The organism is Paraburkholderia sp. AV2, assembly GCF_054968425.1.
The window spans coordinates 1-57465 of the sequence record NZ_JBANLK010000038.1 but is presented as its reverse complement, the minus strand read 5'-3'; the positions used below and the strand labels follow the sequence as shown (position 1 = coordinate 57465).

50 protein-coding genes and 1 tRNA gene (1 of these 51 only partly in view) are annotated in these 57465 nt (G+C 66.7%); 32 read left to right on the top strand and 19 right to left on the bottom strand.

What is annotated here, in order from left to right:
• Together V8683_RS23030 and V8683_RS23025 are read left to right on the top strand one after the other, a co-directional pair.
• Positions 1-804: the 3' portion of an alpha/beta fold hydrolase gene (locus V8683_RS23030; protein ID WP_411190020.1), read on the top strand. It extends 15 nt beyond the left edge of the window; 804 of the gene's 819 nt are visible here — the last part of the coding sequence; the start codon falls outside the window, past its left edge; the stop codon is at positions 802-804.
• A 163-nt stretch (positions 805-967) separates the two neighbouring features.
• Positions 968-1288 (top strand): Mpo1-like protein, encoded by a 321-nt coding sequence (locus V8683_RS23025; protein ID WP_411190021.1) that lies wholly within the window; start codon positions 968-970, stop codon positions 1286-1288.
• A gap of 52 nt (positions 1289-1340) precedes the next feature.
• On the opposite strand, the gene V8683_RS23020 is transcribed toward V8683_RS23025, so the two are convergent.
• Positions 1341-2663 (bottom strand): YihY family inner membrane protein, encoded by a 1323-nt coding sequence (locus V8683_RS23020; protein ID WP_411190023.1) that lies wholly within the window; start codon positions 2661-2663, stop codon positions 1341-1343.
• Between the two features lie 102 nt (positions 2664-2765).
• Here V8683_RS23020 and wrbA point away from each other — a divergent pair, with 102 nt between their 5' ends.
• The 4 genes from wrbA to V8683_RS23000 all read left to right on the top strand — a co-directional run bounded on the left by wrbA (position 2766) and on the right by V8683_RS23000 (position 6208).
• Positions 2766-3374 carry an NAD(P)H:quinone oxidoreductase gene (wrbA, locus tag V8683_RS23015; protein ID WP_411190024.1) on the top strand — a complete coding sequence of 203 codons (609 nt, stop codon included), beginning with the start codon at positions 2766-2768 and terminating at the stop codon, positions 3372-3374.
• Positions 3371-3769, top strand: a complete 399-nt coding sequence (locus tag V8683_RS23010) for a DUF2069 domain-containing protein (RefSeq protein ID WP_411190025.1) — start codon at positions 3371-3373, stop codon at positions 3767-3769. The genes wrbA and V8683_RS23010 overlap by 4 nt, the downstream gene beginning before the upstream one ends.
• Before the next feature lie 163 nt (positions 3770-3932).
• Positions 3933-5399 (top strand): FAD-binding oxidoreductase, encoded by a 1467-nt coding sequence (locus V8683_RS23005; RefSeq protein ID WP_411190026.1) that lies wholly within the window; start codon positions 3933-3935, stop codon positions 5397-5399.
• Complete coding sequence (locus V8683_RS23000) at positions 5396-6208, top strand: metallophosphoesterase (protein WP_411190027.1); 813 nt, start codon at positions 5396-5398, stop codon at positions 6206-6208. The genes V8683_RS23005 and V8683_RS23000 overlap by 4 nt, the downstream gene beginning before the upstream one ends.
• A gap of 53 nt (positions 6209-6261) precedes the next feature.
• Here the strand turns inward: V8683_RS23000 and V8683_RS22995 are convergent, their stop codons facing one another.
• A complete protein-coding gene (locus V8683_RS22995) occupies positions 6262-6426 on the bottom strand; it encodes a hypothetical protein (protein WP_411190028.1) in 165 nt (54 codons plus the stop codon).
• 177 nt (positions 6427-6603) lie between these two features.
• Positions 6604-7545, bottom strand: a complete 942-nt coding sequence (locus V8683_RS22990) for a LysR family transcriptional regulator (protein WP_411190029.1) — start codon at positions 7543-7545, stop codon at positions 6604-6606.
• A 156-nt stretch (positions 7546-7701) separates the two neighbouring features.
• Here V8683_RS22990 and V8683_RS22985 point away from each other — a divergent pair, with 156 nt between their 5' ends.
• The 5 genes from V8683_RS22985 (at position 7702) to V8683_RS22965 (ending at position 14794) form a co-directional block, all read left to right on the top strand.
• Positions 7702-9324, top strand: a complete 1623-nt coding sequence (locus V8683_RS22985) for an efflux transporter outer membrane subunit (RefSeq protein WP_411190030.1) — start codon at positions 7702-7704, stop codon at positions 9322-9324.
• An 11-nt stretch (positions 9325-9335) separates the two neighbouring features.
• A complete protein-coding gene (locus V8683_RS22980; RefSeq protein WP_411190031.1) occupies positions 9336-11582 on the top strand; it encodes an FUSC family protein in 2247 nt (748 codons plus the stop codon).
• The gene (locus V8683_RS22975) at positions 11572-11772 is read left to right on the top strand and encodes a DUF1656 domain-containing protein (protein WP_027793410.1); all 201 of its coding nucleotides are present in this window, start codon (positions 11572-11574) and stop codon (positions 11770-11772) included. Before V8683_RS22980 ends, V8683_RS22975 begins: the two co-directional genes overlap by 11 nt.
• Before the next feature lie 17 nt (positions 11773-11789).
• Entirely contained in the window at positions 11790-12656 is an 867-nt protein-coding gene (locus tag V8683_RS22970; protein WP_411190032.1) for an efflux RND transporter periplasmic adaptor subunit, read from the top strand.
• 221 nt (positions 12657-12877) lie between these two features.
• Positions 12878-14794 (top strand): propionate--CoA ligase, encoded by a 1917-nt coding sequence (locus tag V8683_RS22965; protein WP_411190033.1) that lies wholly within the window; start codon positions 12878-12880, stop codon positions 14792-14794.
• A gap of 18 nt (positions 14795-14812) precedes the next feature.
• Here V8683_RS22965 and V8683_RS22960 read toward each other — a convergent pair whose 3' ends face one another.
• Both V8683_RS22960 and V8683_RS22955 read right to left on the bottom strand, forming a co-directional pair.
• Complete coding sequence (locus tag V8683_RS22960) at positions 14813-15601, bottom strand: 5'-methylthioadenosine/adenosylhomocysteine nucleosidase (RefSeq protein WP_411190034.1); 789 nt, start codon at positions 15599-15601, stop codon at positions 14813-14815.
• Positions 15602-15644: 43 nt separating this feature from the next.
• Entirely contained in the window at positions 15645-17999 is a 2355-nt protein-coding gene (locus tag V8683_RS22955) for a UvrD-helicase domain-containing protein (protein WP_411190035.1), read from the bottom strand.
• Between the two features lie 171 nt (positions 18000-18170).
• On the opposite strand from V8683_RS22955, the gene V8683_RS22950 reads away from it, so the two are divergent.
• Together V8683_RS22950 and galU are read left to right on the top strand one after the other, a co-directional pair.
• Positions 18171-21038, top strand: a complete 2868-nt coding sequence (locus V8683_RS22950) for a valine--tRNA ligase (protein WP_411190036.1) — start codon at positions 18171-18173, stop codon at positions 21036-21038.
• Between the two features lie 100 nt (positions 21039-21138).
• Positions 21139-22020, top strand: a complete 882-nt coding sequence (gene galU / locus V8683_RS22945) for a UTP--glucose-1-phosphate uridylyltransferase GalU (protein WP_411190037.1) — start codon at positions 21139-21141, stop codon at positions 22018-22020.
• A gap of 123 nt (positions 22021-22143) precedes the next feature.
• On the opposite strand, the gene V8683_RS22940 is transcribed toward galU, so the two are convergent.
• From V8683_RS22940 to V8683_RS22925, 4 genes are all read right to left on the bottom strand, one after another.
• Positions 22144-22371: a sulfurtransferase TusA family protein gene (locus V8683_RS22940; protein ID WP_027793404.1), complete on the bottom strand. Its 228-nt coding sequence runs from the start codon at positions 22369-22371 to the stop codon at positions 22144-22146.
• Between the two features lie 104 nt (positions 22372-22475).
• Positions 22476-23537, bottom strand: a complete 1062-nt coding sequence (locus V8683_RS22935) for a Gfo/Idh/MocA family oxidoreductase (protein ID WP_411190038.1) — start codon at positions 23535-23537, stop codon at positions 22476-22478.
• Between the two features lie 25 nt (positions 23538-23562).
• Positions 23563-24576: an inositol 2-dehydrogenase gene (iolG, locus tag V8683_RS22930; protein WP_411190039.1), complete on the bottom strand. Its 1014-nt coding sequence runs from the start codon at positions 24574-24576 to the stop codon at positions 23563-23565.
• Positions 24569-25459 carry a MurR/RpiR family transcriptional regulator gene (locus V8683_RS22925; protein WP_411190040.1) on the bottom strand — a complete coding sequence of 297 codons (891 nt, stop codon included), beginning with the start codon at positions 25457-25459 and terminating at the stop codon, positions 24569-24571. The genes iolG and V8683_RS22925 overlap by 8 nt, the downstream gene beginning before the upstream one ends.
• A gap of 252 nt (positions 25460-25711) precedes the next feature.
• On the opposite strand from V8683_RS22925, the gene V8683_RS22920 reads away from it, so the two are divergent.
• The 7 genes from V8683_RS22920 (at position 25712) to iolB (ending at position 34881) form a co-directional block, all read left to right on the top strand.
• Positions 25712-26764: a sugar ABC transporter substrate-binding protein gene (locus tag V8683_RS22920; RefSeq protein WP_411190041.1), complete on the top strand. Its 1053-nt coding sequence runs from the start codon at positions 25712-25714 to the stop codon at positions 26762-26764.
• Positions 26765-27001: 237 nt separating this feature from the next.
• Positions 27002-28183, top strand: a complete 1182-nt coding sequence (locus tag V8683_RS22915) for an ABC transporter permease (RefSeq protein ID WP_411190042.1) — start codon at positions 27002-27004, stop codon at positions 28181-28183.
• 13 nt (positions 28184-28196) lie between these two features.
• Positions 28197-29018, top strand: coding sequence for an ATP-binding cassette domain-containing protein (locus V8683_RS22910; protein ID WP_411190043.1), 822 nt, complete (start codon positions 28197-28199; stop codon positions 29016-29018).
• A 39-nt stretch (positions 29019-29057) separates the two neighbouring features.
• Positions 29058-31097, top strand: coding sequence for a bifunctional 5-dehydro-2-deoxygluconokinase/5-dehydro-2-deoxyphosphogluconate aldolase (locus tag V8683_RS22905; RefSeq protein ID WP_411190044.1), 2040 nt, complete (start codon positions 29058-29060; stop codon positions 31095-31097).
• Positions 31094-33133 carry a 3D-(3,5/4)-trihydroxycyclohexane-1,2-dione acylhydrolase (decyclizing) gene (gene iolD, locus V8683_RS22900; RefSeq protein WP_411190045.1) on the top strand — a complete coding sequence of 680 codons (2040 nt, stop codon included), beginning with the start codon at positions 31094-31096 and terminating at the stop codon, positions 33131-33133. Before V8683_RS22905 ends, iolD begins: the two co-directional genes overlap by 4 nt.
• Positions 33134-33142: 9 nt before the next feature.
• On the top strand, positions 33143-34081 hold the full coding sequence (gene iolE, locus V8683_RS22895) for a myo-inosose-2 dehydratase (protein WP_411190046.1): 939 nt from the start codon (positions 33143-33145) through the stop codon (positions 34079-34081).
• Entirely contained in the window at positions 34078-34881 is an 804-nt protein-coding gene (gene iolB, locus V8683_RS22890; RefSeq protein ID WP_411190047.1) for a 5-deoxy-glucuronate isomerase, read from the top strand. The genes iolE and iolB overlap by 4 nt, the downstream gene beginning before the upstream one ends.
• A gap of 85 nt (positions 34882-34966) precedes the next feature.
• On the opposite strand, the gene V8683_RS22885 is transcribed toward iolB, so the two are convergent.
• The gene (locus V8683_RS22885) at positions 34967-36640 is read right to left on the bottom strand and encodes a methyl-accepting chemotaxis protein (protein WP_411190048.1); all 1674 of its coding nucleotides are present in this window, start codon (positions 36638-36640) and stop codon (positions 34967-34969) included.
• A gap of 366 nt (positions 36641-37006) precedes the next feature.
• Here V8683_RS22885 and V8683_RS22880 point away from each other — a divergent pair, with 366 nt between their 5' ends.
• From V8683_RS22880 to V8683_RS22870, 3 genes are all read left to right on the top strand, one after another.
• Positions 37007-38257: an MFS transporter gene (locus tag V8683_RS22880; RefSeq protein WP_411190049.1), complete on the top strand. Its 1251-nt coding sequence runs from the start codon at positions 37007-37009 to the stop codon at positions 38255-38257.
• A 255-nt stretch (positions 38258-38512) separates the two neighbouring features.
• Positions 38513-38998, top strand: a complete 486-nt coding sequence (locus V8683_RS22875; protein WP_411190050.1) for an adenosine-specific kinase — start codon at positions 38513-38515, stop codon at positions 38996-38998.
• Between the two features lie 6 nt (positions 38999-39004).
• Positions 39005-39898: an ATP adenylyltransferase family protein gene (locus V8683_RS22870; RefSeq protein ID WP_411190051.1), complete on the top strand. Its 894-nt coding sequence runs from the start codon at positions 39005-39007 to the stop codon at positions 39896-39898.
• An 81-nt stretch (positions 39899-39979) separates the two neighbouring features.
• Here the strand turns inward: V8683_RS22870 and V8683_RS22865 are convergent, their stop codons facing one another.
• The 3 genes from V8683_RS22865 to V8683_RS22855 all read right to left on the bottom strand — a co-directional run bounded on the left by V8683_RS22865 (position 39980) and on the right by V8683_RS22855 (position 42370).
• Positions 39980-40447, bottom strand: coding sequence for an acyl-CoA thioesterase (locus tag V8683_RS22865; RefSeq protein WP_411190052.1), 468 nt, complete (start codon positions 40445-40447; stop codon positions 39980-39982).
• A gap of 61 nt (positions 40448-40508) precedes the next feature.
• A complete protein-coding gene (locus V8683_RS22860) occupies positions 40509-41039 on the bottom strand; it encodes an NUDIX domain-containing protein (RefSeq protein ID WP_411190053.1) in 531 nt (176 codons plus the stop codon).
• 83 nt (positions 41040-41122) lie between these two features.
• Entirely contained in the window at positions 41123-42370 is a 1248-nt protein-coding gene (locus V8683_RS22855; protein WP_411190054.1) for a YbfB/YjiJ family MFS transporter, read from the bottom strand.
• 108 nt (positions 42371-42478) lie between these two features.
• Here V8683_RS22855 and V8683_RS22850 point away from each other — a divergent pair, with 108 nt between their 5' ends.
• Entirely contained in the window at positions 42479-43420 is a 942-nt protein-coding gene (locus V8683_RS22850; RefSeq protein WP_411190055.1) for a LysR substrate-binding domain-containing protein, read from the top strand.
• Between the two features lie 43 nt (positions 43421-43463).
• Here the strand turns inward: V8683_RS22850 and alaS are convergent, their stop codons facing one another.
• Positions 43464-46088, bottom strand: coding sequence for an alanine--tRNA ligase (alaS, locus tag V8683_RS22845; RefSeq protein ID WP_411190056.1), 2625 nt, complete (start codon positions 46086-46088; stop codon positions 43464-43466).
• 421 nt (positions 46089-46509) lie between these two features.
• On the opposite strand from alaS, the gene V8683_RS22840 reads away from it, so the two are divergent.
• Positions 46510-47730: a CaiB/BaiF CoA transferase family protein gene (locus V8683_RS22840; RefSeq protein WP_411190057.1), complete on the top strand. Its 1221-nt coding sequence runs from the start codon at positions 46510-46512 to the stop codon at positions 47728-47730.
• A gap of 216 nt (positions 47731-47946) precedes the next feature.
• Positions 47947-49665, top strand: coding sequence for a glutamine--tRNA ligase/YqeY domain fusion protein (locus V8683_RS22835; RefSeq protein WP_411190058.1), 1719 nt, complete (start codon positions 47947-47949; stop codon positions 49663-49665).
• An 88-nt stretch (positions 49666-49753) separates the two neighbouring features.
• Here V8683_RS22835 and V8683_RS22830 read toward each other — a convergent pair whose 3' ends face one another.
• Both V8683_RS22830 and V8683_RS22825 read right to left on the bottom strand, forming a co-directional pair.
• A complete protein-coding gene (locus tag V8683_RS22830; protein WP_411190059.1) occupies positions 49754-50203 on the bottom strand; it encodes an NUDIX hydrolase in 450 nt (149 codons plus the stop codon).
• A 10-nt stretch (positions 50204-50213) separates the two neighbouring features.
• The gene (locus V8683_RS22825; protein WP_411190060.1) at positions 50214-50603 is read right to left on the bottom strand and encodes a hypothetical protein; all 390 of its coding nucleotides are present in this window, start codon (positions 50601-50603) and stop codon (positions 50214-50216) included.
• Between the two features lie 186 nt (positions 50604-50789).
• On the opposite strand from V8683_RS22825, the gene V8683_RS22820 reads away from it, so the two are divergent.
• On the top strand, positions 50790-51026 hold the full coding sequence (locus V8683_RS22820) for a hypothetical protein (RefSeq protein ID WP_411190061.1): 237 nt from the start codon (positions 50790-50792) through the stop codon (positions 51024-51026).
• A gap of 81 nt (positions 51027-51107) precedes the next feature.
• Here V8683_RS22820 and V8683_RS22815 read toward each other — a convergent pair.
• Both V8683_RS22815 and V8683_RS22810 read right to left on the bottom strand, forming a co-directional pair.
• Positions 51108-51184: transfer RNA gene (locus tag V8683_RS22815), tRNA-Arg, on the bottom strand.
• Between the two features lie 111 nt (positions 51185-51295).
• Positions 51296-52126 (bottom strand): undecaprenyl-diphosphate phosphatase, encoded by an 831-nt coding sequence (locus V8683_RS22810; RefSeq protein ID WP_411190062.1) that lies wholly within the window; start codon positions 52124-52126, stop codon positions 51296-51298.
• A 568-nt stretch (positions 52127-52694) separates the two neighbouring features.
• Between V8683_RS22810 and V8683_RS22805 the strand changes: the two genes are divergently transcribed.
• From V8683_RS22805 to V8683_RS22790, 4 genes are all read left to right on the top strand, one after another.
• A complete protein-coding gene (locus tag V8683_RS22805; RefSeq protein ID WP_411190064.1) occupies positions 52695-53606 on the top strand; it encodes an aldose epimerase family protein in 912 nt (303 codons plus the stop codon).
• 157 nt (positions 53607-53763) lie between these two features.
• Positions 53764-54462: a peptidoglycan DD-metalloendopeptidase family protein gene (locus V8683_RS22800; protein WP_411190065.1), complete on the top strand. Its 699-nt coding sequence runs from the start codon at positions 53764-53766 to the stop codon at positions 54460-54462.
• Between the two features lie 609 nt (positions 54463-55071).
• Positions 55072-55386: a DUF2288 domain-containing protein gene (locus V8683_RS22795; RefSeq protein ID WP_411190066.1), complete on the top strand. Its 315-nt coding sequence runs from the start codon at positions 55072-55074 to the stop codon at positions 55384-55386.
• Positions 55383-56732 (top strand): MATE family efflux transporter, encoded by a 1350-nt coding sequence (locus tag V8683_RS22790; protein WP_411190578.1) that lies wholly within the window; start codon positions 55383-55385, stop codon positions 56730-56732. Before V8683_RS22795 ends, V8683_RS22790 begins: the two co-directional genes overlap by 4 nt.
• A gap of 21 nt (positions 56733-56753) precedes the next feature.
• On the opposite strand, the gene V8683_RS22785 is transcribed toward V8683_RS22790, so the two are convergent.
• Positions 56754-57062 (bottom strand): hypothetical protein, encoded by a 309-nt coding sequence (locus V8683_RS22785; protein WP_411190601.1) that lies wholly within the window; start codon positions 57060-57062, stop codon positions 56754-56756.
• Between V8683_RS22785 and V8683_RS22780 the strand changes: the two genes are divergently transcribed.
• Positions 57061-57234 (top strand): hypothetical protein, encoded by a 174-nt coding sequence (locus V8683_RS22780; protein ID WP_411190067.1) that lies wholly within the window; start codon positions 57061-57063, stop codon positions 57232-57234. The genes V8683_RS22785 and V8683_RS22780 overlap by 2 nt on opposite strands.
• Positions 57235-57465 lie beyond the last annotated feature (231 nt).

Below are 57465 nucleotides of genomic sequence, written 5' to 3'. Positions count from 1 at the left end.
CAGGGCAAGCCGGCCTACGCCTACACGGGCGGCCGCCCGTTCGACCCGGCGCGGCCGGTGGCCGTGTTCGTGCACGGCGCCCAGCACGACCATAGCGTCTGGGCTCTGCAGTCGCGCTACTTCGCCCATCACGGCTTCAGCGTGCTCGCGGTCGACCTGCCCGGCCACCTGCGCAGCGCGGGCCCGGCCCTCACGAGCATCGGCGCGCTCACGGACTGGCTGGCCGCGCTGCTCGACGCGCTCGGCGTGCGGCAGGCGTTCGTGGCCGGGCACAGCATGGGCTCGCTCGTCGCGCTCGAATTCGCGGCGCGCCACCCGGAGCGCGCGCGACGCGTCGCGCTGCTGGCCACGGCCTTTCCCATGACGGTGTCGCCCGCGCTGCTCGAAGCCGCGCGCGAACGCGAAGCCGAGGCGATCGCGCTCGTGAACCAGTGGTCGCATTCGACGCTCGCGCCGAAACCCGCAAGCCCCGGCCCCGGCTTCTGGCTGCGCGGCACGAACCGGCGGCTGATGGAACGCGTCTCCGCGCGCGGCGAGCCGCAGCTTTTCCACACCGACTTCGCGGCCTGCAACGCGTACGCCGACGGCCTCGCGAGCGCGGCGAAGGTGCGCTGTCCCGTGCGGCTCGTGGTGGGGCGGCGCGACGCGATGACGCCGCCGCGCGCGGCCCGTGCGGTTGCCGAGGCACTGGGGCAGGCAGGCGTGCCCGTCGACACGGTGACGCTCGACGCGGGCCACGCCCTGATGACCGAGCAGCCCGACGCCACGCTCGACGCGCTGTACGCGTTCGCATCAGGGCGCTAGCGCGGCTTGCTCCGCTTCGCGGCGGGGCTCCGCGAGGCCTCGCGCCGCCGGGTTGCAGCGTCTTGCGGAACGCCGGAAAATGGAAGCGTCCACGGAGCCGAGGCGCGGCGTCCGGACGGTGCGCGAGGCGGGCCATCGAGGCCCTCGCGCGTAGGGGGAGACCATGAGCCATACCGCCCACACCGAACACTTCGCGAATTTCGCGGAGTTCTATCCGTTCTATCTGAGCGAGCACCAGAATCTCACGTCGCGGCGGCTGCATTTCATCGGATCGCTCGGCGTGATCGGCTGCGTCGCCATGGCCATCGCCACCGGCAACTGGCTCTGGCTGCCTTTGGCCATCGTCTGCGGCTACGGTTTCGCCTGGGTCGGCCACTTCGCGTTCGAAAAGAACCGCCCCGCCACCTTCCGCCATCCCGTCTACAGCCTGATGGGCGACTGGGTCATGTTCTCGGACATCTGCCGCGGAAGAATCTCGCTGTAGCCGCCTGAAACGCGGCCAGCAGCGTTGCCGGCACGCGCTCGCGGTGCCGCCGCTACGCCGGCTGGTGCGGCATTGGCGCGTGCGCCTGCCCTTGCCCGGCTTCCTCGCCGGCGTCCGCATGGGCGCGCCGCGCCGCCAGCAACGTGGCCAGCGAGACCGCGAGCTTGTCGTTGTCGAGCGCCCCCAGCAACATCGCCGCATCGACGGCGCTGGACTTCAGATTGAGCTGATAGGCCAGCTCCTTGCGGTCGATCACGAAGCGCCCGAACAGGCTCGCCACGCTGATCCGCGCCGGGTTCGCGATCAGCAGGAAATGCGGCTTGGCGCCATCGCTTTCGAGGCGCGCCACGAGTTCGTCCTCTTCCATGCCGCCCAGAAGCCGCGTCACGGTCGAGAGGTCGCGCCGCAACACCTGCGCGAGCTGGTCCGCCGTGCGGCCGGGCTCGCCGGCGTCGCGCGCTTCGGCGAGGCGCGCGAGCAATTCGAGCGCGTCGAGCAGATCGCTGCCCGGAAAGCGCGGCCGGTCGAAGCGCCCGCTGCGGATTTCCGGCAAGGCCGACGTGATCATCGCGCCCACGAGCGTGATGAACCAGCTCAGATACATCCAGAGCAGGAACATCGGCGCGGCCGCGAACGCGCCGTACACGGCCGTGTAGGTGGGAATGCGCCGCACGTAGTAGCCGAAGCCGCGCTTGGCCAGCTCGAAGGCGATCGCGGCGGCAAGGCCGCCCACCACGGCGTCGCGCCACTCCACGCGGCAGTTCGGCAAATAGACGTAGAGCATCGTGAACGCGAGCGCGGTGAGCGGCAGCGACGCGCCCATGAGCGCCCAGGCGAACATCATCGAAACGTGCTGCTCCGTGGCGACGGCAAACGAATGCGTGAACAGATACGACGAAATCGACAGGCTCACGCCGATCAGGATCGGCCCGAGCGTGAGGATCGCCCAGTACACGAGCACGCGCTGCGCGAAGGGCCGCGGCTTGCGCACGCGCCAGATCACGTTGAACGCGGACTCGACCGTCATCATCGTCATCACGGAGGTGACGAACAGCACGATCATGCCCATCGTCGTGAGGCCCTTGGCCTTCGACGCGAACTGGTTGAGGTACATGAAGATCTGGCTGTTGATCTGCGCTGGCATCAGATGATCGGCGAGAAAACCCTGCAGCGAACTCTGGAACGACGCGAAGATCGGGAAGGCCGTGAAGAGCGCGAACGCCACCGTCGCGAGCGGCACGAGCGAAAGCAGCGTCGTGAACGTGAGACTGCCCGCGACCTGCGGAATGCGGTCCTCGCGGCTGCGCCGCGCCGCAAAACGCGCAAGGCGCTTCACGACATCCAGATCGAAACGGATTTTCGACAACACGTCCATCGGCCGGCACACCTGAAAGCAAAAGGTCGAACAAAGCGCCGCGGACAGGAATGGGAGCGGCAGACCCAGCCCCTATAATATCCCGTCAAACGACGAGGCCCGATGAAACCCATCCTTGTGCTCTATTACAGCCGGCACGGCGCGACGCTCGCACTCGCGCGCGCCATCGCCCAGGGTATCGACAGCATTCCCGGCGCCGAGGCGCGCGTGCGCACGGTGCCGGCCGTATCGACGGTCTGCGAGGCTACCCAGCCCGACATTCCCGACGACGGGCCGCCTTACGTCGAGCTGCGCGATCTCGAGGAATGCGCGGGCCTCGCGCTAGGTTCGCCCACGCGCTTCGGCAACATGGCCGCCCCGCTCAAGTACTTCCTCGACGGCACGACGCCGCAATGGCTCTCGGGCGCCCTCGTGGGCAAGCCCGCCTGCGTGTTCACGTCGACGGGCAGCCTGCACGGCGGCCAGGAAAGCACGCTCCTCTCGATGATGCTGCCGCTGCTGCATCACGGCATGCTGCTCGTGGGCATCCCCTACACCGAGACCGCGCTCACGACCACGGACGGCGGCGGCACGCCCTACGGCGCGTCGCACCACGCGCGCGCGGACGGGCGCAGCCACGGTCCCACCGCCGAAGAGAAGGCGCTCGCGGTCGCGCTCGGTGCGCGGCTCGCGCGCGCGGCGCTGGCGCTAGGGCGCGGCGAGCGGCCGTGAACGGGCCCACACCGCAGCAGCCTGCCGCTGCCAGCCGCGCCGCGGCGCTCGGCGCGTTCGTCACGCTCGCCGCGCTCGCGCTCTTTTGCATTGCGTGGGAATGGCGGCTCGCCCCGTTGCGGCCCGGCGGCAGCGCGCTCGTGCTCAAGGCGCTGCCGCTCCTGGTCGCGCTGCCCGGCGTGCTGCGCCGCCGCCTCTACACGCTGCAATGGGCGTCGATGCTGGTGCTGCTGTATTTCGCCGAGGGCATCGTGCGCGGCATGAGCGACCCGGCGCCGGAAAACCGCCTGGGCTGGATCGAGGTTGCGCTTGCCTTGGGCTTCTTCGTCTGCGCGCTCGCCTATGTCGCGCCATTCAAGCGCGCGGCGCGGCGAGCCAGGCGCGAAGCCGCATGACGGGTCGCACGACGGGCCGCATGACCTGCCGCCTGCCCGCCCGCGCACCGCTGGCGCGCGCACCGTGTCACACTGAACCCCTCTAGCCAACCGCCAGGCGCCAGGTCCGCGGCGGCAGCGCCCGCCACCGCCCCCCGCGCCCGCGAACAGCCCCCGGAAAATCATGAGCCAAGCTCAACCCGATACCCCTTCCGCCTTCCTCGATGCCTGCGTAGCCGCGCTCGGCGCGCAGCACGTCCTCACCGACGCGCACGACACCGCGCCCTTCGTCACGGACTGGCGCAAGCGCTATCAGGGCACCGCGCGCGCCGTGCTGTGTCCGGCCGACGCGCGCGAAGTAGCCGCCGTCGTGAAGCTCGCGCACGCCCACCGCATCGCGCTCGTGCCGCAGGGCGGCAACACGGGCCTCGCGGGCGGCGCGACGCCCGACGCCGGCGGCGGCGAAGCCGTGCTGAGCCTGCGCCGCCTGAACCGCGTGCGCGAGATCGATCCGCACAACAACACGATCACCGTGGAAGCGGGCGCGATCCTCGCCGACGTCCAGGCGCGCGCGGCGGAAGCCGGGCGCCTGTTCCCGCTCTCGCTCGCGGCCGAGGGCAGTTGCACGATCGGCGGCAATCTCTCGACGAACGCGGGCGGCACCGGCGTCCTGCGCTACGGCAACACGCGCGAGCTGTGCCTCGGCCTCGAAGTGGTCACGCCCGAAGGCGAGATCTGGGACGGCCTGCGCGGGCTGCGCAAGGACAACACGGGCTACGATCTGCGCGACCTCTTCATCGGCGCGGAAGGCACGCTCGGCATCATCACGGCGGCCGTAATGAAGCTGCATCCGCAGCCGGCCGCGCGCGTCACGGCGCTCGCGGGGCTCGGCTCCGCGCATGCCGCGCTCGACTTTCTCGCGCTTGCGCAGCGTTATGCCGGACCGCTCCTCACGGGCTTCGAGCTGATGTCGGACTTCTGCATGCGGCTCGTGGGACGCCATTTCCCGCAGCTACGCTATCCGTTCCAGACGCACCACGCGCAAGTCGTGCTGCTCGAACTGTCGGACAACGAGAGCGAAGAGCACGCACGCGCCCTCTTCGAGCGCCTCATGGAAGCCGCTCTCGAACAAGGCCTCGTGGAAGACGCCGTGGTGGCCGAAAGCCTCGCGCAATCGCAGGCGTTCTGGAATATTCGCGAGCACATCCCGCTCGCGCAGGCGCAGGAGGGGCTGAACGTGAAGCACGATATCGGCGTGCCGATCTCGCGCATCGGCCATTTCATCGAGGAAACCGACGCCGAAATCGCACGTGCGGTACCGGGCGCGCGCATGGTGACGTTCGGCCATCTCGGCGACGGCAACCTGCACTACAACGTGCAGGCGCCCGAAGGCGTCGATCCGAAACCCTTCCTCGCCGAAAACGAAAAGACCCTGAACCGCATCGTGTACGACAGCGTGCATCGCCACCGCGGCACGATCAGCGCGGAGCACGGCCTCGGACAGTTGAAGGTGGACGAAGCGGCGCACTACAAGAGCGCCGTGGAATTGCGGCTGATGCAGGCGATCAAGACGGCGCTCGACCCGCTGAACCTGATGAATCCGGGCAAGGTGCTGCGCACGCCGCAGGAGCGGCGGGAGACCTCGACGTGAAGATCCGCATCCTGTCCGACCTGCATCTGGAGCACGACGAGCCGGACACGATCCCGCACGCCGACGCCGATCTCGTCGTGCTCGCGGGCGACATCCACAACCACGCGCTCGGCCTGCGCTGGGCGGCGGAAACCTTCGATCCGCAGGTGCCCGTGGTCTATGTGCCGGGCAATCACGAGTATTACGACGGCGAATTCGGCGCCCTCGAGACCGCGATGCAGGACGCGGCCTCGGCGCTCGATCACGTGCACTTCCTGAACAATGCGACCCTCGTCGATCCCGCGGGACGCTGGCGCGTGCTCGGCACGACGCTGTGGGCGGACTTCACGCTGTTCGGCGCCGACGACGACGCGCGCGAACGCGCGATCGCCGCGGCCGGGCGCGTGATGCTCGACTTTCGCGGCCTGATTCAGGTGTCGTGGCCCGAGAGTCCCGGCGCACTGGCGCGGGACTTCACGCCCGGGGATTCGGTCGCGCTGCATGTCCATGCGCTCGCATGGCTCAAGGGCGAGCTGGCCAAGCCGTTCGCTGGCAAGACGATCGTCGTCACGCACCATGCGCCGCACCGGCTGAGCCTCGCGGCGCGCTACGCGAACGATCCCGCGTCCGCGGGCTTCGTGAACGATCTCGACGCGCTCGTGCGCGCGCCCGTGGCGCTATGGCTGCATGGACACACGCATACGTGCTTCGACTACACGGTCAATGGCGCGCACGTCGTCTGCAATCCGCGCGGCTACCGCGATCGCCGCACCGGCGTGCCGGAAAACCCGGCGTTTGCCTGGGACAAGGTGGTGGAGCTGGAAGACTGATACGGCCCGTCGGACCGGCGGCGGCTAGTGCCGTCGGGCGGTTGACGCGTTGCTCAGCGCAGACCGTCGCGCGCGTCCGGCGCGGCGCCGTCGATGCGCTGCGCGCGCAGCGACACCGGCTGAAGCAGTGCGCGACGCATGCGCAGCAGATCGCGCGATGCCGCAATGCCGATCAGGCCCATCATCACGGCGATGCCGATCATCAGATGCGTATCCATGGAAGTCCTCGGGTGCTGGCGAATTGAACGTTGGCGAAAAAGCGTTCCGCTACGTTAGCAAAGCGCCGCGCAGCCGGGCGTAAGGAAGTGTTGCGATCGGCCTCAGGTGTAACAGCCTGTCACAGCGGCCGGTAACAACGCACTGCCCGTCAGGGAGGGCAGGCCAGGTACGACTGGCTAGGTGCGCGCGAACTGGCGCAGTTCCGCCTCGTCGGTGGCGAGCGTGGACGGCAAGGACTCGCGCAGCAGCTCGATCCACGTACGGATCTTCGCGTCGAGATACTGGCGCGACGGGTACATCGCGTAGATGTTCATTTCCTGCGACTTGTATTCGGGCAGGATCCACACGAGGTCGCCGTTGCGCAGCCCGCTGATGGCCGAGTACATCGGCAGGACGCCCACGCCCATCCCCTCGCGCAGGGCCACGGCCAGGGCCTCCGCCACGTTCACCTGGAACGTCGAGGGACCGAGGTCGGTGACCTGGTCGCCGCCCGGGCCGGTGAAGCGCCATTGCGACGCGGGAAAGATCGGCGTCACCATCTGCAGGCACGCATGCTGGGCAAGATCGGCGGGCGTTTGCGGCACGCCGTGGCGCTCCAGGTAGGCCGGCGAGGCGCAGGCGATGCTGAACGTGCTCGCAATGCGCTGCGAGACGAAACCCGAATCGGGCAGATCGGTCGCGAGCATGAGCGCCACGTCGTAGCCTTCGTCGAGCAGGTCCGGCATGCGCTGCGCGGCGAGCGTCAGCTCGACGCTCACGTCGGGATAGAGCTGCTGGTACCGCCCCACGGCCGGCACGACGTAGTGCTGACCGAAGCTCGTCATCGAGTAGATCTTCAGCTTGCCCGAAGGCCGCGCGTGCGCGTCGCCGGCCTCCGCTTCCGCCTGGTCCACGTACGCGAGGATCTGCTCGCAGCGCTGCAGGTAGCGTTCGCCGGCCTCGGTCAGCGCGATGCGGCGCGTCGTGCGGTTCAGGAGGCGCGTGCGCAGATGCGCTTCCAGATCCGAGACGGCGCGCGAAGCGTAAGCCGTCGTCGTATTCAGGTGCTGCGCGGCGCCCGTGAAGCTGCCTGCCTCGACCACCCGCACAAATACCCGCATGTTTTGGAGCGTATCCATAGCCATCCTCTCTATGACGGAGGCATTGTTACATATTTCGTAAGATCGATTGTCTCAAATCTCGTAAAAATGCCTTGCATCTTTACCGGTTATTCGGGAATAGATCGAAAAATATAATTACGCACACTGATCTATAGCCAATAAAAGGAGTAAATCGTGCAGTCTCCGGTACCGAAAGGACTTGCCGCACTCACGGTTCTTACGCTCTCGTTGATAATCACAGGTTGCGCCAGTACCGGGGGCATCGCACCGCAGGCGAAACAGACCGAGGCGTCGCAACTCGATGCCGGATCGGCCATCCGGGCCGCCGACACCGACGCCCAGTGGCCCGCCAGCGACTGGTGGAAGAGCTACGACGACCCGCAACTGAACGCCTGGATCGAAGACTCGATCTCGGGCAATCCGTCGCTCGCGGCCGCCCAGGCGCGCGTGCGCGAGGCCCGTTCGATGGCGGGCGTCGCGCAGGCCGGGCTGCTTCCGCAAATCAGCGGCAATATGTCGGTCCAGCGCGAGCACTGGTCCGACAACGTGTTCTACGGTCCCGGCCCGCTCGCCGACGCGAATACCTGGAACAACACGGCCACGCTCGGCCTCTCCTATCACCTCGATCTCTGGGGCCAGGACAAGAACACGGCCGAGCAAGCGCTCGACCTCGCGCACGCGAGCGCCGCGGACGCGCGCGCCGCGCAGCTCGAACTCGAAGTGAACGTCACGCGCGCGTACATCGAGCTTTCGATGAACTACGCGCTGCTCGATATCGCAAAGCAAACGCTCGCCGAACAGCAGAAGGTGCTCGCGCTCGCCCAGCGGCGTCTGGCGGGCGGGCTCGGCACGCAGCTCGAAGTGACGCAGGCGCAAACGCCGCTGCCCGAGTACGAGCGCCAGATCGACGCGCTCGAAGAGGCCATCGCGCTCGGCAAGAACCAGCTCGCCGCACTCGCGGGCAAGGGGCCGGGCGCCGGCGAAGCGATCACGCGCCCGGCGCTCTCGCTCGCAAGCCCGGCGGGCCTGCCCTCGGCGCTGCCCGCCGAGCTGATCGGCCATCGCCCGGACATCGTCGCGGCGCGCTGGACCGTGGCCGCGCAGGCGCGCGGCATCGACGTGGCCAAGGCCGGCTTCTATCCGAACGTGAACCTGCTCGTCTCGATGGGCGGCTATGCGGCCGCGGGACCGCTCTTCCAGTTCCTCAAGTCGTTGAGCGGCAGCTACTCCGCGGGCCCAGCCCTCTCGCTACCGATCTTCGACGGCGGACGCCTGCGCGCGCAGCTCGGCGCGCAATCGGCCGCCTACGACGTCGCCGTCGATCAATACAACCAGACCATCGTCACCGCGCTCAAGGAGATCGCCGACGAGGTGGTGCGCATGCGCTCGCTCGCCACGCAGGAAGACGACGCCCACCGTTCGGTGACGATCGCGCAGCGCAACTTCGACCTCTCCGAGGAAGGCTATCGCCGCGGCCTCACCGACTACGTGAACGTGCTGATCGCGCAGCAGCAACTGCTGACGGCGCAGCAGGGCGTCGCGCGCATTCAGGCCGCGCGCCTGACTGCGCAAGCCACGCTCGTCGCCGCGCTGGGCGGTGGGGTGATCGACGCGGCGAGCGATCCCGCTGTCGCCACGCCCACCGAAGCCGAGCAACTGCCCGCGCACGGCAGGAAGACCCGCGACATCCCGCTCGCGCCGGCCGCTCTGCTCGCACCGCGTTCGTCGGTCACCGAAGGCGCGAACGCACCCGGCGCCAACGCCAGCGCCGGCCGTCCGGCTCCCGCGGCCAACTGAGGCACGCCACGATGCAAGCGTCCTCTCCCCCCGCACCGCCGGCCGCCGAGCGCACCTTCGCGGCGCTCGCCGACTGGGCGCGCACGGACGGCCTCGTCTGGATCTACGTCTTCAAGGCCATCGCCGCGGCATTGCTCACGCTCGCCATTGCGATGAAGCTCGATCTGCCGCAGCCGCGCACGGCAATGACCACAGTCTTCATCGTGATGCAGCCGCAAAGCGGCCCCGTGTTCGCCAAGAGCTTCTACCGGCTTTGCGGCACGCTCGTCGGTCTCGTCGTGATGCTCGCGCTGATCGGCCTCTTCGCGCAGCAGCCCGAGCTGTTCCTCGCTTCGACCGCGCTCTGGGTCGGCATCTGCACCGCGGGCGCCGCGCGCAACCGCAACTTCCGGTCTTACGGCTTCGTACTCGCCGGCTACACGGCCGCGCTGATCGGCATTCCGGCCTCGCAGCATCCGGACGGCGCGTTCATGTCGGCCATGACGCGCGTGTGCGAGATCTCGGTCGGCATTCTCGCGTCGGGCTTCGTGAGCGCGGTCGTGTTTCCGCAGTACACGGGCGATCTGCTGCGCTCGACGGTGCGCCGGCGTTTCTCGTCGTTCGTCGACTACATCTCGGCGGCGCTGGCAGGCCAGGTGGATCGTTCGCAGATCGAAGCAACCAACCTGCGCTTCGTGTCCGATATCGTCGGGCTCGAGGCCAGCCGCAGCACGGCCGTGTTCGAAACGCCCGATTCGCGCATGCGCTCGGGGCGTCTCGCGCGCCTGAACACCGAGTTCATGAGCGCCTCCACGCGCTTTCACGCGCTGCACCAGTTGATGAACCGGCTGCGCAGCGAAGGCGCCTCGGCCACGGTCGACGCGCTCGAGCCGTACTTCCGGGAAATCGCGCCGCTCTTCGCCAAGGCCGGCGAGCCAGTGCTCGCGGCCGCCGACGCGGCGCACGTCGCGCGGCAGCTCGACGCCTGGCGCGAAGCGCTGCCGAGGCGCGTGCACGAAACACGCGCCATGCTGGAGACAGAACTGGAAACAGAAATGCGTGACACGCACGCCGGCGCCGCCGCCGGCCTGCTCGACTTCGACACCGCGACGGAACTGCTGTACCGCTTCGTCCACGACATGAACGAGTACACGGCGACCTACGCGTCGCTCGCGGTCGACACCCACTCGCGCGAAAAGTGGATCGCCCGCTACGTGCCGAAGACGAACGGGATCGCAGCCGGCGTCGCGGGCCTGCGCGCGGCGATCGTCATCGGGCTGCTCGGCGCGTTCTGGATCGCGACCGCCTGGCCGAGCGGCACGACCCTCGTGCTGACCGCGGCGGCCACCTGCGCGCTGGCCTCCTCCGCGCCGCAGCCCGCGCGCATGGCGACCCAGATGGCGCTCGGCACCGTGCTCGCGTCGCTCGTCGGCATGATTCTGGTGTTCGGCGTGTTTCCGCGCATCGACGGCTTTCCGATGCTGTGCGTCGCGCTCACGCCGGCGCTCGCGTTCGGCGTGTTCCTCACGACGCGCCCGCCGTACGCGGGCTACGGCATGGGCTACTGCATTTTCCTGTGCTTTCTCGCAGGCCCGGACAACGTCATGCAGTACAACCCGGACAGCTACATGAACGACGCGCTCGCGCTCGCAATGTCGATGGGCGTCACGGCCGCGGCGTTCGCGGCGTTCCTGCCGCCTTCCGCGCGCTGGCAGCGCGAGCGCCTGCTCGCCGACCTGCGCCGCGCGGCGGTGCAGGCGTGCTGCGCGCGCCTGACGGGACTGGGGGGATTGCGCAATCGCTTCGAGAGCGGCACGCGCGACCTCGTGTTCCAGTTGAGCGCGCTGGCCGGCAACGATGAGGCCCAGCGCCGCGACACGCTGCGCTGGCTCTTCGCCACGCTCGAAGCCGGCAATGCCGCGCTCGACCTGCGCGACGAACTGGCGACGCTGCCGGCCCATCCGCGCTACGCGAAGGGCACGGCATGGCGCGAAGCGATCGACGCGACGCTCCAGTCCGTGAGCGCCCTCTTCGACCGCCCGGCCGCGCCGCGCCATGCCGCCGCGCTCGCGGCCACGCGCACGGCCATCGACGCGGCGCAGGGCGTGCTGCACGGCTTCGAGCCGCCGCGCGAAGAACGCCGCCAGTTGCAGCGCATCCTGAGCCATCTGCATTTCATCCGTACCGCCCTCATCGACCCGCAGTCGCCGTTCGCGAGCTGGGCCGAAAGCGAAGGCGCGCATCCCGGCGCAAGCCCTGGAGCCCACCATGCCTCGTGACGTTGCGTTACTGGACGCCTACATTCCCGCGATCGTGCTGCTCTTCATCCTGGGCGCGGCGATCACTTGGGTGCTCGACTCGCTGCTGGCCCGCACGGGCCTGTACCGGGTCGTCTGGCACCCCTCCCTCTTTCGCGTGAGCCTGCTCGTGGTCGTGTGCTGCGTGCTCGGTCTCGCCGTCTATCGTTGAACCGGATTCGAAGCATCATGACACTGCGAAACCTCATTGGCTTTACCGCGACGGCCATCATCTTCGTCGTCGCCCTCCTGGTCGGCCGCGTGCTGTGGGTCCACTACATGGACGACCCGTGGACCCGCGACGGCCGCGTGCGCGCCGACGTGGTCAATATCGCCCCCGACGTCTCGGGCGCCGTGGTCGACCTGCCCGTGCACGACAACGAGTTCGTGCACAAGGGCGACCTGCTCATGCAGATCGACCCGTCGCATTACCAGATCGCCGTGGAGCAGGCCCAGGCCGCCGTCGCCGCGCGCCGTGCCGAACTGACCATGCGCCAGGACGACGCGAAGCGCCGCGCCGACGTGGACAGCCTCGTGGTCTCGCAGGAAAGCCGCGAGAACGCTTCGCATGCCGCCAATTCGGCCCAGGCGCAGTACGAGGAGGCGACCGCCGCGCTCGACGCCGCGAAGCTCAATCTCGAACGCACGCGCGTGATCTCGCCGGTGGACGGCTATGTGACGAACCTGCAGGTGTTCAAGGGCGACTACGCGATCTCCGGTCAGGCCAAGCTGGCCGTGGTGGACAGCCACTCGTTCTGGGTCTACGGCTACTTCGAGGAGACCAAGCTGCCGCACGTGAAAATCGGCAACCAGGCCGAGATCAAGCTGATGAGCGGCGGCACGCTGCAGGGCCACGTCGAGAGCATCTCGCGCGGCATCTACGACCGCGACAATCCGCAAAGCCGCGAACTGCTGGCCGACGTGAACCCCACCTTCAACTGGGTGCGCCTCGCGCAGCGCGTGCCGGTGCGCATTCACATCGACACGGTGCCCGACGGCATGATCCTCTCCGCGGGCACGACCTGCACGGTGGTGGTGAAGCCCGGAACCACCTGAGTGCGCGTGCCGGGCGGGACGGCAAGAAGTTCGGCAAAAAGCGCGACATCATGGAGAACCCGCGTTGTCCGCGTCCGCGGCACTGCCCTATGCTGCGGTGAATCCGGCCCTCGATGCGCGACGAGTGCGACGAAGGCGCGCGCAAAGCCAGCGCGTGCGACGCGAGCCGGACCGAACCCTGCCGGCCCCAAGGCGGCCGGCCGCCCCGGAGGATGGTTGCCATGCGCCGTTACCGCGACTTTCACCGCGAATCGATTGCCCAGCCCGAGGACTTCTGGCGCCGCGAAGCCTCGCGCATTCATTGGGACACGCCGTTCGACACGGTGCTCGACCGTTCGAATCCGCCGTTCGCGCGCTGGTTCTGCGGCGGCCGCACGAATCTGTGCTTCAACGCGGTGGACCGGCATCTTGCCGAACGCGCCCAGCAATGTGCGCTCGTCTACGTCTCGACCGAGACCGGCATCGAGCGCCGCTATACCTATGCCGAGCTGCACGCCGAAGTAAACCGCATGGCCGCCGTGATGCAGTCGCTGGGCGTCGCGCGCGGCGAACGGGTGCTGATCTATCTGCCGATGATCCCCGAGGCCGTGTTCGCGATGCTCGCCTGCGCGCGGCTGGGCGCGATCCATTCGGTGGTGTTCGGCGGCTTTGCCGCGCCCTCGCTCGCGGCGCGCATCGACGACGCGAAGCCCGTGCTGATCGTGAGCGCCGACGCGGGCGCGCGCGGCGGCAAGGTGATCGACTACACGCCGCTCGTGGACGAAGCCATGGCGCGCGCGCAGCACGCGCCGCCCAAGGTGCTCCTGATCGACCGGCAGCTCGCGCCCGAACGCCTCGCCGCCCCCTACCTCGTGGACTACGAGCCGCTGCGCGAGCAGCACTACGGCGCGCAGGTGCCGTGCGTCTGGCTCGAATCGAATGAACCGTCGTACATCCTCTACACCTCGGGCACGACCGGCCGGCCCAAGGGCGTGCAGCGCGACGTGGGCGGCTATGCCGTGGCGCTCGCCGCCTCCATGGAGTACATCTTCGAGGGCCGCGCGGGCGACACGATGTTCACGGCGTCGGACATCGGCTGGGTAGTGGGGCACAGCTACATCATCTATGCGCCGCTCCTCGCCGGCATGACGACCGTGATGTACGAAGGCACGCCCATCCGCCCCGACGGCGGCATCTGGTGGCGCCTCGTCGAGCAATACGGCATCAATCTGATGTTCACGGCGCCCACGGCCATTCGCGTGCTCAAGAAGCAGGACCCGGCGCTGCTGCATGCCGCCGACCTCTCCAGCCTGCGCACGCTGTTCCTCGCGGGCGAGCCGCTCGACGAGCCCACCGCCGCGTGGATTTCGGAGGCGCTCGGCAAGCCGGTGGTCGACAACTACTGGCAGACCGAAACCGGCTGGCCGATGCTCGCGATCCAGCGCGGCGTCGAGGCGCTGCCGCAGAAGCTCGGTTCGCCGGGGGTGCCCGCGTACGGCTACGACCTCACGTTGCGCAGCGAGCATACGGGCGAGCCCTGCCCGACCGGCGAGAAAGGCGTGATCACGCTGGGCTACCCGCTGCCGCCGGGCTGCATGCAAACGGTCTGGGGTGACGACGCGCGCTTCGTGAAGACCTACTGGGAGAGCGTGCCGGGCCACCAGGTGTACTCGACCTTCGACTGGGGCGTGCAGGACGAAAACGGCTACGTGACGATCCTCGGCCGCACCGACGACGTCATCAACATCGCCGGACACCGGCTCGGCACGCGCGAAATCGAAGAAGCGATCTCGTCGCATGCGGCGGTGGCCGAAGTGGCCGTGGTCGGCGTGAACGACGCCGTGAAGGGCCAGGCGGCGCTGGCGTTCGTCGTGCTGCGCGACGCGGCCGCCGCGGCCGATCCGAAGGCGGCGAAGCAGCTCGAAGCGTCGATTGCCGCGACCGTGGATCGCCAGCTCGGCGCCATCGGCCGGCCTGCGCGCGTGCTGTTCGTCGGCATGCTGCCGAAGACGCGCTCCGGCAAGCTGCTGCGGCGTGCCATCGCCGCTCTCGCGGAAGGACGCGAACCCGGCGACCTGCCGACGATCGAGGATGCCTCGGCGCTACAGCAGGTGCGCGACGCCGTGGCCGAGGGGAGTCGCGGCGACGGCGGCGTCTAGATACCGCTTAAACACCGCTTAGCGCGGCGTCGAAGCGTAGACGGAGAGGAAGCGGCGCAAGATGCCGGTGGAATACGTGCCGGCGATATCGGTGAGAAACGTGGCGAACGACGTGCTCGCATGCTCGTCGGCGGTATCGGAGATCGTGCGCACCACGGCGCACGGCAACCCGTATTCGTAGCAGACCTGCGCGATGGCGGCGCCCTCCATCTCGACCGCCAGCGCCTCGGGGTGTGCCGCGCGCAAGGCGCCCACGGCCTCGCCGCTCGCGACGAACTGATCGCCGCTGATCACGAGACCGCGATGCACGCGCGGCTGCCGGGTCTGGAAGCGCTCGGCCAGCGCCGCCCCCTCTTCCGCCACGAAGCGCTCGCAGGCTTCGGCGAGCGCCGCGGCGAGCGCAGGATCCGCCTCGAAGCGCGCGCGGCCAAGCAGCGGAATCTCGAAGCGCGGAAAGAGCGGCTCGGCGTTCATGTCGTGCTGGAGCAGCGTCTCGCCCACCACGATGTCGCCGATATGCACCGCCGGCCCGACGCCGCCGGCCACGCCCGTGAACACGATCGCCTCGACATCGAAGGCATGAATCAGCGCGCTCGCCGTCGCGGCGGCCGCGACCTTGCCGACGCGCGCGAGCGTCACGACACAGGGCGCGCCGTGGACGGTGCCGAGGTGATAGTCGCGCTGACCGAGCGTGCGCGTCGTCACGCCCGACTCCGCGCGCATGGCCGCGAGCAGATCGCCGAGTTCTTCGGGCAGCGCGGCCAGCACGCCGAGCGGACGCGCCGCGGCGCGGGACGATACATTCATCGTTGAGGGTTCCGTAGAGTCCAGTTCGTCGGGCGGTATACGCTCATTCCACCGCTTGCAGTTTCGCCACCGCCAGCGCGAGCCACTTCTCGCCGTGACGCTTGAAGCGGACCTGCGCCTTCGCGTCGGTGCCGCTACCTTCCAGCGCCGTGACGGTGCCTTCGCCGAATTTCGTGTGGAACACGAGCTGGCCCACGCGGAAACCCGTCTCGGCCGCGCGTTGCTCGTTGGCGAACGCCGGCGGCGGGCTCTTGTCCGCCACGTAGGCGTCGCGCTCGCGGCCGCCCTCGGGGCGCGCGAACCAGTCGCGGCCCCAGCCCGCGTTGTCGGAGCGTCCGCCCCAGCGGGCGCCGGCTTCGACCTTCGGCGTGAGCCATTTGAGCGTTTCCTGCGGCAGTTCGTCGAAAAAGCGCGAGCGCACGTTGTAGCGCGTCTGGCCGTGCAGCAGCCGGCTCTGCGTGAACGAGAGGTAGAGCCGCTCCTTCGCGCGCGTGATCGCCACGTACATCAGGCGGCGCTCCTCTTCGAGGCCATCGGCTTCCATCGCGCTGTTCTCGTGCGGAAAGAGCCCCTCTTCGAGACCCGTGATGAAGACCGCCGTGAATTCGAGCCCCTTGGCCGCGTGCACGGTCATCAGCTGCACCGCGTCCTGGCCCGCCTGCGCCTGGTTGTCGCCCGCTTCCAGCGAGGCGTGCGAAAGAAAGCCCGCCAGCGGCGTCATGACGTCGGGGTTCTGCGCGGGGTCCGTGATCGCGGGGGCGTCGAGCACTTCGATCTCGCCGTCCTGCGAGACGATCTCCGGCAGCGCGCTCGCGCCGCGGCGCAGCGGAATCGAGCGCGCGGGCGTGTCGAGGCCGTAGCCCTCCTCGCTCACGAACGCCGTGGCCGCGTTGACGAGTTCCTGCAGGTTCTCCAGCCGGTCCTGGCCTTCGCGCTCGTTCTGGTAGAACTCGGCCAGCCCGCTCATGCGGACCGTGTATTCCACCGTTTCCGGCAGGCTCAGTTGCGCCGTTTCCGCGCGCATCTTCGCGACGAGGTTCGCGAACGCGGCGAGGCTCGACCCGGCCTTGCCCGTCACGTACGGAATCGCCGCCGCCATCGAGCAGTTGTAGAGGCGCGCCGCGTCGGCGAGCTGCTCGATCGAGCGTGCGCCAATGCCGCGCGTGGGGAAGTTCACGACGCGCGCGAACGCGGTGTCGTCGTTCGGGTTGTCGATGAGACGCAGATACGCGAGCGCATGCTTCACCTCCTGGCGCTCGAAGAAGCGCAGGCCGCCATACACCTTGTACGGAATGCCCGCGTTGACGAGCGTGTGCTCGATCGTGCGCGACTGCGCGTTGCTGCGATAGAGCACCGCAACCTCGTTGCGCGCGAAGCCCGTGTTGATGAGCGCGCGGATCTCCTCGACGATCCAGCCCGCTTCCTGCGAATCGGTCGCGGCCTCGTACACGCGCACCGGCTCGCCGTGGCCCGCGTCGGTGCGCAGATTCTTGCCGAGGCGGCGCGAGTTGTGCGCGATCAGGTGGTTCGCGGCGTCGAGAATATGGCCGTGCGAGCGGTAGTTTTGCTCGAGCTTGATCAGGTGTTTCACGCGGAACTCCTGCTCGAAGTCGCGCATGTTGCCCACGTTCGCGCCGCGGAACGCGTAGATCGACTGGTCGTCGTCGCCCACCGCGAAGATCGCGTTGTTCCCGCCCGCCAGCAGCTTCAGCCACGCGTACTGCAACTTGTTGGTGTCCTGGAACTCGTCGACCAGGATGTCGCGAAAGCGCGCCTGGTAGTGCGCGCGCAGCGGCGGATTGTGCGCGAGCAGTTCGTAGCAGCGCAGCAGCAGCTCCGCGAAGTCGACCACGCCCTCGCGCTGGCACTGCTGGTCGTAGGCCTCGTAGAGTTCGACGAACTTGCGGTTGAAGTTGTCGGTGACGTCCACGTCCTTCGGCCGCAGGCCCTGCTCCTTTGCGTTGTTGATGAAGTGCTGCAGGCTCTTCGGCGGGTATTTCTCGTCGTCGATGTTCAGGCCCTTCATCAGGCGCTTGAGCGCCGAAAGCTGGTCGGCCGTATCGAGAATCTGGAACGTCTGCGGCAGGCCCGCGTCGCGGTAATGCGCGCGCAGCATGCGGTTGCACAGGCCGTGGAAGGTGCCGATCCACATGCCGCGCGTATCGATGGGCAGGAGCGCCTGCAGGCGCCCCACCATCTCGCGCGCGGCCTTGTTCGTAAAGGTCACGGCGAGGATCGTGGGGGGCGAGGCGAGTCCCTGCTGGATCAGCCACGCAATGCGCGTGATCAGCACGCGCGTCTTGCCGCTGCCGGCCCCGGCCAGGATGAGCGCCGGCTCGTTCGGCAACGTGACGGCGGCGAGTTGTTCGGGATTCAGGTTCGCGAGCAGATCGGGCATGGAGTACGCAGGAAGCTGGAAGACGCGCGAAAGCGAAGGCGCGCCGAAGATGGGCAGGCCGCCATTATAAGTCTCCCCTCACCGGGCTGCCGCCCTCCGGCGGCGCGGGCCCACTGGCACTTCCCCTTATAATCGAAGGTTTCCGCATCCCTTTTTCGGCAGATTTCACCCATGAGCGACAGCACGCTAGCGAAGAGCTTCGAGCCCCAGACGATCGAGGCCCACTGGGGCCCCGAATGGGAGCGCCGCGGCTACGCCGCCGCGACCTTCACGCCCGGCCGCAGCAACTTCTCGATCCAGTTGCCGCCGCCCAACGTCACCGGCACGCTGCACATGGGGCACGCGTTCAACCAGACGATCATGGACGGCCTCGCGCGCTATCACCGCATGCTCGGCGAGAACACGCTGTGGGTGCCCGGCACGGACCACGCGGGCATCGCCACGCAGATCGTGGTGGAACGCCAGCTCGACGCCCGGAAGATCTCGCGCCACGACCTCGGCCGCGAAAAGTTCGTCGAGCGCGTGTGGGAATGGAAGCAGCAGTCGGGCTCGACCATCACGGGCCAGGTGCGGCGCCTGGGCGCCTCGATCGACTGGTCGCGCGAGTACTTCACGATGGACGACAAGATGTCGGCCGCCGTGCGCGACGTGTTCGTGCGCCTCTATGAACAGGGCCTGATCTATCGCGGCAAGCGCCTCGTGAACTGGGACCCGGTGCTGGGCACCGCCGTCTCGGACCTCGAAGTGGCGAGCGAAGAGGAAAGCGGCCATCTCTGGCATCTGCGCTACCCGCTCGCGGACGGCTCGGGTCACCTGACCGTGGCCACCACGCGCCCGGAAACCATGCTCGGCGACACGGCCGTGATGGTCCACCCGGAAGACGAGCGCTACGCGCACCTGATCGGCAAGAGGGTGAAGCTGCCGCTCACGGACCGCGAAATCCCCATCATCGCCGACGACTACGTGGACCGCGAGTTCGGCACCGGCGTCGTGAAGGTCACGCCCGCGCACGACTTCAACGACTACCAGGTAGGCCTGCGCCACGGCCTGCCGATGATCGAGATTCTCACGCTCGACGCGAAGATCAACGCCAACGCGCCGGAAAAGTACCGTGGCCTCGACCGTTTCGAGGCCCGCAAGCAGGTGGTGGCCGATTTCGAGACGGCGGGGCTGCTCGAATCGGTGCAGCCGCACAAGCTGATGGTGCCGCGCGGCGACCGCACGGGCGTCGTGCTCGAGCCGTTGCTCACGGACCAGTGGTTCGTGGCGATGACGAAGCCCGCGCCCGAGGGCACCTTCAACCCCGGCAAGTCGATCACCGAAACCTCGCTCGACGTGGTGCGCAGCGGCCAGATCAAGTTCGTGCCGGAAAACTGGACCACGACCTACTACCAGTGGCTCGAAAACATCCAGGACTGGTGCATCTCGCGCCAGCTCTGGTGGGGCCACCAGATTCCGGCCTGGTACGGCGAAAACGGCGAGATCTTCGTCGCGAAGAGCGAGGAAGAGGCGCGCGCGCAAGCCGAAGCCAAGGGCTACAAGGGTGCGCTCAAGCGCGACGATGACGTGCTCGACACGTGGTTCTCATCGGCGCTCGTGCCGTTCTCGTCGCTCGGCTGGCCCGAGGAAACGCCGGAGCTGAAGGCGTTCCTGCCCTCGTCCGTGCTCGTGACGGGCTTCGACATCATCTTCTTCTGGGTGGCGCGCATGGTCATGATGACCACGCACTTCACCGGCAAGGTGCCGTTCGACACCGTGTACGTGCATGGTCTCGTGCGCGACGCAGAAGGCCAGAAGATGTCGAAGAGCAAGGGCAACACGCTCGACCCCATCGATATCGTGGACGGCATCGGCCTCGAAGCGCTCGTCGCCAAGCGCACCACGGGCCTCATGAACCCGAAGCAGGCTGCGTCCATCGAAAAGAAGACGCGCAAGGAGTTCCCGGACGGCATTCCCGCCTTCGGCACCGACGCGCTGCGCTTCACGATGGCCTCCATGGCCACGCTCGGCCGCAACGTGAACTTCGACCTCGCGCGCTGCGAGGGCTACCGCAACTTCTGCAACAAGCTCTGGAACGCCACGCGCTTCGTGCTGATGAACTGCGAAGGCCACGACTGCGGCTTCAGCAAACCGGGAGACTGCCAGCCCGGCGATTGCGGCCCCGGCGGCTACACGGACTTCTCGCAGGCCGACCGCTGGATCGTTTCGCTCCTGCAGCGTGTGGAAGCCGAAGTCGCGAAGGGTTTCGCGGACTATCGCTTCGACAATGTGGCGAACGCCCTGTACAAGTTCATTTGGGACGAATACTGTGACTGGTATCTGGAACTGGCCAAGGTTCAGATCCAGACCGGCGCGCCCGAGCAGCAGCGCGCCACGCGCCGCACGCTGCTGCGCGTGCTGGAGACGGTGCTGCGCCTCGCGCATCCGGTGATCCCGTTCATCACCGAAGCGCTGTGGCAGAAAGTGGCGCCGCTCACCGACGCGTATCCGCAAGGCATAGCCGGGGGCGCGGCATCGATCATGGTGCAGCCTTACCCGGTCGCCGAGCCGAAGAAGATCGACGAGACCGCCGAACAATGGGCCGCGGATCTCAAGGCCGTGATCGACGCCTGCCGCAACCTGCGTGGCGAGATGAACCTTTCGCCCGCCACGAAGGCGCCGCTGCTGGCCACGGGCAACAGCGAGCGGCTTGCTAGCTTCGCGCCGTACGCGCAGGCACTGGCGAGGTTGTCGGAGGTCCAGATCATCGCCGACGAGGCAACGCTCGACGCCGCCTCGGCAGGCGCGCCGGTTGCTATCGTAGGAACAGACAAGCTGGTGCTGAAGGTCGAGATCGACGTGGCAGCCGAGCGGGAGCGGCTCTCGAAGGAGATCGCCCGCTTGGCGAACGAAGTGACGAAGTGCAACGCGAAACTCGGAAATGACAGCTTTGTCGCAAAAGCTCCGCCCGCTGTCGTTGAACAGGAGCAGAAAAGGCTGGCAGAATTCCAGGCGACGCTCGGCAAACTGACCGCGCAGTTGGAACGGCTGCCGGGCTGAGGGCCGGAAGCACGGCCTGGCGAGCAGGACGTGACCCAGAGTGCAGGACGCGCGCGCCAACAGGGAGGACCGCGCGGCCTGCAGGACCAGGACTAAAGACATGCTAAAAGTTACAAAAGCGGTATTTCCGGTAGCGGGCCTCGGCACGCGTTTCCTTCCGGCCACCAAGGCCAGTCCGAAGGAAATGCTGCCGATCGTCGACAAGCCACTGATCCAGTACGCCGTCGAGGAAGCCGTGGCGGCCGGGATCACCGAGATGATCTTCGTGACCGGCCGCAGCAAGCGCGCGATCGAGGACCATTTCGACAAGTCCTACGAGATCGAGGCGGAACTCGAGGCGCGCGGCAAGGCGAAACTGCTGGAGCTGGTCCGCAACATCAAGCCGGCGCACGTCGACTGCTTCTACGTACGCCAGCCCGAGGCGCTCGGCCTCGGCCACGCCGTGCTGTGCGCGGAAAAGCTCGTGGGCGACAACCCATTCGCCGTGATCCTCGCGGACGACCTGCTCTACGGCACGCCGCCCGTCATGCAGCAGATGGTGGAGGTGTTCGACCACTACCATAGCTCGGTGCTCGGCGTGGAAGAGATTCCGCCTTCGGAAACACGCTCGTACGGCATTGTCGACGGCAAGGAGTGGGAAGACTCGATCGTCAAGCTCTCCGGCATCGTCGAAAAGCCGGCGCCCGAAGTCGCGCCGTCGAACCTCGGCGTGGTGGGCCGCTATGTGCTCAAGTCCCGCATTTTCGAACACCTGAAGTCGATCAAGCCGGGCGCGGGCGGCGAACTGCAACTCACCGACGCAATCCAGTCGCTGCTCGCCGACGAGCAGGTGCTGGCCTACAAGTACCACGGCACGCGCTTCGACTGCGGCAGCAAGCTCGGCTATCTGAAGGCGACCGTCGAGTTCGCGCTGCGCCACCCCGAAGTGGCCACTGAATTCGCCGAATACCTGCATACGCGCAAGCCGACGATGGAAGGCTGAATTCCGGTCCTGGCGGCGCGAAACGCCGCCGGTATGCTGCCGGTACAAACGACATGGCCCGCGTTCAGCGGGCCATTTTTCTTTGCGCGCGCTCCGGGGAGAGCGACACAGCCGGGGCCGATTTCAGCGCCGGCGCATCAGGAACACGAAAATCTTGTCCTGCTGCGTGCTTTCGACGATCTCGTTGCCGGTCTGCTTCGCGAACGCGGCGAAATCGCGCTGCGAACCGGGATCGGTCGCGAGCACCTTGAGAATCTGGCCGCTTTCCATGTCGGCCAGCGCCTTCTTGGCGCGCAGGATCGGCAGCGGGCAGTTGAGCCCGCGCGCGTCCACTTCCTTGTGAACCTGAATTTGCATCGGGGTTGGATCCTTCGGGGGAGGCGCCTCATGCGGCGCACGGCACATATCAATAGCGCCGATTCTACCGCAGGCGCGCCCCGCCCTCAGGACGCCGCTCAGAGCGTGACCGCCTGCCCCGTCTGCAAGGACTGGCGCAGCGCCTGGCCAATGCGCGTCGCCTCCAGCGCGTCTTCCAGCGTCGCGCCCTGCGCACCGGCGTCATGTGCGCCGCTTGCGCCCATGCGTGCCCGCACCGACGCCACGAAGGCCTGCGCCTCGACCAGGAAAGCCTCTTCGAAGCGATCGAAGAAGGTGGGCGTGCATTCGCTGCGCACGCCGCCCGCATCGTAGATTTCCACGCGGTTCACGCGCGGAATATGCCCGATCGCGAGTGCGCCCGCCGTGCCGATCACTTCGCTCGACGTGTCGTTGCCGTGCGCCATGGTGCGCGACGCATAGAACATGGCAAGACCGCCCCCCTCGAACTCGCAGACCGCCACGCCGTTGTCCACGTCGCCCGCCGCGCGCAGGCCCTCGTGCAGCGCAATCGTGCCCGTGGCGTAGACGCGCGTGGCGCGCGGCTTGCCGAGCAGCCAGCGCGCAACGTCGATGTCGTGCACCGTGCAGTCGAGGAAAATGCCGCCCGAGGTGGGCGCGAAACGCACGAAGAAGCCTTCGGGGTCGTTGAGGTCGCAGGTCTGCGAGCGCACGAGGAACGGGCGGCCGATCGCGCCCGCCTGCACCTTCGCATAGGCCGCCTGGTAGCTCGGATCGAAGCGCCGCATGAAGCCGATCGTCACCTGCTGGTTGTCGTAGCGGCGCGACTCGGCCACCACGCGTTCGCATTCGGCGACGTCGAGCGAGAGCGGCTTCTCGCAGAACACGTGCTTGCCCGCGCGCAGCGCGTCAACGATCTGCTGCGCGTGCAGCGCCGAGGGTGTGACGAGCCACACCGCGTCGAGCGCGTCGTCGGCCAGCATGGCCGCATAGTCCGCGTACAGGCGCGCCGCGGGCAAGGCCTCGCGCGCCCACGCCAGATCCTCTTCCAGCGGGCTGCATGCCGCCGCAAGCGTCGCGCCCGGCACGCGATACGCGAGATTCTGGGCGTGCCGCCGCCCGAGCCGCCCCAGTCCCGCCACACCCACGCGCAAAGGCTGGGTCCGTGGTGTTTCCTGCATCTCCTGCATCCTGCGCCTCCGTCCGTTATGCGCCGACCTTCACCACACGCCCTTCGCGCCACGACTGCGAGGCCGCCTCCGCGAGTTCGAGCGCCTTCAGTCCATCCGCCACCGTCGTGCGTACCGGCGTGCCCTTCGTGACCGCCTCGTAAAAATGCGCCATCTCGCTCGCATAGGCCGCGCGGTAACGTTCGAGGAAGAAGGCCTCGGGCACGTCCTGCGCCACGGCCGTCTTCGACCACGCCACCACTTCCGTGGGCTTCATGTTGCCCGCCTGGAGCATGCCCTCGCTGCCGAGAATCTCGAAGCGCTGGTCGTAGCCGTACGCCGCGCGCCGCGACGTGTTGATCTGGCAAAGACGGCCGCGCTTCGTGCGGATCGTCACCGCCGTCGAGTCGATGTCGCCGGCCTCGGCAATCGCCGAGTCGGTGAGGCAACTGCCGGTCGCGTGCACCGTGTCGGCTTCGTCGCCCAGGATCCAGCGGAAGATGTCGAAGTCGTGGATCAGCATGTCCTTGAAAATGCCGCCCGAGTGCTTGATGTAGTCGACGGGCGGCGCGCCCGGATCGCGGCTCGTCACCACGAGCATTTCCGGCGTGCCGATCTCGCCCGCGTCGAGGCGCGCCTTGAGCGCCGCGAAGGTGGGATCGTAGCGGCGCTGGAAACCGATCATGGCCACCACGCCCGCGCGCTCGACGGCCTCGGCGCACGCGCGCGCACGCTCGATAGCGAGATCGACCGGCTTTTCGCAGAAGATGTGCTTGCCCGCCGCCGCCGACTTGAGTATCAGTCCGGAGTGCGTATCGGTACTCGAACAGATCACGGTGGCGTCGATCGATGCGTCGCCGAAGGCGTCGTCCACGCCGGCCACCTCGGCACCATGCTGCGCGGCGAGCGCGGCGGCGGCGTCGCGATTCACGTCGATCACGTACTTCAGGCGCACGCCGGGCTGGCGCGCGAGATTGCCCGCATGTATGCGCCCGATGCGGCCCGCGCCGAACACCGCAACGTTCAGCGTCTTGCCTGCTGCTTCAGTCATCGTATCCTCCATGGTCCGTCGACTCTTCGACGTTCAGTTCGAGCCGGTACGCAAGCGCGATGAACAGCGCCTGGCACAGGCAGAAAGTGCTCGTGAGCGAGCGGAACGCGAATGCGCTCCCCTCCTTCACGTAAAGCTGGGCGTTCGCATGGCGTGCGAGCGGAGAAAGTTGGCTATCCGTAATGACGAGCGTTTTCGCGTGATGCTGCTGCGCGACGCGCAGGCAGTACTGCGTCTCCTTGCCGTAGGGCGCGAAACTGATCGCGATGACCACGTCGCCCTTCTTCACACTGCGAATCTGCTCGTGATACATGCCGCCGAGGCCCGAGACGAGATGCACGCGCTTTCTCGTATGCTGCAGCGCATAGACGATGTAGCTCGCCACCGGAAACGAGCGCCGCACGCCGATCACGTAGATGTTGTCGGCCTGCTCCAGCATCTTCACGGCCTCGTCGAACTGCGCGTCGTCGAGGCCGGCGTCGAGCTCGTCGAGACCGCTGCGGCAGGCGCCGATGAACTCGCGCGCCACCGCGCCGCCCAGGTCCGGGCTCGCCTTGCCTTCCTTCTCGTCGATCAGTTGGCGAATGCGCTGCTGATAGCTCGTCGCCGAGGCGCCCTGCCCCGCGTAGGCCTGGCGGAACACGGCCTGCAGGTCCGAAAAGCCCGAAAAGCCGAAGCGCTGCGCAAAGCGCACCACGGCCGAGGGGTGCACGCCGCAACTGGCCGCGATGTCGCTCGTGCGGTCCATCATCACGCTCGCGCGGTTCTGCTCGATATAGGTCGCGACGCTCTTCAACTGCCGCGGCAGCGCCTCGTAGTCGTGCGCGACGCGCTGCATCAATTCGTCGACGCCCGATGCAACGTCGCTTGTCTCGTCCGCCATGATCTTTTTCCTTCGCGTTATGCCGCAGTGCCGCAAAACCCTTGCCAGGCGCGGCTTTCAGGGCATACCGACGATGCCGATTATAGGAAGGTCCCCGCTCAAATGGAACAGATTTTCTATTTTTATTTACGATGAAATTTCTGTTGCATCTGGCGCGCCGATCGCCTAATCTTGTTCATGAGCGAGACGACAGGGACGCCCCCAAGCCGCCCCGCTCATCCCAAAAATGACAGACCGAGAAAGGTGGAGACAATGACACAACGCAAGGGCAAGGCAATGCTTGCGCGGGTCGCGGCGACGCTGCTGCTCGCCGCAGGAGTGAGCACGCTGGCCATGCCGGCGGCGCAGGCCGCGGACGCGCACTTCGTGCTGATCAGCCACGCGCCCGATTCGGATTCCTGGTGGAACACCATCAAGAATGCGATCAAGCAGGCCGACGAAGACTGGAACGTCGAGACCGACTACCGCAATCCCCCCAATGGCGACATCGCCGACATGTCGCGCCTGATCGAACAGGCCGCCGCGCGCAACTACGACGGCGTGATCGTCACGATTGCCGACTACGACGTGCTGAAGAGCTCCATCTCCAAGGTCACGGAAAAGCATATCCCGCTCGTGACGATCAACTCCGGCACCGAGGAACAAAGCGCCCAGCTTGGCGCCGTCATGCATATCGGCCAGCCGGAGTACGTGGCAGGCCACGCCGCCGGCGAAAAGGCCAAGGCCGCGGGCGTGAAGTCGTTCCTCTGCGTGAACCACTACGCGACGAACCCGCTGTCGTTCGAGCGCTGCCGCGGTTTTGCCGACGCGCTCGGCGTGGACTACAAGAGCTCCACGATCGATTCGGGCCAGGACCCGGTCGAAATCCAGTCGAAGGTTAGCGCCTACCTGCGCAACCATCCGGACACGGGCGCGATCCTCACGCTCGGCCCGGTGTCGGCGGTGGGCACGATCAAGGCCGTGCAGCAGATGGGCCTCGCAGGCAAGATCTACTTCGCCACCTTCGACTTCTCCGACGACATCGCCAAGGGCATTCGCGACGGCACGATCAAGTTCGCGATCGACCAGCAACCGTACCTGCAAGGTTATATCGCCGTCGCCGTGCTTGCGATCGTGCACAAGGATCACACGACCGATCCCGCGAAGATCCGCCAGATCCTGCAGTCGAATCCGAAGTTCCAGCAGCGCCTCGAGACTTACGGGCTGCAGCCGTCGTACGGCCCGCGCAACATCCGCTCGGGTCCGGGCTTCATCACGAAGGAGAACATCGACAAGGTCGTCAAGTACGCGGGCCAGTACCGCTGATCCGTCCAGTCGTAGCGTAGTAGCAGAGCAGTTTTTCGTCAGCCCCGCGCGGCGACGGTTCGCCCCTCGCGAGTCCCGTTTCGCCCTTCGCTCACCGCGCCGCGCGCTCTTCACCGGTACGTCGCCACCATGTTCCGCCTCACTGCATCATGCATGAGGTGGCGTACCGGGCATCAGCAACTGCATGGGACCTGAGCCGGTGCTAAAGCGCTAACTCCGGTCGACAAAGGAGACATCATGGGTGTAGCCGGCAAACACTTCCCCTCGCATGCACCGGACGGTGGCGCGCAAAACTCCGACGCCACGCCCCCGGGACCGGCAGGGACAGGAGGCTCGGCGGATGAGCGCGTGCGCCGCGAATCGCGCTTCGGCCACCTGCTCGGCAGGCCGGAATTCGCCGCGATTTCCGGCACCGTGCTCGTATTCGCCGTGTTCGCCATCGGCGCCGGCGGCTCGGGCATGTTCGACCTCGACGGCATCATGAACTGGTCGCAGGTCGCGGCCTACCTCGGCATCCTCTCGGTCGGCGCGTGCCTGCTCATGATCGCCGGCGAGTTCGACCTTTCCATCGGCTCGATGATCGGCTTCGCCGGAATGATGGTCGCCATCCCGACCATGTACTTCCACTGGCCAATCGCGCTCTCCATTCTGTTCGCCTTCGCGGGCTGCACCGCGATCGGCGCGCTCAACGGCTACCTCGTCATGCGCACGCGGCTGCCCTCGTTCATCGTGACGCTCGCCTTCATGTTCATCCTGCGTGGCCTCACGCTCGCGCTCTCGATCATGTTCGCCGACCGCACGATCGTCTCGGGCGTGGGCGACGTCGCCAAAGCCGACGCGCTCAGCAACTTCCTCTTTCACGGCACGGCGTTCAAGGGTCTCTTCATCGCCCTCGCCCACATGGGCATCGGCAAGATGCTCGACAACGGCCAGCCGCTCGTGCCGGGCATCCCGAAGGTCATTCTCTGGTGGTTCGCACTTACGATCGTCGGCGCGTTCGTGCTCGCAAAAACGCGCTACGGCAACTGGATCCTCGCCGTGGGCGGCGACGCCAACGCCGCGAAGAACGTCGGCGTCCCCGTCAAGCGCATCAAGATCTCGCTCTTCATGCTGACCGCGTTCTGCTCGTGCCTCTTTGCTGTGCTCCAGGTGTGCGACATCGGCTCCGCCGCCGCCGACCGCGGCCTGCAGAAGGAGTTCGAAGCGATCATCGCCGCGGTGATCGGCGGCACGCTGCTCACGGGCGGCTACGGTTCGGTGGTTGGCTCCGCGTTCGGTGCACTGATCTTCGGTGTCGTGCAGATCGGCATCACCTATACGAACATCGATTCGGACTGGTTCCGCGTGTTCCTCGGCCTCATGCTGCTCATGGCCGTGCTGTTCAACCACTACGTGCGCCGTCGCGTCGCGCAGTCGTAATCCGGAGGCTTCCATGTCCGAAACCACTACCGCAAGCAGCGCGGCAAACAACGCCGACACGATCCTCGCGCTCGAAAACGTCAGCAAGTACTTCGGCAAGGTCATCGCGCTCAACGGCGTCACGCTGCGCCTGAAACGCGGCGAGGTGCACTGCCTGCTGGGCGACAACGGCGCCGGCAAGTCCACGCTCATCAAGACGCTCGCGGGCGTGCACCAGCCCACCACCGGCCAGTACTTCGTGGACGGCAAGCCCGTGCAGTTCGAGTCGCCCAAAGAGGCGCTCGATCTCGGCATCGCGACCGTCTACCAGGATCTGGCGCTCGTGCCGCTGCTTTCCGTCGCGCGCAACTTCTTCATGGGCCGCGAACCGCAGAAGAAACTCTTCGGCCTCCTCAACGTGATGGACCTCGATTCGAGCGCGACGATCGCGAAGGATCGCCTCGCCGAGATGGGCATCAACGTGCGCGACCCGCACCAGGCGATCGGCACGATGTCGGGCGGCGAACGCCAGTGTCTCGCGATCGCGCGCGCCATCCACTTCGGCGCACGCGTGCTGATCCTCGACGAACCCACTGCCGCGCTCGGCGTCAAGCAGAGCTTCAACGTGCTCAAACTGATCCATACCGCGCGCGCCAAGGGCATCTCGGTCATTTTCATCACGCACAACGTGCACCACGCCTACCCCATCGGCGATTCGTTCACGCTGCTCAATCGCGGCCGCTCGCTCGGTACCTACACGAAAGACACGATCAGCAAGAACGAAGTGCTGGACATGATGGCGGGCGGCGCGGAGATGCAGAAGATGATCGCCGAGCTCGACGGCGCGACCATCTGAGCGCGCGGTACGACGGCATCGAATTCAACAGGAATACCTATGGCACTCACCCGTTCCCCCGCCTCGTCCGCCGCAGCCACCGACGCGGCGAGCCGCTTCGCGCCCGGCAAGACGCGCGACATCGTCTGCCTCGGGCGTCTTGGCGCGGATCTCTACGCGCAGCAGGTTGGCGCGCGGCTCGAAGATGTCTCGACCTTCTCGAAGTACCTGGGCGGATCGTCGGCGAACATCGCGTTCGGCTGCGCGCGGCTAGGACTCCAGTCGGCCATGCTCACGCGTGTCGGCGACGATCACATGGGCCGCTTTCTCGTCGAAACGCTCGCGAAGGAAGGCTGCGACACGAGCCACGTGCGCGTGGACCACGAGCGCCTGACCGCGCTCGTGCTGCTCGGCCTGAAAGACCGCGACACGTTTCCGCTCATCTTCTACCGCGAGAATTGCGCCGACATGGCCGTCGATGCGCAGGACTTCGACGAAGCGTTCATTGCCTCGTCGAAAGCGCTCCTCATCACGGGCACGCACTTCTCCACCGAGCAGGTGAACCGCACGAGCCTCACGGCGCTCGACTACGCGCGCCGCAACAACGTGCGCACAGTGCTCGACATCGACTATCGCCCGGTGCTATGGGGCCTCACCGGCAAGGCCGACGGCGAGACGCGCTTTGTCGCGAGCGAAGGCGTGTCGGCACACCTGCAGCGTATTCTGCCGCTCTTCGACCTCGTGATCGGCACGGAAGAAGAGTTCCGCATTGCCGGCGGCAAGGAGTCGCTGGCCGAAGCCCTCGCGTGCGTGCGCGAAGTCACCGGCGCCACGCTGCTCGTCAAGCGCGGGCCGCTCGGCTGCCAGATCATCGAGGGCCCCGTGCCCGCCTCGCTCGACTCGGTGCCGATGCAGCGCGGCGTGGAAGTCGAAGTGCTCAACGTGCTGGGCGCGGGCGACGCGTTCGCCTCGGGCTTTCTCTCGGGATGGCTGCGCGATGCGTCGCTCGAAGACTGCGCGCGCACCGCAAACGCATGCGGCGCGCTGGTGGTGTCGCGCCACGGCTGCGCGCCCGCCATGCCGACGCCCGCGGAACTCGACTATTTCCTGAGCGAAGCCGCCGCCGACCCCGTACGCATGCGCCGCCCCGACCGCGACGCGACGCTTGCACGCCTGCACCGGGTGACGCCGGCACGCGTTCAGCACGACGAAGTGCTGGGCTTCGCCTTCGACCATCGCAACCAGTTCTTCGACCTCGCGCAGCAAACGGGCGCCGACGAATCCCGCGTTTCGCAGCTCAAGAACCTCTTCGTCGAAGCCGTCGCTCAAACCGAGCAGGCGCTTGGCCTGCAGGGTCGCATCGGCGTCCTGATCGACGACCGCTACGGCCAGGACGCGCTGAACGCGGCCACCGGACGCGGCTGGTGGATCGGCCGTCCCGTCGAGCTGCCCGGCTCGGTGCCGCTCGTGTTCGATCACGGCCGCTCGATCGGCACGACCCTGGCGTCCTGGCCCATCGGACACACGGTGAAGTGTCTCGTGCAATACCATCCCGACGATCCCGTCGAGCAGCGCATCGAGCAGGAGTCCCAACTGCGCGCGCTCTACGACGCCGTGCAGGCCAGCGGCCACGAACTGCTGCTCGAAGTGATTCCGCCGAAGCGCGACGGCGTGCCGAACGCGCCCGATACGGTCTACCGCGCACTCAAGCGCCTCTACAACATCGGCCTCTACCCCGAGTGGTGGAAGCTCGAGCCGACGGACGCCGAACAGTGGCGCGCCATCGATGCACTGATTACGGAGCGCGACCCGTATTGCTGCGGCGTCGTGCTGCTCGGACTCTCGGCACCGGTCGAGCAGCTTGAAGAAGGCTTCCGCCTGGCGGCACAGTCGGCCGCCTGCCGCGGCTTCACGGTGGGCCGCACGATCTTCTACGAACCGAGCCTCGCTTGGCTCGCGGGCGAAATCGGCGACGATGAAGTCATCGCGCGCGTGCGCCGCACGTTCGAAACACTGATCGCCGCCTGGCGCGCCTCGCGCGCGAAACCGCAATCCGCCGCCGATGCCGCGACGCTCACCCGCGAGGAGAAAGCAGCATGAACCAGCGCATCGCTCCCGCCGCGACGGAAAGCCACCCGGCTCACCCGGGCGCCCAACAGGCCGCGCACGGTCCGACCGTGCGTCTCACGGCCGCCCAGGCGCTGGTGCGCTACCTGGCCGCGCAGCGCGTGGCTTGCGAGGACGGCTCGGGCCGCACCGAGCCGCTCTTTGGCGGCGTCTTCGCGATCTTCGGCCACGGCAACGTGGCCGGCCTCGGCGAGGCGCTCTATCAGTGGCGCCACGAACTGCCCACGCTGCGCGCGCACAACGAGCAGGCGATGGCGCACAGCGCGATCGCCTACGCGAAGGCGCATTTTCGCCGCCGCATGATGGCCGTGACCACGTCGATCGGCCCCGGCGCGACGAACCTCGTCACCGCCGCGGCGCTCGCGCACGTGAATCGCCTGCCCCTGCTGCTCCTGCCCGGCGACATCTTCGTTTCGCGCGAGCCCGACCCGGTGCTGCAGCAGATCGAGGACCTGCACGACGGCGGCCTCTCGGCCAACGACGCGCTCAAGCCGGTCTCGCGCTACTTCGACCGCATCGTGCATCCGGCGCAACTGCTCAGCGCGCTGCCGCGCGCCATGCGCGTGCTGACCGACGCGGCGCTGTGCGGCCCCGTCACGCTCGCGCTGCCGCAAGATGTGCAGGCCACCGCGTGGGACTACCCGGTAAGCTTCTTCACGCCGCGCCTCGTGAGCTTTCACGCACCCGCTCCGGTGCAGGCCGAGATCGACAGCGCGCTCGACCAGCTCTCGCGCGCGAAGCGTCCGCTGATCGTGGCGGGCGGCGGCGTGCTGTACTCGCGCGCCTCGGAAACGCTGCAGGCGCTCGCGGCGGCACGCGGCATTCCGGTCGCCGAAACGCAGGCCGGCAAGGGCGCGCTCGCGTGGGACGATCCGCTCAACGTCGGCGCGCTCGGCGTGACGGGCTCGCCCGGCGCCAACGCGCTCGCGCATGAGGCCGACTGCATCCTCGCCGTCGGCACGCGGCTGCAGGACTTCACGACGGGCTCGAATTCGCTGTTCCAGCACGCGCACGTCATCAGCCTGAACGCCAACGGCTTTGACGCGATCAAGCACAACGCATGGACCGTGCAGGCCGACGCGAAGCTCGCGCTCGCCGCGCTCGGCGAAGAGCTTGGCGAGTGGCGCGCCGACGCCGGCTGGACCGCCAGAGCCCTGAGCCTCGCGAGCGAATGGCGCGAGCGCGTCGAAGGTCTCACGCATGCCCCGCAGGCACGCAACTCCCTTCCCTACGACGCCGACGTGATCGGCGCGGTGCAGCGCTCGTCGAGCCGCTCGCCCGCCGAAGACATCGTCGTCTGCGCGGCGGGCACGCTGCCGGCCGAACTGCACAAGCTCTGGCGCGCGGGCCGGCCCGGCGCCTATCACGTCGAGTACGGCTACTCGTGCATGGGCTACGAAATCGCGGGGGGCCTCGGCGCGAAGCTCGCGCGTCCCGACCGCGAAGTGATCGTGATGGTAGGCGACGGCAGCTACCTGATGATGAACAGCGAGATCGCCACCTCGGTGATGCTCGGCGCGAAGCTCATCATCGTCGTGCTCGACAACCGCGGCTATGGCTGCATCAACCGGCTGCAGCAAGCCTGCGGCGGCGCCCCGTTCAACAACCTGTTCGACGACTGCGCGCAGGGCCCGCTCGGTGCGCCGCGCATCGACTTCGCTTCGCATGCGCGCTCGCTGGGCGCCCAGGCGGAGCACGTCGCGAACGTCGCCGAGCTGGAGGCCGCCATGCAGCGTGCGCGCGCCTCGGCACGCACCTACCTCATCAGCATCGACACCGATCCCGCGCGCACGACCGCGGACGGCGGCTGGTGGTGGGAAGTGGCCGTGCCCGAGGTCTCGGCGCGCGCGGCGGTGCGCGAAGCGCGCGAACACTACGACGAACGCCTGGCCTCGCGCAGCCGCGGCGAGGAACCCGCCGCGCAGCCGGAAGACACGGCGCCCGCGGCCGCACCGGCCGACGCCGATGGCGCCGACGCACCCGCGCCGCGCGCTGACGATCAAGCCTGAGGAACGCATATGAGCGCATTTGAAATACGCATCGGCATCAATCCGCTTTCGTGGATGAACGACGACCTCCCGTCGCTGGGCGGCGAGACGCCGCTCGAAGTCGCGCTGACCGAAGGCCGCGAGATCGGCTACGAAGGCTTCGAGCTCGGCAACAAGTTTCCGCGCGAGCCGCAGGCCCTGAAGGCCCTGCTCGCCCAGTACGACCTTTCGCTCGTGTCGGGCTGGTACTCGGGCATGCTGGCGCGCCGCAGCGTGGAGGAAGAGATCGCCGCCGTGGACAAGCATCTCGACCTGCTCGCGCAAAACGGCGCAACGGTCATGGTCTACGGCGAAGTCGCCGACTCGATCCAGGGCGCGCCGCGCCCGCTGTACCAGCGGCCGCGCTTCTTCAGCGACGCGCAATGGGATGCCTACGCCGCGCGCGTGGACGCCTTCGCGCAGCACACGCTCTCGCGAGGCGTGCGGCTCGCCTATCACCATCACATGGGCGCTTATGTCGAAACGCCCGCCGACGTGGACAAGCTGATGGCGCGCACGAGCGACGCGGTAGGCCTGCTGTTCGACGCGGGACACATGACGTTCGCGGGCGGCGATCCCGTCGCCGAGCTCGACAAGCACATCGCGCGCGTGTGCCACGTGCACTGCAAGGACGTGCGCCCCGCCGTGATCAAGCTCGCGCGCAACCGCAACTGGAGCTTTCTCGACGCGGTGCTCGCGGGTGCCTTCACGGTGCCCGGCGACGGCGCCGTCGACTTCCCGACGGTCATCGACCGCCTCAAGCGCCACGGCTATCGCGGCTGGCTCGTGGTGGAGGCCGAGCAGGATCCCGTGATCGCGCCGTCGTATGCCTACGCGCAGAAGGGCTACCGCACGCTGCGCGAACTCGCCGACGCGCCGCCGCTGTCGCCGCAATCGGCAAACCGGACCGTATCCAAGGAGGCAGCATGAGTCTGCTCGTGAAGGCCGCGCGCGAAGGCCTGACCATCGCGCGCGTCACGCCCGCCAGCGCGGGCTGGCGCTATGTGGGCTTCGCCGCGCATCGGCTCGCCGAGGGCGACGTGGTCTATGTGTACGAAAAAGACCGCGAAAGCTGCATCGTCGTGCTCACGGGCACCGTGGATATCGAAGCGGGCGGCGAGCGCTGGTCGAGCCTCGGCTCGCGCGACAGCGTGTTCGAGGACGCCGCGCCCTACGCGCTCTATGTGCCGCCCGGCGTGAAGGCGACCGTGCGCGCCACGCGCGCGGCAGAGGTGGGCGTGGCGAGCGCGCCGGCGCAAGGCACGCTGCCCCTGCGTCTCATCGAGCCTGCCCAGATGAAGCGTTCGACGCGCGGCAAGGGCCTCAATACGCGCTACGTCTGCGACATCCTCCCGCAGACCGAACCCGCGGAATCGCTGCTCGTGGTGGAAGTGCGCACGCCCACCGGGCATTCGTCGAGCTATCCGCCGCACAAGCACGACGCCGATCGCCTGCCGCAGGAAAGCGCGCTGGAAGAGACCTACTATCACCGGCTGAACCCGCCGCAGGGTTTCGCGTACCAGCGCGTCTACACCGATGCACGCGACCTCGACGAAACCATGGCCGTGGAGGATCACGACGTGGTGATGGTGCCGCGCGGCTATCATCCGGTCACCGTGCCGTACGGCTACGACTCGTACTATCTGAATGTCATGGCCGGACCGCGCCGCGAGTGGCACTTCCACAACGATCCTGCTCACGAATGGATCATCGAGCGGGATGCCAACTAATCCGAAGCAAGCGTAGTGCCCCTGAACGCAAAAAGCCGCCTGCAAGGGCGGCTTTTTGCATCATCCCCCGGGCCGGGACGGCACCTCACGCCAGCCTGAACTTCCCGACCAGCCGCTTGAGCGCCTTGGCCTGATCGTCGAGCGACTGGGCGGCGGCCGTGGCTTCTTCCACGAGCGCCGCGTTCTGCTGCGTGCCGGCGTCCATCTGCGTGACCGAACGGCTGATCTCCTCGATGCCCGCGCGCTGCTCGTGCGACGCCGCGGAAATTTCGCCGATGATGTCGTTCACGCGCTTGACCGCCTTCACGACGTCGTCCATCGTGCGGCCGGCATCCTGCGCGAGCGTCGAGCCGTTCGCCACGCGCTCCACCGAGGCGCTGATGAGCGACTTGATCTCCTTCGCCGCCGTGGCGCTACGCTGCGCGAGATTGCGCACCTCGCCCGCGACCACCGAGAAGCCACGCCCTTCCTCGCCCGCCCGCGCCGCTTCGACGGCCGCGTTGAGCGCCAGGATGTTGGTCTGAAACGCAATGCCCTCGATCACGCCGATGATGTCGGCAATGCTCTTCGCGCTGTCGTTGATCTCGTTCATCGTGGAGACCACGCGGCCCACCACGGCGCCGCCCTTCTCCGCAATTTCCGACGCGTTGCCCGCCAGCGTGCTCGCCTGCGCGGCGTTCTCGGCGTTCAGGCGCACGGTGGAGGTGAGCTGCTCCATGCTGCTTGCGGTGCGTTCGAGCGCGACCGCCTGGTCCTCGGTGCGTTTCGAGAGGTCGAGGTTGCCGGTCGATATCTCGCTCGACGCCGAGGCGATCGCCTCGGCGCTCGCGGCGATTTCCGCTACCGTCACCGAAAGACCTTGCTGCATGTCGCGCAGCGCGCCAAGCATGCTCGAGGCGGCACGCGCATCGAGCTTTACGGGCTGAGCGAGATCGCCCGCCGCAATGCGGCTCGCAATTGCCTTCGCCACCGCGGGATCGCCGCCCAGTTGCCGTGCGATGCGCCGCACGACCCACTCGCTCACGAAGAACGCGAGCACGAACAGCGCGACGGTAGCCGCCGCGATCATCACGAACGACGACTTGAAGATGAACGCCGCCGCCGAAATCGTTTCTTTCGCCGCGGCGCCGCGCTGCTCGACGAGCTCATCGACCAGCTTTTCGAGCTTCTCCGTTTCGACGAGCAGCGAGACGTCCTGCGTGGCGACCTGCCAGCCCATCTGCGAAAGGTCGAGCGGCTGCGCCTTCACTAGCGTCACGAAATCGCGCAGATGACCGCTCCAGGTCGAACTCGCGCCCGCCAGCTTCTTCTGGAGATCGAGCGCCGCGCCGCCCGAGCGCTGCGCATCCTGCTGCAGTTGATCCATCTCGCTCCCGAGCGCCGCGAGATCGTGATCGATATCCTCGCCCAGTTCGTCGCGCTCCTTCGCCGTGGTGGCCGTGAGCAGCATCTTCTGGGCGCGGCTCGCGCGCAGCATGTGACCGCGCACCTCTTCGGCCGCGCGGCTCGCCACGTAGCCCTGTTCGTAGATCGACTGCGTCGAGCCGTTGAGGCGGCTGATCTGCGCGAGCGAAAACGCGCCCATCGCGAGCGTGCCGATCAGCAGCACGGCAAATGCGGTGCGCAATGTCGCCTTGACTGAAAACGCTTTGCCGCCGCCTTGCCGCGCGGCTCGGGAGGAGGCCTGGGGCGCACCCGCGGCGCCTGGGTCCTGCGGCACGAAGCCGGCTTGCCGGCTGCCCTGCGATACAGCTTTCATGTTTTGACGGTCTCCAGCGTTTTGTCGGACGCGCACAGACTGATCGACACAGCGCGCCACAACCCGGTCAACGGCAAATTCGCGCGCGATCTTTAACATCGCGCCGGTATCGGTCTCGCGTTCCGGCCCCGTAGCGACGCGCCTCGTGGGCACGCGCACCGGCGGGTTATACACGATCAAAAAGTACCGCCAATAAAACGCCTCGCGGGGAATGTCCCAATCTCGACAAAATATGTCCTGACCGTGCAGACGAGACACATTACACTGCGTCTCATAACTCATATACATGTTCCTTTCATGCCGTCGCCGACTCTCTCGCCCCACTGGGGTACGGCTCCCGCATGAAGCTCTCTGCCCTTGGACACGATGGAAACCAGCCTCGACAAGCGCGCCCTGCCCGGCGCCGCCCCCGCGTCTGCGCCGAGCGCCTCCGGCGCCCAGCGCACCGTGTACTCCGTGCTCGGCGCGATCAGCTTTTCGCATCTGCTCAACGACATGATCCAGTCGTTGATCCTCGCCATCTATCCGATGCTGAAGGACAACTTCTCGCTGTCGTTCACGCAGATCGGCCTCATCACGCTCACTTACCAGATCACGGCGTCGATGCTGCAGCCGCTCGTAGGCGTCTATACCGACAAGCGGCCGATGCCGTACTCGCTGCCCGTCGGCATGGGCTTCACGCTGTGCGGGCTGCTGCTGATGTCGGTCGCGCCGACCTTCGGGGTGCTGCTCGTGGCGGCGGCACTGGTGGGCTGCGGCTCCTCGGTGTTCCATCCCGAATCGTCCCGCGTCGCGCGCATGGCCTCGGGCGGCCGCCATGGCCTTGCGCAGTCGCTCTTCCAGGTGGGCGGCAATGCGGGCTCGTCGCTCGGGCCCCTGCTCGCCGCGGCCATCATCATTCCGCACGGCCAGCGCAGCATCGCGTGGTTCTCGGTGGCGGCACTCGTCGCCATGTTCGTGCTCACGCAGATCGGCCGCTGGTACAAGGCGCATCCGGGCATGAAGAAAAAGCGTGCCGAGATGCCGCATGTCGCGCTCTCGCGCGCCCGCGTGGCGAGCGCCATCGGCGTGCTCGTGCTGCTCGTGTTCTCGAAGTACTTCTACCTCGCGAGCATCAACAGCTACTTCACGTTCTATCTGATCGACCGCTTCCATCTGCCCATACAGGCCGCGCAGATACATCTGTTCGTGTTCCTCGCCGCCGTTGCCGCGGGCACGATCATCGGCGGCCCGGTGGGCGACCGCATCGGCCGCAAGTACGTGATCTGGGGCTCGATTCTCGGCGTGGCGCCCTTCACGCTGCTGCTGCCCTATGCGAACCTGTTCTGGACCGGCGTGCTGACGGTGATCATCGGCATCGTGCTGGCCTCGGCGTTCTCGGCCATCCTCGTCTATGCGCAGGAGCTGATTCCGGGCAAGGTCGGCATGGTGGCCGGCCTCTTCTTCGGCTTCGCGTTCGGCCTCGGCGGCATCGGCGCGGCCGTGCTCGGCCAGCTTGCCGACGCCACGAGCATCGGCTTCGTCTACAAGGTCTGCTCGTTCCTGCCGTTGATCGGCATCCTCACCGTGTTCCTGCCCGACGTCGAGGGCAAGCGGGCGAAGAAGGCCGCGGCCTGAATGAAAGGCGAGGTCCTCGGGCCTCGCGCGTGCAAGACAGAACGGCCGGATGCCCCTGGGGGCGCCGGCCGTTTTCTTGGGTCCGCGCCTGGCCTGTGTTCGGCCCGCGTTTTGCCCGGCGTGGCGCCGCGCACGGGACGTACTACACTGGGTTTGACGGCAAGGCATTCGCGCTTTGCGCATCGCAAGCCGATCCGAAGCCCCCGTCCCGACGAGGGCCGCCGCCCTTCGTGACGCCCACGCGCGAGGTCCGCCATGCAACTGTCCACGGTAGAGATCGTCAAGCCCGAGGCCACCAACTTCGTCCTCGGGCAATCGCATTTCATCAAAACGGTCGAAGACCTGCACGAGGCGATCTACGGCGCCGTGCCGGGCATCCGTTTCGGGCTCGCGTTCTGCGAGGCATCGGACAAGCGGCTCGTGCGCCGCTCGGGCACCGACGACACGCTCGTCGAGATGGCGACGGACAACGCGCAGCGCATCGGCGCGGGACATAGCTTCATCGTCTTTCTCGGCGACGGCTTCTTCCCCGTCAACATGCTCAATGCGATCAAGTCGGTTCCCGAGGTCTGCCGCATTTTCTGCGCGACGGCCAATCCGACCCAGGTGCTGATTGCGGAAACGGACCAGGGGCGCGGCATTGTCGGCGTGGTGGACGGCTTCCCGCCGCTGGGCATCGAAGCCGAAGACGACGTGCGCTGGCGCAAGGACCTGCTGCGCGCGATCGGCTACAAGGCTTGAGCGCCGATGAGCTCGTCCGTCGACCTGTACACGGCGCTCGAACGGCAAACGGCGCTGGCGCTCCAGCGCGGCGCGCTGCTGCCGATCGAAACCGCGCTCACACCGATCGACGATCACGGCGTGCGCTTCGCCGTGCGCGTGGCGGCCAATCTCGCACGCAAGGACGCGGCACGAAAAACGCAGGATACCCAAGCACCGCATAACCCCTTTCTGCCGTACGACGACGACCTCTTCGTCGCCGATCTTTCGCCCACGCACGTCGCACTGCTCAACAAGTTCAACGTGATCGATCATCACTTGCTGATCGTGACGCGAGCCTTCGAACCGCAGGAAGCGCTGCTCGACGCCGCCGACTTCGCGGCGCTCGTCATGGCGCTGCGCGAGCTCGACGGCCTCGGCTTCTATAACGGGGGAACGGCGGCGGGCGCGAGCCAGCCGCACAAGCACCTGCAGGTGGTGCCGTTGCCGCTTGGCGACAGCGCGCCGCCGGTGCCTATGGAGGCGCTGCTCGACCGCGCGCACGTCGTGCACGACACGCTGCCGGTCGAAACCGTGCCCGATCTGCCGTTCTGTCATGCCTTCGCGCGTCTCGACCTTGCCGGCGGCGCCGTCGACGAAGCCGCGCGCGAGGCGCTCGGGTGCTATCGCGAACTGCTCGACGCGGCGGGCGTTCCCGTTATCTACGTAGGCGGTGTGCCGCACCAGGGCGCGCCGTACAACCTGCTTGTCACGCGCCGCTGGATGCTGGCCGTGCCGCGCTCGGAGGAGCGCGCAGAAGGGATTTCGGTCAATGCGCTCGGCTTTGCGGGCTCGTTCTTCGTGCGCGACGCGGCGCAATTGCAGGCACTCAGGAGCCTCGGGCCGATGACGGCGCTCGCGCGCGTGGGCGTTGCGCGCTAGAGCGCGGGCTCGCGCTTGCCCACACCTGCGCCCGCAACCGCAACCGCAGTCGCAGTCGCACCCAAGCGAATGCGGCGCTGCTTAGCCGCGCGTAGGATCGGCGACGGCTTCGGTCACGACAAGCGGTTCGAGCGCCGCACGCAGCGCATCGGGCAGCGCGCTTACGGGCCGCCGCGTCGCGCGATCGACGTAGACGTGCACGAAATGGCCTTGCGCCGCAGGCGCCTCCTCGCCCTCGCGAAAGAGCCCGACCTCGTAGCGCACGCTCGATGAGCCAAGACGCGCCACGCGCAATCCCGCATCGACACGCTCGGGAAACACGAGCGGCGCGAAGTAGTTGCACTGCGTTTCGACGACGAGCCCGATCGTCGCGCCATGCTCGATGTCGAGCGCCCCCGCGCGGATCAGATACTCGTTTACGACGGTGTCGAAATAGCTGTAGTAAACGACGTTGTTCACGTGGCCGTAGACATCGTTGTCCATCCAGCGTGTGCCGATCGGCAGGAAGTGGCGATAGCCTGCACGGGAAACGGTGACGGGTCGGTTCATCGGCGTGATCCTGGGAAGGCGGTACGGGAAAGGTTGCGAGGAAAGCGCGCTGGCAGGCGCATCACTGCCCGGGCCGTTCGACGAATTCGAACGGCAGGCCGCGCCGGCGCATCCATTCGCCGAGCGCCTGGCCCGTGCCCGCGCGCCACGGCCGCAGCTTGGCGGGCTCGACGAGGCGGTATTCGAGCAGTTCGGGGGAAAGCGCAATCGTGCCCGTCGCCTTCACGTGATACGCAATGATGAGTTCGTTCTTGCGGATGAACTCGTAGACGCCGACGAGCTCGACGCTCTCGGCGCGCAGCGCAGTCTCTTCGAACACCTCGCGCGCAATGCCCTCTTCGGGCGTCTCGCCGTTTTCGAGGAAGCCGGTGATGAGCGCGAACATGCCCTCGGGCCAGGCGGCGTTGCGCGCGAGCAGCACGCGGCCCTCGTATTCGACGATCGCGGCGACAACGGGCAGCGGATTGTTCCAGTGCACGTACCCGCAGACGAGATCGGGGCAAGCAAGGCGGACGCGGCCGCCTTCGTGGGCGGGATCGGCGCGTTCGGTGAGACGCGAGGCACAGCGGGGACAGTACTGGTAGTCGCTCATGTCGATGGGGGCATGCGCAAGGCAAGCCCGATGCCGCCGCGCGGCCCGGCGGGCACGCTCACGACGGACGCAAGGCGACTATTCTAGTGCGCTATCCGGCCGCGCGTGCAGGCTCGCCAGACAAGGCCGAGCGCTCCGGCCACGAGCGCGGCCGCCGCGAGCCACAACGACGGCGAGAAGGAGCCGGTCGCCGCCGCCAGCGGCGCGGCCACGAGCGGCCCGGCGATCTGGCCGATCCCGTAGGCGGCCGTAGCATACCCCATCAGCGCGGCGGCATGCTCGCCGCGCAGCAAGCGGGCTTCGCGCATCGCAAACAGCGTGATGGCCGTGAACGGCAGCCCGATCAGCACGCTGCCGAACGAAAAGCCCGCCGCGTTCGGCCAGACGATCCCCAGCGCAATGCCCACGGCCTGGAACACGTAGCAGCCCGCGAGCATCAGGCGATTGTCCCAATGCAGCGGCAGGCGCGCACCGGCGAGCGCCCCCACGATCAGCGCCGCGCCGAACATCGGCCAGAACAGGTCGGGCCACACGGAGCCGGGCAGCGCATGGCGCGCGATCACGGGCAGAAAGGTCGCCGTGATGATGTAGCCGAAGCCCGGCACGCCATAGAGCAGGACGAGCCAGAAGGCGTCGGCGCGGTTCGTATCGGGTGCGGCGGGAGCATTTGCCCCGGCCGCGGCGCGTGCAGCTCCTGCCGCGCGGGGCGCCGGCGCGCGCCGGTCCTCGCCGAAAGTGGACCACACGAACACGGCGAGCACCGCGCTGATCAGCCCGAAGCCGATCCAGCCGGCGCGCGCCCCAAGACCGCCGGCTGCGCTGACGACAAGCCCGGTCGCGACGATGCCGACGCCCGGGCCCGTATAGATCACGCCGCCCCACTCGGGCGCGCTCAATTCGGCCAGCCGCCGCAGACCCCATTGCGAGGCGAACACGAAGGTCCACGCGCTCACGGCGCCCGCCACGAACCGCACCACGGCCCAGATCCAGAACTGCTGCGTGAGCCCCATTGCCAGCGTCAGCAGGACCGTCGCGGCCAGCCCCACGCGGACGATCGTGGCATGCGCGCCGCGCAGCGCCACGCAACTGAGCGCACCCGCAAAATAGCCCGCGTAGTTGAGCGACGCCAGCCAGCCGCCGTGGCGCAAATCCAGTCCGCCTCCGTGCAGCATTAGCGGCAGGAGCGGCGTGAACGCGAAACGGCCGACGCCCAGCGCCACCGCGAGCGTCACCATGCACGCGAGCGCGGTCTGGCGCGCGGCATCGGGGCCGTGCGAGCGGGCATGCGGCTCGGCAGAAGAAGCGGCGGGACGGGAGACGAAATCATTCATGGCGGCAAAAGGCGCGGAAGACGCAAATCGACCTTGCCGTATCGTAAGCCATCCAATCGATCACGAAAAATGAATTATGATGAGCGAATCCATCCCAAGGAGAGAATCATGGATCTGACCGCACTGGCCATTTTTCGGGCGGTGGTCCACGAAAACGGCGTGACGCGCGCGGCGGCGAAGCTCAACCGGGTGCAGTCGAACGTCACGACGCGTATCAAGCAGCTCGAAGAACAGCTCGGCGCCGAGCTCTTCACGCGCGAAGGGCGCCGGCTCGTCCTGACGCCCGCGGGCGAAACGCTGCTGCCCTACGCCGAGCGCCTGCTCGCGCTCGCCGACGAAGCGCGCCACGCGGTCAAAAGCGGCCGACCCTCGGGACGGCTGCGCCTCGGCACGATGGAAAGCACGGCGGCAAGCCGCCTGCCCGGCGTGCTCGCGCGCTATCACCAGGACTGGCCCGAGGTCACGCTCGAACTCGAAACCGGCACCACCAGCCACCTGACCCAGCGCCTGAGGGAATTCGAGGTGGACGCCGCGCTGATCTCCATGCCGCTCGGCGGCCCGCCCGACGCCGCGCTGTTCGAGTACGTGCCGGTCTACCGCGAGGAACTCGTGATACTGACCCCGCGCGGCCACCGGCCGATCCGCCAGCCCGGCGACGTCGCCCTCTCCACGCTCGTCGCGTTCGAGCGCGGCTGCGCCTATCGCAGCTACATCGAGCGCTGGTATCTCGAATACGGCATCCGGCCCACGCGCGTGCTCGAACTCGGGTCGTATCACGCGATCGTTGCCTGTGTGGCGGCAGGCGCAGGCGTGGCGGTCGCACCGCGCTCGGTGCTGGAACTGCAGCGCAACGTGGACGACATTGCGATGCATCCGCTGGGGAAGCACGGGCTCATCGACACGCTGCTCATCTGGCGGCGCGGACATTTTTCGCCGGCGCTCGACGCGCTCAAGGGCGCCCTGCTGGAAAACGCCGGAGGCGCACAAGACGCGGGAGACGCGCAACAAAAAGGGCTGCCCTCACGGACAGCCCTTCTTCAAACCCGCTAACGGACGAATTAACGACCGGACGAATTGACGACCGAATCGGCGCTTACAGCTTCGCCTCGACCCAGCCCTTCACGCCTGCGAGCGCGGCCGGCAGGTTGGCCGGCTCGGTGCCGCCCGCCTGCGCCATGTCGGGACGACCGCCGCCCTTGCCGCCCACCTGCTGGGCGACGAAGTTCACGAGCTCGCCCGCCTTGACCTTCTTGCTCGCCTCGGCCGTGACGCCGGCGATCAGGCTCACCTTGCCGCCCTCCACCGCCGCCAGCACGATCGCCGCGCTCTTGAGCTTGTCCTTGAGCTTGTCCATGGTCTCGCGCAGCGTCTTGACATCGGCGCCTTCGAGCGTCGCCGCCAGCACGTGCACGCCGTTCACCTCGACGGCCTGGCCCACGAGCTCGTCGCCCTGGCTCGACGCCAGCTTCGACTTGAGCGCGCCCAGTTCCTTTTCGAGCGACTTGACCTGGTCCTGCACCTGCGCGATGCGCTGCGTGAGTTCCGCAGGCTGCGCCTTCAAAGCCGCGGCCGCCGCGTTGATGCGCGCGTCGAGCTCCTGCACGTAGCGCACGGCGTTGTCGCCCGTGATCGCTTCCACGCGACGGATGCCCGCGGCCACGCCGCCTTCCATCACGATCTTGAAGAGGCCGATGTCGCCGCTGCGCGTCACGTGCGTGCCGCCGCACAGCTCGCGCGAGAAGCCGAGGTCGAGCACGCGCACTTCGTCGCCGTACTTCTCGCCGAAGAGCGCCATCGCGCCGCCCTTCACCGCTTCGTCGAACGGCATCACGCGCACGATGCCGGGCGCGTTCGCGAGCACTTCCGCGTTGACGATCTGCTCCACGCGGCGGATTTCGTCGTCCGTCATCGGCGCATTGTGCGCGAAGTCGAAGCGCGTCTTCTCGGCGTCGACGAGCGAACCCTTCTGCTGCACGTGGGTGCCGAGCACTTCGCGCAACGCCTTGTGCATCAGGTGCGTGGCCGAGTGGTTGCGTTGCGTGCGGGCACGGCGGATCGCGTCGATTTCCGCCTTCACGACGTCGCCCACCTTCAGCGTGCCTTGTTCGAGCGTGCCGTGATGGCCGAAAACGTCGGCCTGGACCTTGAGCGTATCGGTCACCGCGAAGCGCACGCTCGCGTTCGCGATCACGCCCTGGTCGCCCACCTGGCCGCCCGATTCCGCGTAGAACGGCGTGTGGTCGAGCACGACCACGGCGTCCTGACCGGTCTTCACTTCGTTGACCGATGCACCGTCCACGTAGAGCGCGACGATCTTCGCGTCGTCGAACACAATCTCTTCGTAGCCGTGGAACGTGGTCTTCGCGCCCGAGTACTCGAGGCCCTGGGTCATCTTGAACTTGCCCGCCGCGCGGGCCTGCTCGCGCTGGCGCGCCATGGCATCGTCGAAAGCCGGTTCGTCGACGCTCACGTTGCGCTCGCGGCAAACGTCCGCCGTGAGGTCGAGCGGAAAGCCGTAGGTGTCGTGCAGCTTGAACGCGAGCTCGCCGTCGAGCGTCTTGCCGCCCTTCTTCTCCAGATCGGCCAGCTCGGCTTCGAGAATCGACATGCCGTGCTCGATGGTTTCGAAGAAGCGCTCCTCTTCCTGGCGCAGCACGTCGGTCACGCGCTGCTCTGCTTCCTTCAGTTCCGGGTAGGCCGCGCCCATTTCCGCGACGAGGTCCGCCACGAGCTTGTGGAAGAACGCGCTCTTCTGGCCAAGCTTGTAGCCGTGGCGGATCGCACGACGCACGATGCGGCGCAGCACATAGCCGCGGCCTTCGTTGCCGGGAATCACGCCGTCGACGATCAGGAACGAGCACGCGCGGATGTGGTCGGCAATGACCTTCAGCGAATTGTTCGTGAGATCGGGCGTATGCGTTTCGCGCGAGGCGGCCTTGATCAGGTTCTGGAACAGGTCGATCTCGTAGTTGCTGTGCACGTGCTGCAGCACGGCCGCGAGACGCTCCAGCCCCATGCCCGTATCGACGCACTGCTTGGGCAGCGGCGTCATGTTGCCCTGGGCGTCGCGGTTGAACTGCATGAACACGAGATTCCAGATCTCGATGAAGCGGTCGCCGTCTTCTTCAGGAGACCCCGGGGGGCCGCCCCAGATTTCCGGGCCGTGGTCGTAGAACACTTCAGAACACGGACCGCAGGGGCCGGTATCGGCCATCTGCCAGAAGTTGTCCGACGCGTAGCGCGCACCCTTGTTGTCGCCGATGCGGATGATGCGCTCGGTCGGCACGCCGATTTCCTTCGCCCAGATGTCGAACGCCTCGTCGTCTTCCTGGTAGACGGTGACCGTGAGCTTTTCCGCCGGCAGGCTGTAGACCTTCGTCAGCAGTTCCCAGCAGTAGTGGATCGCGTCGCGCTTGAAGTAGTCGCCGAATGAGAAGTTGCCGAGCATCTCGAAGAACGTGTGGTGACGCGCCGTATAGCCGACGTTCTCCAGATCGTTGTGCTTGCCGCCGGCGCGCACGCTGCGCTGCGCGGTGGTCGCGCGCGAGTACGGGCGCGATTCGGTGCCGAGGAACACGTCCTTGAACTGCACCATGCCGGAATTGGTGAAGAGCAGCGTGGGGTCGTTGCCCGGCACGAGGCTCGACGAGCGCACGATGGTGTGGCCCTTCGATTCAAAGAACTTGAGGAATTTCTCGCGGATTTCAGCGGCTTTCATGGCGTGCTTGCGGGCGTCCTGTGCGTATGTCCCGGCCTTCGGGCCTGCCTGGCGGCACGCCGCGCGCGAGTCGTGCGCCGACGTGACGGCCGGAGGGCCTCCGGTTGTTTCGGTTGGGTTCGAACCGGGTTCGTAGCGGTTTCGATCAGCGGCTAACCCGGCGCAAAACGGCGTGTTCGCGCGTGCATCGCTCGCTGGGGAATCGGTCGATTATACGGGATCGAAGCAGGCTCGCGGCAGCGCGCTCCGTCCGGCGTGCGAAGGCGCGACATCGCGTACTCCACTCCCCCGCACAACATCGCTAAGTTCCGCTTGGCGAAACAACGTACCGAAAATTGGCATAGGGAGTCCGAATCCCTTAAGATGCCGTGAACGCGCCGCGCCTCGCGGCCAGCCAGACAACTACATCGGAAGACACTCTATGGGCGCTCTGAGCCATATCCGCGTACTCGACCTGACCCGCGTGCTGGCAGGCCCGTGGTGCGCGCAGACCCTCGCCGACTTCGGCGCGGACGTGATCAAGGTGGAACGCCCCGGCGCCGGCGACGACACGCGCCACTGGGGCCCCCCGTACCTGAAAACGCCCAGCGGGGAGGACACGGCCGAAGCCGCCTACTATCTCGCCGCGAACCGCAACAAGCGGTCCGTGACCCTGGATATCGCCACGCCGGAAGGCCAGCGCATCGTGCGCGAACTCGCCGCGCAAAGCGACGTCGTGCTCGAGAACTACAAAGCGGGCCAGCTCAAGAAATATGGCCTCGACTACGCGTCGCTGCGCGAAGTGAAGCCCGATATCGTGTACTGCTCGGTGACGGGCTTCGGCCAGACCGGCCCCTATGCGTCGCGCGCGGGCTACGACTTCATCGTGCAGGGCATGGGCGGCTTCATGAGCATCACGGGCGAGCGCGACAGCCTGCCCGGCGGCGGCCCGCAGAAGGCGGGCGTGGCCATTGCCGACCTGATGACGGGCATGTACGCGACCATCGCCGTGCTCACGGCGCTCGCGCACCGCGACCGCACCGGCGTGGGCCAGTACATCGACATGGCGCTCCTCGACGTGCAGGTGGCCATGCTCGCGAACATGAACTCGAACTACCTCGCGAGCGGCAATCCGCCGGCGCGCTGGGGCAACGCGCATCCCAATATCGTGCCCTACCAGGCGTTCCAGACGAGCGACAGCTGGATCATCATCGCAGTGGGCAACGACGGGCAGTTCCGCAAGTTCGTCGAAGCGGGCGGCCGGCCGGAACTCGCCGACGACGCGCGCTTCGCGACCAATCCGGAGCGCGTGCGTCATCGCGATACGCTCGTGCCGATCCTCGCGGAGATGGTCCGCACGCGCGCGAAGGCCGACTGGATCGCGGCGCTGGAGGGCGCTGGCGTGCCCTGCGGGCCGATCAACGACCTCTCCGAAGTGTTCGAGAACGAGCAGGTGGTGGCGCGCGAAATGCGCGTGGACCTGCCGCATCCGTCGGGCGGCACGGTCAAGCTCGTGCGCAACCCCGTACGCATGAGCGAGACGCCGCCGCGCGTGGAAAACCATCCGCCGACGCTTGGCGAGCACACCGACGAGGTGCTGCGCGACGTGCTCGGCTACGGCGACGAGGAGGTGGCGTCGCTGCGCGGCAAGGGCGTGGTCTAGCGCCTCTTCATACCGCCATCGATTCGATGGCCCCGCGGCCGGTTGCCAGGGCCGCTCGCGACGTTGACGGGCCTGCGCGGCCCGCGGACTGTCGCGCCCGGTTGCGTCAGGTAGAATGGTCATCATCAGCCCGGCGCGCGTGCCGCCGCCATCCCGACGGAATCTCGTCGGAGTCCTGGCAAAAGCGCGCGCCCTCGAACGATCTTCCCTTTTCGCATGAATACCGAACGTAAAGACGCCGACCGCACGGACGCGCCTGCGGCATCCAATTTCATCCGCAACATCATCGACGACGACAACCGCTCGGACAAGTGGGGCCAGCGCGTGGAAACGCGCTTCCCGCCGGAGCCGAACGGCTATCTGCACATTGGCCACGCGAAGAGCATCTGCCTGAACTTCGGCGTCGCGAAAAGCTATGGCGGCGTATGCCACCTTCGCTTCGACGACACGAACCCGGAGAAGGAAGACGTCGAGTACGTCAACTCGATCGTCGACGCCGTCGAGTGGCTGGGCTTCGAATGGAAGAAGGACGATCAGGAATACCTCTTCTACGCCAGCGACTACTACGACAAACTCTATGAGTTCGCCGAACTGCTGATCCAGCGCGGCAAAGCGTATGTGGACAGCCAGTCGCCGGACGAGATGCGCGCGAACCGCGGCTCGGCCACCGAGGCGGGCAAGAACTCGCCGTTCCGCGATCGCTCCGTGGAAGAAAACCTCGACCTGTTCCGCCGCATGAAGGCCGGCGAGTTCGAGGAAGGTGCGCACGTGCTGCGCGCGAAGATCGACATGGCGTCGCCGAACTTCAACATGCGCGATCCGGTGATCTACCGCATCCGCTTCGCACACCACTACCGCACGGGCGACAAGTGGTGCGTGTATCCGATGTACGACTACACGCATTGCATCTCGGACGCGCTCGAAAACATCACGCATTCGCTCTGTACGCTGGAATTCGAGGACCATCGCCCGCTCTACGACTGGGTGCTCAACGAACTGGCGGACGCCGGCGTCTTCACTCGCCCGCTGCCGCAGCAAATCGAATTCTCGCGCCTGAACCTCACCTACGCGATCACGAGCAAGCGCAAGCTGCTGCAACTCGTGACCGAAGGCCACGTGGACGGCTGGGACGACCCGCGCATGCCCACCATCGTCGGAGTGCGCCGCCGCGGCTTCACGCCCGAGGCCATCCAGCTCTTCTGCGAGCGCATCGGCGTGACCAAGGTCGATTCGTGGATCGACATGAGCGTGTTCGAAGGCGCACTGCGCGACGACCTCGACGACAAGGCGCCGCGCACGGCCGCCGTGCTCGATCCGCTCAAGCTCATCATCGACAACTATCCCGAAGGCCAGAGCGAGGACTGCACGGCCCCTGTGCATCCGCATCATCCGGAGCGCGGCCTTCGCACGTTCCCGATCTCGCGCGAGCTGTGGATCGAGCGCGAGGATTTCAACGAGGCGCCGCCCAAGGGCTACTTCCGCCTGTTCCCGGGCAACAAGGTGCGTCTGCGCTACGGCTTCGTGATCGAATGCACGGGCGCGGACAAGGACGAGAACGGCAACGTGGTCGCCGTGCACTGCAACTACTTCCCGGACAGCAAGTCAGGTACCGAAGGCGCGAACAACTACAAGGTCAAGGGCAACATCCACTGGGTGAGCGCGGCGCAGGCCTGCCCGGCGGAGGTGCGGCTCTACGACCGCCTGTTCCGCGAAGAGCAGCCTGACGCCGGCGGCCGTAGCTTCCTCGAAGCGCTCAATCCGGATTCGAAGCGCGTGGTGCAGGCGTATCTGGAACCGGGCGCGCGCGACGCGGTGCCGGAAGACCGCTACCAGTTCGAACGTCACGGCTACTTCGTTGCCGACCGCTACGATTCGAAGCCGGGCAAGCCGGTGTTCAACCGCATCGTCGGCCTGCGCGACAGTTGGGGTAAATAAGCGGCACGAGCGTTCCGCCAGTCGAAAAAAAACCGCACTTCAAAGTGCGGTTTTTTATTGGCACGGCAGCGATGGCAATGCGCACCGCTCACAGCGTGCGATGCAGTTCCGCAAGCGAAAGCGTTGTCTCGAAAAGGCGCGTGAGACTACGGCTCGCGTAGCGCGCGACATCGCCAGGGGCGATCCACGACCACGCGTCCATTTCGGGGATCATCACGCCGTCTTCGCGGCGCGGAAAGAGCGACGTGCAGTGGCAGCGCGACAGGTCGAGTTCCTGCGGCAACGCACGCGCGGCGAAGAGATGCAGATCCTTGTCCCGCCGGTAGACGAAGCGCCCGAGGTCCGTGAGGCGCGATGCGTCGATCTCGATGCCCGTCTCCTCCACCATTTCGCGCAGCGCGCTCGTGCTCTCCGTCTCGCCGGGTTCGCCCTGCCCCTTCGGGATGTCCCAGTGGTTCGTGCCTGTCGCATGCGCGAGCAGCACCCGGCCCTGCGGATCGAGCAGTACCGTGCCGCACGAAACGATCTTGCCGCTCACGCCGCGGGGCTCAATGCGTCTTCTGGTAGACCCATGCGCCCGTGCCCTGGCGGCAGAACCGCGGACGCAGCGTCATCGACTGGCCCTTGGCGTTGACGACCACCTGGGTGTCGCGGCAGGTCGTATCGCCGGTCGTTTCGGTCTTCGTCGGCGTGATGGTCGCGTCGATCTTCACGCTGTTGCGCAGACCTTCGTTTGTCCAGGTCGCGGACTCGCCGTCCTGCTTTTGATCGACGGCCTCGCGCACGGCCTTGGAAAGCGAAGCGTTGTCGGCCTGCCTCATGTAGGCCGCCGGCGTGTTGTTGAGAAAGCCGAGATTCTGGGCATGGGCAACGCTGCCAAGCGTCGCGAGCAGCAGACCCGCGCCAAGGCTGGACAGGATTCGGGGGGACATCGGCATCGAAGCTTCTCCTTGAAAGGCTGTCGTCGCCGGGGAGGATAGCACGCGCCCTATTTTTCCTGCGCACGGGTGAACGCGAACGGGGCCACCGTTTGGGACGAGTCTGATAGCGACGTAAGAATTGTCTCCCTATTCTGGACACATTCGACGCCTCAGCTGTCCCGACAGACTCGCATATTGTCCATCATGACCTACTCTACCGCCCTTCGGGTGTTCGCCTTCGCGCTCGCCCTCATCTGCATCGGCCTCATGGCCCTTGTGGCGCATTACCTGCCGGCATCCGGCACCGCCGCGCGCCTGCCCCGCGCCATCCACGTACCCGCGCCGCACTGGCCCGACTCTATGTTGCGCGGCGGCACGGTTTGCTTGCTCGTGTCGTTCGTTGTACTTATTGCTACCTGTTGCATGATTGCGAGTCTTTGAGGCGGGTAGCTGCTTTCTTCCTGCTCCGTGCAAAAAACAAAAAGCCCAGTCGCAACGACCGGGCTAATTGCTTGAATTGATTGGCGCGACAGGAGGGGCTCGAACCCCCGACCCTCGGCTTAGAAGGCCGATGCTCTATCCAGCTGAGCTACTGTCGCGCAGAAGCGCGTCGTCCGCGCCACCCGCCTTCCCACGCGTCGAACGCGGCAAGACGGGCGCTGGATTATACCGCGTCCGGATCAGGCGGGCCGCACCCGACCCGCGTCGCGTCAGACCGGCTGCTGATGGACCACGAACCAGCCGAGACAAATGGCGCCCGCGATCACGCAGTACACGCCAAACGAGGCAAGACGCCCGCGTCCTTCGAAATAACGCATCAGGAAGCGCACGCTAAGCCATGCGGCAATGCCCGTGAGCACACCGCCCACCACCGCCGTCATCAACTGATCGCGCGCGTGAAAAAGCTTCGGCAGTTCAAGCAGCCCCGCGGCGAAAATGATCGGCGTGCCGAGCAGAAACGAGAACTCAGCGGCCTTCTCGGTCGTCAGTCCGGCAGCATTACCCGCGATCATCGTGAGACCGCTGCGGGAAAAACCCGGGATCAACGCACCGATCTGCGCGAGGCCCACGAGAAAAGCCTGGCGAAACGAGAGCCGCTCCGGTGGCCGATGCGTACGGGTGCGCTGCAGGCGATCGCCGAACCACAGCAACACGCCATTGATCATCAGCGCGACAGCGACGATGCGCAGGTCATGAAAGAGCGCCTCAATGCGCTTTTCCAGCACGAGGCCGACGATTCCGGCCGGAATCGTGCCGATGATCAGCGCCCACACCATATGGCTGTCGTCACTGTGGCGTCCGGCGAGCGAGCCAAAGAAACCGCGGATCAGCGCAACCCAGCGTTCGCGGAAATACCACAGCAGCGCAACGGCGGTGCCGAGGTGCAGCGCGACCAGGAACGGCAACAACTGTGGCGCATGCTTGTCGATATGCATGCCAAACAACGCCGGCACCAGCAACGTATGGCCAAGGCTGCTGACAGGAAAGAGTTCGGTAACGCCCTGCAGCACGCTCAAAAAGAGTAGAAACCAGAGACTCACTCGCGAATCCTCAAAGTGGGGTGGTTGACGCCGAGCCGAGGCAGTGTCGGCGCGGCAGAGCGCACCGATTATGCCGGTGGCCGCCGCTGAGCGCCACGCATCGAGGGAGATTTGTCGGCAAATTTACGGCGCCGCAACAATTTTGCGGACGCAGACGTGGAGAATGGCGCCAGGTGATGAGGGACGCAGTCGCGCAATCGGGAGCCGGTCGCGCGGACGGGATGCGATATCCGCCGATAGCGTGGAAAGCGCTGGAAAACGGGGCTGAAGCAGGCCGCGAGGTGTGCGTGCTTCAGCGCGCCATCTTGTAGAAAAAGTAAGCGCTACTGCCGACAAACAGGCCGAACAGTGCCGTACTCATGGCCATGGCGATATCCATGGAACCTCCTGGATCAATCCGTGCGCTATCGCACGATGTAGCGCGATTATCCGTCCCCGACTTCGCGCGCCATACCCGCGCTTTCCCGACAAAGGGTTTTCACGCATCGGAAAGCGGCGCACAATCCGCGTGCATGGCGCGGCGCAGCCGCGACCCGCCTACCCCTCCCCCTTTCCTCACGCGAGCCCAATGGAATCCAGCCCTCAGCACGACATCCTCGATATCTCCAGCGGCGCTTCGATGCTGCGCTTCGCCCCGTGGGCCGGCGGACGGCTGCTCTCGTGGCATGTCGACGGCCAACCTGTCATCCACTGGCCCGAGCAGGCGAACTGGAGCGAGCCCGCGCGCATACGCGGCGGCAACCCGCTGCTGTTCCCGTTCCTCGGCCGTCATCGCGTGGATGGCCAGATCGGCCGCTGGCGCGACGCACAGGGTGTCGTCCGTGATCTGCCCATGCACGGCTTCGCGCGCGACCTGCCGTTCGCGACGCAGATCGATGACGACGGGCGCGGTATTCACATGACGCTCGCCGACTCGGAGGCCACCCGCACCGGCTACCCGTTCTCGTTCCGCTTCGAAGCGGCCTACCGCCTCGCCGACGATCACACGCTCGATGTCTCGCTGACTGCGGCCAATACCGGTAACAATCCGCTGCCCTGGTACGCCGGTCACCATTTCTATTTCGCGCTACCCCATGGGCAACGCGCGCAGACCACGATGGAACTGCCGCCGACAGTGCGCCGATATCAACTGCCGGACGGCTCGATTAGCCCATCCGAAGCCGGCGCGGCACAGTACCGCCTCGACGACCCGCAGATCCTCGACCGCTTTCACGTGCTCGAGCCGACGCCGCCCGCCGCACCGGTACGGATGATCGCGCCAGGTCTTGGCCGTGTCGTGACGATCGAACTCGATCGCCCCGGCTCGATGCCGTGGTACGCGGTGACGACCTGGACCGAAGCCGAAAACTCCGACTTCTATTGCATCGAGCCGTGGCTCGGCCTGCCGGATGCGATCCACAACGGGCTCGGACTGCATTGGCTCGCGCCTGGGGCAAGTGCGCGAGCCGATCTGCGCATCCGCGTTGACGCGCTCGTCTAACGCTACCTGCAAGCCTCCGGGGACCGTCGCCCGCTTCCATCCCGGACGGCGACGAGCGCGCTGCAAGCGACAATGACGCGCCCGCCCGGACAAACCCGCTAAAATCAGACGTTTTGCTGGCGCGGCCTGTCCGCCCGGCAGCGCCTTGCGAGGTTCAATGTTGGCAACAGGAATCAGACGTTTCGCCTGCGCGACGCTAGTCGCGCTGCTCGCCGCGTGCGGATCGGCGCCAGTCGGCCCCGGCTACTACCGTGTGGAACGCGGCGACACGGTAAACAAAATTGCGCGCAGCAAAGGGCAGTCCGTGCAAAACATCGTGCGCTGGAACAACCTGTCCAATCCCGATGCCATCGAGGTAGGCCAGGTCCTGCGCGTCGCACCGCCCGCGGGCGCGGTCAGCTCCGCGGCGCCCGCGGCAAGCGCTGCACCCCGAGCCAGCCGTCCCGCTCCTTCCGCCGCCGACAATGCACCGGCTGCCGCACCCGCCTCCTCGATCTCCCTCGTCTGGCCGGCCAACGGCACCGTGATCCGCAGTTTCGACGGGCGCAATTCGAAGGGCATCGACATCGCCAACAGCGCGGGTACCCCGGTAGTGGCGGCGGCGGCCGGCTCGGTCGTCTATGCCGGCAACGGCCTGCGCGGCTACGGCAATCTGCTGATCATCAAGCACAGCGGCGACTACCTGACGGCTTACGCACACAATCAGACGCTGCTCGTGAAAGAAGGTCAAACGGTGGCACAAGGGCAGCAGGTTGCACAGATGGGCAGCACCGACAGCGATCGCGTGATGCTGCACTTCGAGCTACGCTATCAGGGCCGATCGATCGACCCGACCCACGATTTGCCGTTACGCTGAGTTTCGGCGAATCGAACTCCGGACGAAAAAAAAGCCCGGCATGGCGCCGGGCTAACGGGGGTTTGGCGCATATCGGCAAAGGACCGGTTTACCATGCGCCGAAGTGCAATCTATCAATGGCGGTTAACGGGCGCAACGATTTAATTCGATTAAAAATGTGTCTCGGCGCACGGATTAAGGACCACACCCGCTTTTTATGGCGAACCTGATCGCCGTAAGCGCTGCCATCGAGCATTACCCGCGCTTGCCGTTATAACTTTACAAAATCAATACATAACATCCAGATCGTTGACTGGAAAGGATTTTTCTCAATCCATCAAAGCCGGACGAAGGCGATTCGAGGACATTTCCGACGCCGCCGGCAATGAACAATTTCGATCCGCCCCGCCTGAGTCGATTTTGTGGGCAAACGCACGCACATCGCGATTCAGCCGAGATTGCGCACAGGAATTTAAAACATATTTATCAATTCCGGCTTTTGTCTGCTTTTTATGATTAAGTCGAAAATCGCTTTGTATTATTAATAAGGATAGCCCGGGCCATGCGCGATTTTCCGCGCATCGTCTGCAGCACGGGATCGTTTATAGTATCTGCCGCAACCTTTCCAACATGACCATGACTACCCCAGACGCCGCGCCCAGCGCACTGTATGCCAAGTTGCTCGGCGAAACCGCAAAAATCGACTGGGAGGATCTCGAGCGGTTCTTCGCGCAAGGCAAGCTGCTTTCCGTCGCGCGCGATCTCGATCTCGTGAGCGTCGCCGAGGCCATAGCAAGCGACGACGCCGAACCCGTCACCCAATGGCTTTCCGCCGGGTTCATCGAGCGAATGCAGGCTGGCACCGCCACCGACTATGCCGCGCGCAAGCCGGAATTGTGGGCGGTCGTCGTCTCCCCCTGGATCTGCGTGCAGGAGCGCGGTTGAGCGACAGCCTTCCCCTTCCTGCAGAGCGCGGCTGGCACCGTCGGGTTCTGACGCTCGCTTTTCCGATCGTCCTCGCGAATCTCACCCAACCGATACTCGGCGCAGTCGATACGGCGGTCGCGGGTCACCTCGGCAGTGCGGCCGACCTCGGCGGCGTAGCGCTTGGCGGGCTGTTCTTCAACTTTGTATTCTGGGGATTCGGCTTCCTGCGCATGGGCACCACCGGGCTCGTCGCACAGGCATTCGGCGCCGGCGACCGCGCGGCACTGCGCGCCAATGTCGTGCGCGCGCTACTGCTGGCGTTCGCGATCGGCGCCCTGATTCTGGCGATCCAGGCGCCGTTGATTCGCTACGTGCTCGCGTTGATAGGCGGCAGCCATGAGGTGCAGGCCAACGCCCGACTCTATTGCGCGGGGCGCATTGGCTCCGCCCCGTTCGGCCTTGCGAACTACGTCGTGCTTGGCTATCTGCTGGGTACCCAGCGGGTGCGGGTGGCGCTCGCCGCTCAGGTGTTCATCAACGTCGTGAACATGATCGCGGTGCTGCTCTATGTATATGGGCTGCATTGGGGCATTGCCGGTATCGGCGCGGCCACCGCAACGGCGGATACATGCGGCTTTGTTTTCGGCGCAGCAGTGCTTTGGGGGCTACGGCCCCGCGGCCTCTCACCGCTTCAATGGGCTGACGTGCTCGAACCGAAGGCACTCAAGCGCCTCGTTGCCATCAACCGCGATATCTTTCTGCGGACGATGTGCCTGCTCGGATCGTTCGGCTGGTTTGCCCATCTGGGGGCGAAGCAGGGCGACACCATACTGGCCGCCAATGCGCTGCTGCTGAATTTTCAGACCTTCATGGCATACGGCCTGGACGGCTTTGCGCACGCGGCCGAGGCACTGGTCGGCGCCGCTATCGGCGCGCGCGACCGCGATGCCTTCCGGCAAGCGGTCAAGGTGAACCTGCTCTGGTCCGTGCTCGGCGCACTCGGGTTTTCGCTGGTCTATTGGGCGGCGGGCGGCTGGATCATCGACCGGCTAACCGATCAAGCTGCCGTGCGCGATGCCGCGCGGGCCTTCCTGCCTTGGGCTGCGCTCTCGCCGGTGATTTCGGTCTGGGGTTTTCTGCTGGACGGCGTCTTCATAGGCGCTACGCGCACGCACGATCTCATGCGTGCGATGGCGTTATCGCTCGCCCTATTTCTGGTGGCCTCGTGGGCCCTGGTAGGCCCTTTCGGCAATCATGGCTTGTGGGGTGCGTTGCTGCTCTTCATGGCCGCAAGAGGGTTGACGCTCTCGCCGCTGTTGCCACGGGTTTCCCGCGCCATCGTTCCTCGCGCCGGTCAGTCTTGACGGCACCGCGCCCCACAGTCGTTATTGAGCCGGCGGAGGGTTGTCGATCATCGTGGGCGGCCGGTCGTCGGTCGGAACGCCGTGATAGTCAGGCGGATCCTGCGGCGGCGTCCCATGGTGCTTGACGGTCATATCGTCGGCGCATGCGGAGAGGAAAGCGGCCATCGCTGCTGCAACAAAGATACGAAGCATTCGTCCGAATCCTTTCAAATTTATTTCGCTTCTGGCACGAAAATCGGGGGCGATGTCGCGCCCGATTTTCCCCACTTTTTTTCCTGCCTGTTGCTGTCCTAAGATACTTGTATGGCTGCAACCGAAGGAGGCTGCCATGGATGCCGAAACTATTGCGGGTCTCGCCGGGCTGGCCGTCGGCCTGCTTGTTCTGCTCGGGCTATCGATCTTCGAGTCCCGTGCCTACCGGAAAGAACACGACGGCGAAGGCATGATGCATCACTGGCTGGTCACGCATCACGTGCTTGATCGGGTACACCGCAGGCATTGAACGCAGACGCGCGGTTCGACGCGCCGCGCGCCGGTTGGTCCGCAACGACGCCCTGAGTTTTCAGGTCGCGGAGATTGTTTGGCCATATTATCGCGAGGCTCATGGGCAGACAGAGGCCATTTGCCTGCCGCCAACGCAAAAACCCCGGCTTGTGAGGGCCGGGGTTCTGCTGGATAAGGAGCCTGACGATTACCTACTTTCACACGGGCAATCCGCACTATCATCGGCGTG

Bases quoted from the DNA above. Each gene is read 5' to 3' on its own strand.
- V8683_RS22780 (WP_411190067.1), top strand. From the start codon at position 57,061: ATGGATGCCGAAACTATTGCGGGTCTCGCCGGGCTGGCCGTCGGCCTG.
- V8683_RS22850 (WP_411190055.1), top strand. From the start codon at position 42,479: ATGGATCTGACCGCACTGGCCATTTTTCGGGCGGTGGTCCACGAAAAC.
- galU (WP_411190037.1), top strand. From the start codon at position 21,139: ATGCTAAAAGTTACAAAAGCGGTATTTCCGGTAGCGGGCCTCGGCACG.
- V8683_RS22975 (WP_027793410.1), top strand. From the start codon at position 11,572: ATGCCTCGTGACGTTGCGTTACTGGACGCCTACATTCCCGCGATCGTG.
- V8683_RS22935 (WP_411190038.1), bottom strand. From the start codon at position 23,537: ATGCAGGAAACACCACGGACCCAGCCTTTGCGCGTGGGTGTGGCGGGA.
- V8683_RS22970 (WP_411190032.1), top strand. From the start codon at position 11,790: ATGACACTGCGAAACCTCATTGGCTTTACCGCGACGGCCATCATCTTC.
- V8683_RS22860 (WP_411190053.1), bottom strand. From the start codon at position 41,039: ATGAGCGACTACCAGTACTGTCCCCGCTGTGCCTCGCGTCTCACCGAA.
- V8683_RS22925 (WP_411190040.1), bottom strand. From the start codon at position 25,459: ATGGCGGACGAGACAAGCGACGTTGCATCGGGCGTCGACGAATTGATG.
- V8683_RS22910 (WP_411190043.1), top strand. From the start codon at position 28,197: ATGTCCGAAACCACTACCGCAAGCAGCGCGGCAAACAACGCCGACACG.
- V8683_RS22785 (WP_411190601.1), bottom strand. From the start codon at position 57,062: ATGGCAGCCTCCTTCGGTTGCAGCCATACAAGTATCTTAGGACAGCAA.
- V8683_RS23020 (WP_411190023.1), bottom strand. From the start codon at position 2,663: ATGGACGTGTTGTCGAAAATCCGTTTCGATCTGGATGTCGTGAAGCGC.
- V8683_RS22875 (WP_411190050.1), top strand. From the start codon at position 38,513: ATGCAACTGTCCACGGTAGAGATCGTCAAGCCCGAGGCCACCAACTTC.
- V8683_RS22965 (WP_411190033.1), top strand. From the start codon at position 12,878: ATGCGCCGTTACCGCGACTTTCACCGCGAATCGATTGCCCAGCCCGAG.
- V8683_RS22840 (WP_411190057.1), top strand. From the start codon at position 46,510: ATGGGCGCTCTGAGCCATATCCGCGTACTCGACCTGACCCGCGTGCTG.
- V8683_RS22915 (WP_411190042.1), top strand. From the start codon at position 27,002: ATGGGTGTAGCCGGCAAACACTTCCCCTCGCATGCACCGGACGGTGGC.
- iolD (WP_411190045.1), top strand. From the start codon at position 31,094: ATGAACCAGCGCATCGCTCCCGCCGCGACGGAAAGCCACCCGGCTCAC.
- V8683_RS22990 (WP_411190029.1), bottom strand. From the start codon at position 7,545: ATGGATACGCTCCAAAACATGCGGGTATTTGTGCGGGTGGTCGAGGCA.
- V8683_RS22880 (WP_411190049.1), top strand. From the start codon at position 37,007: ATGGAAACCAGCCTCGACAAGCGCGCCCTGCCCGGCGCCGCCCCCGCG.
- alaS (WP_411190056.1), bottom strand. From the start codon at position 46,088: ATGAAAGCCGCTGAAATCCGCGAGAAATTCCTCAAGTTCTTTGAATCG.
- iolE (WP_411190046.1), top strand. From the start codon at position 33,143: ATGAGCGCATTTGAAATACGCATCGGCATCAATCCGCTTTCGTGGATG.
- V8683_RS22820 (WP_411190061.1), top strand. From the start codon at position 50,790: ATGACCTACTCTACCGCCCTTCGGGTGTTCGCCTTCGCGCTCGCCCTC.
- V8683_RS22865 (WP_411190052.1), bottom strand. From the start codon at position 40,447: ATGAACCGACCCGTCACCGTTTCCCGTGCAGGCTATCGCCACTTCCTG.
- V8683_RS22960 (WP_411190034.1), bottom strand. From the start codon at position 15,601: ATGAATGTATCGTCCCGCGCCGCGGCGCGTCCGCTCGGCGTGCTGGCC.
- V8683_RS23005 (WP_411190026.1), top strand. From the start codon at position 3,933: ATGAGCCAAGCTCAACCCGATACCCCTTCCGCCTTCCTCGATGCCTGC.
- V8683_RS22885 (WP_411190048.1), bottom strand. From the start codon at position 36,640: ATGAAAGCTGTATCGCAGGGCAGCCGGCAAGCCGGCTTCGTGCCGCAG.
- V8683_RS22855 (WP_411190054.1), bottom strand. From the start codon at position 42,370: ATGAATGATTTCGTCTCCCGTCCCGCCGCTTCTTCTGCCGAGCCGCAT.
- V8683_RS22805 (WP_411190064.1), top strand. From the start codon at position 52,695: ATGGAATCCAGCCCTCAGCACGACATCCTCGATATCTCCAGCGGCGCT.
- V8683_RS22835 (WP_411190058.1), top strand. From the start codon at position 47,947: ATGAATACCGAACGTAAAGACGCCGACCGCACGGACGCGCCTGCGGCA.
- iolB (WP_411190047.1), top strand. From the start codon at position 34,078: ATGAGTCTGCTCGTGAAGGCCGCGCGCGAAGGCCTGACCATCGCGCGC.
- V8683_RS22795 (WP_411190066.1), top strand. From the start codon at position 55,072: ATGACCATGACTACCCCAGACGCCGCGCCCAGCGCACTGTATGCCAAG.
- V8683_RS22800 (WP_411190065.1), top strand. From the start codon at position 53,764: ATGTTGGCAACAGGAATCAGACGTTTCGCCTGCGCGACGCTAGTCGCG.
- V8683_RS22905 (WP_411190044.1), top strand. From the start codon at position 29,058: ATGGCACTCACCCGTTCCCCCGCCTCGTCCGCCGCAGCCACCGACGCG.
- V8683_RS22920 (WP_411190041.1), top strand. From the start codon at position 25,712: ATGACACAACGCAAGGGCAAGGCAATGCTTGCGCGGGTCGCGGCGACG.
- iolG (WP_411190039.1), bottom strand. From the start codon at position 24,576: ATGACTGAAGCAGCAGGCAAGACGCTGAACGTTGCGGTGTTCGGCGCG.
- V8683_RS22980 (WP_411190031.1), top strand. From the start codon at position 9,336: ATGCAAGCGTCCTCTCCCCCCGCACCGCCGGCCGCCGAGCGCACCTTC.
- V8683_RS22955 (WP_411190035.1), bottom strand. From the start codon at position 17,999: ATGCCCGATCTGCTCGCGAACCTGAATCCCGAACAACTCGCCGCCGTC.
- V8683_RS22825 (WP_411190060.1), bottom strand. From the start codon at position 50,603: ATGCCGATGTCCCCCCGAATCCTGTCCAGCCTTGGCGCGGGTCTGCTG.
- V8683_RS22870 (WP_411190051.1), top strand. From the start codon at position 39,005: ATGAGCTCGTCCGTCGACCTGTACACGGCGCTCGAACGGCAAACGGCG.
- V8683_RS22950 (WP_411190036.1), top strand. From the start codon at position 18,171: ATGAGCGACAGCACGCTAGCGAAGAGCTTCGAGCCCCAGACGATCGAG.
- V8683_RS23025 (WP_411190021.1), top strand. From the start codon at position 968: ATGAGCCATACCGCCCACACCGAACACTTCGCGAATTTCGCGGAGTTC.
- V8683_RS22995 (WP_411190028.1), bottom strand. From the start codon at position 6,426: ATGGATACGCATCTGATGATCGGCATCGCCGTGATGATGGGCCTGATC.
- wrbA (WP_411190024.1), top strand. From the start codon at position 2,766: ATGAAACCCATCCTTGTGCTCTATTACAGCCGGCACGGCGCGACGCTC.